Raw genomic sequence first — 41,591 nt, forward strand, 5'->3', positions numbered from 1 at the left:
ACTGCCAAAATAATTATAGTTTTTTTCATCGTATCACCTTCCCTTTGAATTATAATTCAAGAGGTATAACTTGTCAAGAATTATTTTTGACTACTAAGTTTTTTGATCCTTTGATAAATCTCGCTTCTCAACTCGTATTTTTTTGCGTATCTATATTCGTAATATAATTCAATAATTTCCTTTAATGTGCTTTCTTTGCTTTTTCTTCTTGCAAACTCTAAAATCGTTTCATTTTCATTTTTATCATTGCCAATGAGGCTAACGATTTTTCTTGCAAGGTAATCTACACTTTTAGTTTCCATGTTTTTGAAAATAAAAATACCAATTAATAAAATACAAATAAGGAGAACATAAATATTATTCCTTTGAAGTGCTTTGAAGAAGTTAAATGCAGCGTTTCCAAAATTTGTAAAGCCTTGCGAGAATTTTTCAAATAACTGTGTCTGGCTCTCGCTACTATATGTTACAAAGTTTCTATACCAGAACATCCTTATGGTATCAACAAACAAACTAAATTTGCTTGTATTTACTTCGCTAGGAGGAGTCGGGTCAACCCTTACCCAGGTGTCATTAATATAAACTTCTGCCCAGGTATGCGCATCTTTTGCTCTTACGATATAGTATTTCAAGTTATTGTTCCACTCGGTTGTAACAAAACCAGATACAAGGCGTGAAGGAATATTTGAAGTCCTTGCAAGGATTACAAAGGCTGTTGCAAAATGTTCACAATATCCACTCTTATGATTAAGTATAAAATCGTCAATATTCTCTGAAGTTGGCGTAAGAGAATATTCGTTATTATTTCTGAGGTAGTTTAAGATAGCATTTATTTTATCGTTTGGGGATGTTTTTCCTTTTGTTATTTCTTTTCCTAAATTTACAATTTCTGGATTAATTCCTCTTAGGTCAAGAAATTTTAAAAGATCATTGTGATTTAAAAATGTTTTAGAAGGAGAGTTTTCGAAAAATGTATCGTATTTAATAGTTTTGAAAAATGGAGCATCAAAATAAAGGTTATCGAGATTATCTCTGTAAATGTATCTAAAGTTGCCAAATAAACCGGTTGAATAATCCACTTTAAAAATCACATCTGTGTTGTTTGGCTCAAGGTATATTGTTGCCTTTTTTCCACTATTATCGAGAAAGTTACCTAAAATATCTGGATAAATTTTTTCTTTCTGCTCACTTTTGTACCACTTGCCATTTAAGAATGTTGAGTACCTTAATCCAGAGATGTATAAAGGAGTATTCCCTTTTTCTTTTTCCACCCTCATTACAATTGTGTAATCCAGGCTCACTGGATTTGCATCAATCGAGACATCCGTCGAAAAGTTCGTTGTTGCCCTTGCAGTGATTGGATTGCCATGGACTACTCCAAGAGTAAAACGAGGGAGCGAATAAAAGAGAACAAGTGTTAACATAAAAGATATAGTAATAAATATCGAAATGTCTTTTTTGTGCGGGATTGTTTTGCCTAAAGCCAATTTTTCTTTAAACTGAGTCTCAACAAGGAAGAAGAAAGAAGAAATAAGAAAGAGCATTGCGTTTATTCCGAATAAAAACGAAATTGTTCCTATTGAAGAAAGAAGAGAAAGCATTAAACCTACGATAAAGATTTCAAAATAGTCAGAAGGCTCTTTTGAAACCACAAATTTTGCGCTCATAGAAGAAATAAGTAGAGCTGAAATAAGTATAAAAAGGTCTACTCTAAGCGCAAGGAGTAATAAAAACACGAAGAGAGGGAAAACTTCGAATCCCTTTTTAAAACTATTTGCGACTTTTGTCTCTTTTAAAATAATTGCAAGAATTGGTAAAAGCATAAGAGATAAAAATGCTGGATTTATAAGCGCAACAAAGCCTATTGATGTTAAAGAAAAAAGAACAAAAAATAAGTTCAATCCATTTAACTTAGGCAAATTCGATATCTTCATCTGTTATCCCTTTTTCCACTTTGATTGGTTCTATGTTTTCTAATTTTACTTCCGCCAAACACTTCATAATCTTGAGGTAATTTTCATAATTAATGCACTCTATGTTCAGTTTGGGGCTCATGAACTCGAATTTAACACCTTCATGATAAAACTTGTAAACAAGAGAAGCGATTTTTTTGATAGCAACTTCAAAGTTTTGAGAAGAATATAGCGTAGACGAGTTATTGAATACCACCACTAAATTTCCCTCTGATGCGTTAGCAACATTAATTATGTGAAGGTCTCCCAACTTTGCAGAAATTTTCCACGAAATCCTTCTTGCATCTAAACCATCCTTATACTTATCTATTGAATAAAAATCTCCATCATTACTTTCCTTTGAAGCGTTAACGCCGCTTAATGCTCTGTTTTTAATTCTTATTTCCACCACTTCAGGAAAGACATAGAATTTTTCGTTAAATGTCTTTTCTTTAGTGCGAATGAAAAATCCAAAAGGATAACTTGATGAAACTTTTACATTTTTGATTTCGTATCGACCTCTTTTTTTAAAGTTTAGTCTTATACTCTTTTTCTCTTCTTCTTTTACTGCATCAAAATGAATCTTGTGTCCTAAGAGTTCTATATCAAGGAGAAATTTTTTTGTTTTATCTAAACTTGATACTGCAACCATAAAAAATGTATCCTTTTTTGTATATATTTCTTTTGGCATATCGACTTTTACATCAATACCATTGAGATTCTTTACCGCAAGATATGAAGATGCTCCAAATATAGAAAGGGATATAGCAAAGATAAGGTATATCATATTGTTCCCAGAATTAAATGAAGCAAAGCCAATAATAACAAGAATAAGAATATAAAGGATGCCTTGCTTGGTTATTGATATCTTACTATATGGGAACTTGCGTCTCGTAAATGATGGTTTCAATAATTTCATCCTTAAGTTTTTCTTCGTATTCCTTGAAAATTAACCTGTGTTTAAGAACGGGCTTTGCAAGTTTTTTAACATCCTCTGGTATTACAAAATTTCTTCCGCTTATTTTTGCAAAAGCTTTTACCGCCTTAACAAAATCTATTGCGCCTCTTGTGCTTAATCCAAGCCTTATGTATTTTGAGGTTCTTGTCTTTTTAACAATTTCATAGAGGTAATTTAGAACGCTCTCTTCTATTAACACATTTTTTGCTTCCTCTATTATTTCCTTGAGTTCGTTAATGGTAAGCACAGGATTTAAATCTTTTGCTTCAAGCTTCTTTCCCTTTTGGAGTATCTCAAGTTCGTAACTGCTTTCTGGGTATCCTACTTCAAGAGATATCATAAACCTATCAAGTTCACTTTCAGGGAGTGGATAGGTGCCAGCAAATTCAACCGGGTTTTCCGTTGCGATAACCATAAAGGGATTTGGAAGTTCATACCTTTTGTTGTCAACTGAAACTGTTCTTTCGCTCATACCTTCAAGAAGTGCAGATTGGGTCTTTGGGGGAGCCCTGTTTATTTCATCGCCAATTACTATATTTGCAAATATTGGTCCTTTTCTAAACTCAAAAGTATTTGTTTCCTTGTTATAAACCGTTACACCCGTAATATCAGTTGGAAGTAGATCCGCTGTGAATTGAATTCTCGAAGTTAAAACATCAATAGATCTTGCTATCGATTCTGCAAGTGTTGTTTTTCCAACACCAGGTATATCTACATAAATGAGGTGCCCTTCGGCTATTAGTGGGGTTAGTGAAAGAAGTATTGTTTCCCTTTTACCGAAAATAACTTTCTCTACATTATCTACAACCTTTTTAATTCTTTTATCTAATTCCATTCAAACTCTCCCTTATGCGCTAAAAGATATTTTATTTCGTCATTTTTGTCTTTGATTTCTCCTTTTATTCTCAAGGAAGTTAATGTATCAAAAATCTTTCTGTATTGTGGTCCTTCCTTTAAGCCAAGTTTCTTAAGGTCCTCACCTTTAAGTTCGTTTCTTATGAATCTCAGGCTTCTTAAATACTCTTTCAGGAATTTCTTAGCTATTCCTTTTGCTTTAAAGTAATACGCCTCAATATAAATTTGCTCGATTCTATTAAGTCTTACAACAAGGTTTGCTTTGTCTTCAGTTTTGATTGCCTTATTCAAGCCTTTTAAAATAGATATAGCCTCATTCATTTTTAGAATATCGTTCTTCTTAATGCCAAAAATACGATTGATTTCCTCTTCGTTAATTTTTCCTTTCGGAAGGAATATAAGAAAAAGAATTGCTTTTAGCCTCTTTGTCGTGTCAAACTCGTGTTTGTAAAAAGACTTGATTGCGTTCACAGTTGCTTTTGGGATATTGTTAATCCTAAATAACTCTTTTGTAATTCCATAATTCCCGAAAAGTTGCAGAACCGTATCTATTTCGTTTTTTGTTAGAAGTTCCTTCAGTTCCTCTTGAACTCTTTGCGATCTACTTGAGAAAAGTGCTCCAATTTCGACTGCCTTTTTGAGAAGCGCTTCTGTCTCTTTTGAAAGCTTAAAACCAAGTTCGACCGTATATTTTATTGCTCTAAAAATTCTCGAGGGGTCCTCTATAAAGGAAAATGGTTTAAGCACTCGTATAATTCCCTTTAACAAGTCTTCGTATCCATTGAAGTAATCGTAAAGTGTTCCAAAGGTTTTTTCTCTAAGGTCTACCGCCATTGCGTTTATTGTAAAATCCCTTCTTGCAAGGTCCTCTTTTAATGTTGCTTTTTCCACAATCGGAACAAGTGAATTCTCAACATAATATTCTCTTCTTGCTGTAACAAAATCAAAATTCATATTGTTATATACGAAATGTACTGTCTCTGTTTCTTCAAATATATCAATAATTCCGTCAAATCTTTTTCTTAATTCGTTTCCCAGTGCGATTGCCTCCGTTGTTACAAAGTCGAAGTCTACAATTTTCTTTCCAAGTAGTGCATCTCTTATTGCGCCGCCTACAAGGTATATTTCAAGATTAAGACTACTTCCAATTTTTCCAAATTCTTTTAACAGTTTAAATGTTTCTTTGCTTGTTGCATTTGCAATAACTTTTGCAATGTATTTTCTGTCGGGAATATGTGTTTTTGTGATAGATCTTGGAATTTCTCTCATCATGTCTTCGAATTTGTATGCCTTAAGTAAGTCGCTTCGGGAGATTATCCCAACTATTTTCCCGTTATGTTCTACAAGGACTCTTCCCACATCTTCATTTACCATTTTATCTTCAATTTCTCTTAGGTTTGCGAATGCTTCAACAGTAACGATCCTTGGCGAATAGAATTGTTTTACTGAACTATTCTTTTTACCAAAGAGAAACGCTTTTTCAATATTCTTTTTTTCTATAATCCCTATGACTTTTCCGTTTTCCTCAATTGGAAGTCCGGAAAAACCCATCTTAACCATAATTTCAAAAGCTTCTTTAACAGTCGTACTTGATGGGATAGTTTTTACAGGAGAACTCATTATGTCTTTTGCCTTAAGAGAATAAAAGTTTGAGGAATTAACAATTTCAAGTATTTTCTTTGAAACACTTTCGATAGATTCTCCATCCATTGTTGCAGAAATTGCAGTGGGATGCCCGCCACCGTTCAAAGATTCTGCAACTTCACTTAAGTTGAACGATTCACCTACGCTTCTTCCAATTATATGAACTGTATTCCCTATTTTAACGAGAACGAATATTACATCGAGATCAACCATTTCAAGGATTTTGTGTGCAAGTATAGAAACCCCTGGGACATATTTTTCAATTTCTGCGTAGGTAATGCCAATTTTGTTGCCGTTCACGTTGTATTCCTTTAATTTTTCAAGAAGTGTTTTCAACAGTCCAACTTGTTCTTCCTGAAGGAATGGGGATGTAAATCTATGGACAAGTTTCATATCAACACCAAATGAGAACAGAAACTCAAGAGCTTTAAAGTCCTCGCTTGTAACAGAAGCAAACGATAATGAGCCTGTGTCTTCATAAATGCCAAGAGCGAGAATTGTTGCTTCTATTGGAGTAAGGCGGACTTTCTTAAGCCTTAATAGATTAACAAGAATTGTTGTGTTTGCACCGACATTTTTACCTACAACAATTGCGTTTTCTATGTCTGTCTCTCCTGGGTGATGATCTATAACTACAATTTGTGCATTCTTTTTCTCCAATAGTTCTACGCCATTTCCTATTCTATTTTTAAGTCTTGTATCAACAATAACTATCCTTGAAATATTCTCAAAAAAATCTTTTGGAAGATCTCTCATCTTTTTGAAGTTAAGAATTGGTGAGAATAGAGAAATTATCTTTTGTGCATTTATGTCGGTTGAGCCTGGGTGAATGACAACTGAGCCTGGATAAAGTTTTGAGCAAGCAAATACAGATGCTATAGCGTCAAAGTCCGCTCCTGCGTGAGTTAAAATTACTGTGTTATTGCTCATTTAGAAGAGTTTATGCACCCCTTCTCTTGAAACCCTATAGTAGATTAAAGGTGGCGTCTCTACGGGTGTTTCCTCCACTTCAAAAAGCATGTTAAATCTTTTAATTGCTTCTTCTAATTTAGCCTCATTGTTTGCAAGAATTGTTCCGATTTCTTGCCCAGTTTCGATTTTGTCACCGATTTTCATTGGAAATATAATACCGCAAGATAAATCAATAGTGTCCTCTTTCTTTTCTCTTCCTGCACCTAAAAATTGTGCAAGTCTTCCAATGCCTTTTGTATCGATTTTTGATATATAGCCTGATTTTTGAGCTATTAAAGGTTTTCTAAATTTCGCCTGTGGAAGAAGCGAATAGTTGTTAATTACATCCTTGTTTCCGCCCTGTGCTTCGATTATCTCGGCAAGTTTCAAAAGCGCTTTTCCGCTTTCAATAGCTTCTCTTATGAGCTTTTTGCCAGATTCTATATCAGAAACACGTCCCCCGAGCCGTAACATTTCGCTTCCAAGAGTTTCAATTACTTCAAAAAGTCTTTTACTTCCCTTTCCTTTTAAAATATTGATTGCTTCCTCAACTTCAATCGAATTTCCAATTGCATCACCAAGGGGCTCGTTCATATCTGTTATATAAGCAACTGTTTCTCTTCCAAGAGAGTTTCCAATTCTTACCATTGCTTCTGCAAGTTTCAATGCATCCTCAAGATTTTCCATAAATGCCCCATTCCCGACTTTTACATCAAGTACTATAGCATCAGTTCCAGATGCGATTTTTTTGCTCATTATACTTGAGGCAATAAGAGGAATGCTATCTACAGTTCCTGTTACATCTCTAAGAGCGTAGATTTTTTTATCCGCAGGAACAAGTTCAGAACTTTGCGAAATAATTGCACCGCCAACTCTGTTTACAATGGCAATGAACTCTTCAATTGGTATTTCAACCCTGAATCCTGGGATTGACTCAAGTTTGTCAATAGTTCCACCCGTATGTCCCAATCCTCTTCCAGACATCTTGGCAACAGGTACACCCAAAGATGCAACAATTGGTACAAGGGGTATTGTCACTGTATCTGCTACTCCACCAGAACTATGTTTGTCAACTTTTATGCCGTTAATTCTTGAAAGATCTATAGTTTTTCCACTATGAATCATTACATCAGTTAATGTTGAAAGTTCTCTATCAGACATTCCTCTAAACCACACTGCCATAAGGAATGCAGCCATTTGGTAATCTGGCACTGTCCCTTCGACATAGCCCATTACAATTTCTTTTATTTCCGAATCCTGGAGAGGTTTTCCGTATTTTTTCTTTTCTATAATTTCTACGATACTCATTTAAACCTCCTCAAGAAACTCACTCAAAACAAGGGAGATTTTCTCACCGCATTCCTTTGCAATTTGAACAACTTTCTCGTGCTGAACTTCTCCTTCTGCAAAGGCGTTATCAGTTATGCATGAAAGTCCAACAACCTTCATTCCGTAGTATCTTGCAAGTATTACCTCTGGGACCGTTGACATTCCGACTGCATCAATTCCAAGTCTTTCCATAAGCAATAGTTCTGCTATTGTTTCAAAACTTGGTCCCATCACTGCACAGTAAACTCCTTCTTTTATTGGGATATTATGTTTGTAAGCAATAGACTTGATAATTCTTCTGTAGTCTTCATCATAAACATTTGTCATATTAACAAACTTTTCGTTTCCTTTTTCTCCTCTTAACGGGTTATCTGCAAATATAAAGTTTACATGGTCTCTTATAAGCATTAGATCTCCTGCTTTTAGTGTTGGATTAACAGCACCAGACGCATTCGAAACGATTAGATTTTTTATTGAAAGAGCATTAGATGCTCTCACAGTCATCGTTACTTCTTTCATTGAATAGCCTTCGTAGTAGTGGAACCTACCGTTAAAAAATATCACATTATGTTTCCCTAATTTTCCGAATACAAGTTCTGAAGCGTGTCCTAAAACTGTTGAAACAGGAAAGTTTGGTATTTCTTTGTAGGGAATTCTTTCATAAATTTCTGCTTTTTCAAGCATACTTCCAAGACCGGTTCCTGTTATTATCGCAAAATCTGGTGCGTACTTTGATTTAAAAGGCTCAAAAAATTTGTTTAATTCTTCCATTTTTTCCTCCCTATTCAATAGATGCTAAGTAATAATAAAAAGGTTGTCCGCCATAAACAAGGTCGAACTCCAAATTTGGAAAGTCGTTCTGCAATTTTGTCAATAACTCCCTTGCATTGCTCTCATTAGTATCCTTTCCATAATAGATTGAAACAAATTCCGCATTGCTAATCTTATCTTTTACTTCCTGTAGCAGTTTAATGAAAGTTTCTTCTGGGGTTTCTCCTGTTGCAATAAGATTATCGTCAAAGAACCCGATAACATCGTTTTCCTTTATCTTAATACCGTTAAAACTTGTATCTCTTACAGAGTATGTTATTTCTACAACATGAATTCTTTCTAATACCGATTTTGCTTCTTCAAGGTTTTCCTCTATTGTACTTTCAGAGTTGAACGAAAGTATAACCGGGACTGCCTGTGCAGGGTTCTTGGTCGGTATTATTTCAACTCTTTTGTCCTGTGATAATTTCTTTGCTTCTTGTGCGGCGAGGATTACATTTGGGTTATTTGGTAATATAAAGACAGTGTTCTTTGAGCATTCATTAACTGCGTTGAGTATATCCTGAATTGAAGGGTTCATTGTCTGACCACCTTCAACAACCTTCTCAACACCGAGGCTTTCAAATAGTTTCTTGAATCCATCTCCTTGTGCTATTGATACGATGGAAAATTCAAACCTGCTTTCAACTTTTTTAGGTGCCTCTTGTTCTTTCTTTGTGAATGCATCTGTTTGAATTTGCATGTTTTCGATATGAGCTTCTTTAATCTCTCCCTTATCAAGAGCATATGCAATGACCTTGTAGGGTTCATTTGAGTGTATATGAATCTTTGTTAAATCCTCTGCATCTGCAACTACAATGCTATCACCAAATTGCTCGAGGTCTTTTCTTATTAAGTCCCTTGGGTAATCTCCAAAATAGCACAAAAGAACCGTATCAAACTTGTATTCAAGAGACTCGCCTTCCATATGAGCTTCGGTTATTAATTCCTCCACTTCTTTTGCCTTCGTGAGTTCACCTTTTAATGCCTTGTATCCGCCTTCAAAAATGTAAATTAATCCCTGACCACCGGAGTCTATAACCCCTGCCTCTTTCAATACAGGTAGCATTTCTGGTGTTCTTTTTAGCGTTCTTTTACCTTCGTCTATAATGTAAGAAAGTAGAGAAAGTAAATCGCTCTTATTTGAATATTCGATTGATGCCTGAGCCATTGTTCTTATAATTGTAAGGATTGTTCCTTCAACTGGTTTTATTACTGCCTGGTATGCAACCTTTGTTGCATTTTGAAGTGCACGTGATAAAAGAACACCATCAATCTTATCAACATTGTCTATTGGCTCAAAAAAACCTTTTAGAATCTGTGATACGATTACACCGGAATTACCTCTACCGCCGATTAGAGCGCCTTCGCAGAGTGCTTTGCCAAAATCTCTTATATTTTTGGGATTTTTCTTATCGACATTTTCTATTGCTGTCTTTAAAGTTAAATACATATTTGTTCCAGTGTCACCGTCAGGAACCGGGAAGACATTTAGTTTATTTACTTCCTCTCTTTTCTCTCCAAGATATTGTAAAGCCCCTCTAAAGAATGTATCGAGGTCTTTAAGTTCAAGATATTCCATCATTCTTCTCCTTTAATTCCTTTTATTACTACATCGACATCTACATCTTTAATATGTGTAAGTTGTTTAACTTTATAACTAACCTGGGAAATTATTGTATTTGCGATTTCTAAAACATTCGTGCCACCCTGGACAACTACATAAAGAGTTATTTTTACGCTGTTGTTATCCAGTATATCAACATCAACGCCGGATTCATATTCTTCAATTTTTAGTACTTTTAGTATCTGGTCATAGAAAGTTTTAGGTGCAAGACCAACAACACCATAGCACTCTATAGTTGCGTATGCTGCAATCTTTTTAATTGCATTTTCGCTTATTATTATCTTAGCCATTTTTTACCTCCAAATGTTTTATAAATTATAGCATATTTGATAATTTTTTAAAATTTTTGGAAAAGCGCCTACCTACTTGCAAATATTATCAAAATCTATAAAATATATAGGTATTTTTGAAAAATAATTTTACTTTTTGGAGGTAAGATATGGCACAGAAATGCGAAATATGTGGTAAGGGCCCTATTACTGGAAATAGGGTTAGTCACTCTAACAGAAAAACAAAGAGAAGATTCTTGCCTAATCTACATAAGGCAAAAGTGATGATAAACGGAGAAATAAAAGTATTAAGAGTGTGCTCTGATTGCCTTAATAAGTACAAGATATAATCAATGGAAGTTCGCTCCCTTTACTTTGACGGAAAAGTTCTCCACATCTTAGACCAAAGGTATCTCCCCTTTGATATTATTGATGTTGAGTGCACAAACGAGACCGATGTGTGGGAAGCGATAAATAAGATGAAAATAAGAGGCGCACCTGCAATTGGTGTTGCTGCCGCGTACGGTATGTACCTTGGTTTAAGAGATTTTTCGGGGGATAGCAATGCCTTTATTGAAAAAGCAAAACAGTTGAAATCTTATCTTGATAGTGCAAGACCAACGGCAGTTAACCTTGCGTGGGCGACTAAAAGAGTTCTTGATAAAATTCTCGAAAACAAGGACAAGAGTGTTGAGGAACTTAAGGAAATTGTTCTAAAAGAAGCGAAACTCATTGAACAGGAAGATGCTGAAAGAAATTTCAGAATTGGTGAATTTGGGTCGGAACTTTTTTCAGAAGGCGATACAATAATGACAATTTGTAATACTGGTGAACTTGCAACAGTAAAATACGGGACTGCCTTTGCCGTTATTAAGAGATCATTTGAAAAGTACAAAGATATTAAAGTTATTGCTCTTGAAACACGCCCTTATCTTCAAGGAGCAAGGCTTACTGCATTTGAATTAAAGGAAGCAAATATACCTTTTAAACTTATAACTGATAATATGGCCGCATTCCTTATGCAAAAAGGGCTTGTTTCTGGAATTGTTACAGGTGCTGATAGAATTGCTTCAAATGGCGACACGGCAAATAAAGTAGGGACATATATGCTTGCAGTTCTTGCATACTATCATAAGATTCCTTTTTATGTTGCAGCACCTATTTCAACAATTGACCCTTCAATAGTTAGCGGAAAAGAAATCCCCATTGAAGAAAGAAGTCCCGATGAAGTTACGCATTGTATGGGTAAAAGAATTGCACCTGAGGGTGTTGAGGTTTATAACTTTTCTTTTGATGTAACGCCACACGAACTAATAACTGCAATTATTACGGATAAGGGAGTCATCTTCCCGCCGTTTAAGAAATCTATAAAGAAACTATTCGAGTCTTAAAGATGTTTTTACTGCTTCAACATCTTTTGCGATGAGGGTTTCAAAGCCCTCTTTTTTTGCTTTATATGCAATAAGTGCTGTATAAATCGGTATGAACTCTTTTCTTCCATCAAAATGCTCTAAAATTTTCGAATCTTCTATAATTAAAGTACTGCCCCTTTTTCCTTTAAGAAATTCATCTAAACTTAAAACATCTTTAAAATTTTCAACTTCAAATAATGGGATGTCTAACTCGCGTTTAAGATTTTCAAAAAACTTTGTTTCTTCCTCGGATTTGGATCCTCTTACGACAATACCGTCTGCCCCTAATTCTGAAACCCTGTAAGAAAAAATTCTGTAGTTTTCAAAGCTTACTTCTTTCTTATCAGATATTCTTAATTCATTAGTATCAAGAAGACCATAAATTTTCATTTAATCCTCCATCACCAAATTATAAGCAAAGTTGAATAATAACCTCCTATACAGTATTATCAAATAATGGTCGCTTATAAGATTTACCAACTTTGCAGTGCCTATTGCATCTCTAAGTGCAATGGTTGACTCCTTTGGAAAAATCTCATCAAAAATTGCACGGAAAAGAACTACTTTTCTTCCCCTTATAAGAGGCGCAAAAGTAAGAGGGTCAAAAAGGAAGCACCTCTTTTTAAACTCAATTTTTTCAATATCTTCAGTATTCTTAATTAACCTGAGGATATCTGGAAAATCTTTATGTATTTCTTTACACTTTTCGTATGTGCAGCCGTAACTTTCGTAAGTTGTCTCGGTTTCGTACTTCTTTCTTATTAGCCTTGTTGCAAGGCTTTTCCAAACAATGTACTCGTGATTGCCGCCGGTTACTACAAGCATTCCATTTCTAATCCTTTTGTCTACTCCCATTAAAATTGTTCCTATTATTCCCCCAAAGCTAAAACCCATCAAAGTAAAGCCCTTTTCACCAAATCCATTTTTCTCAAGATGGTTCATAAGTGCCCTTATATCTAAAATTGCCTGTCTATAATCCCTTATGGACTCTTCAATGTCGTCTGTTAAAAATTTTTCTCCGTCTTTTATCCCTTTAACCCTTCTTTCATAGTGGAAGGGCAATATAGGCATTAAAAGCGGTATTCCAACTTTTGCGAATCTAACGCCAAAATATTCGAGGTGTTTTACATTTCTTTTCCCCATTCCATGCAATAATATAACAACCCTGTCGAAGTTACTTTTCGACGGAAGGAATAGATATCCAATGTTAATATCGTTTTCTTTGTATCCTGATTTAATTAAACTCGGAGAAGTGATTTTAATGATTTGGTAGTCCTTATTCGCTTTGTATTCCTCTTCTCTAAATTCTATTTTTGTGTTAGGTAGGTCGTAAATCATAAAAATATTATAAACCAATTTGATAAAAAAGTATCTTTTTATATAATATCCCTTGGAGAGGTGGCTGAGCGGTTGAAAGCGCCTGACTCGAAATCAGGTAGAAGGGTAACCTTCTCGTGGGTTCAAATCCCACCCTCTCCGCCAGAAAAGTATGGAAAACTACGATGTTATTATTGTTGGTGGAGGTCCTGCAGGTTCAACTCTTGCCCATTTTTTGGGTAGTTATGGTATTAATTCGGTTGTTTTAGAAAAAGGAGTACCTTTTAGAGATAAAGTTTGTGCTGGTGGGCTCCCTAAAGGAATTTTTGATATTCTCCCTGAGAGTGTCGATAAAAACTTTGATTATGTTTCTTACAAGACTTTCAGGGTATTTTATAAAGGTGAAATTGCAGCAGAGACCGAATTAAAAGAACCCTTTGCCTTTGGCGTTATGCGAAGCCAATTTGATGAGCACCTTAGAAAAGGGGTAAATGTTAAGTATCAAGAGAAATTTATTTCTTTTGAGGAAGATAAGAGTGGTGTCTTTGTAAGAACTGACAAAAATGCCTATTCTGGAAAAATTCTGGTCGGTGCAGATGGTATTGGAGGGCTTGTATCTATCCTTTCGGGGCTCAATAAAAAAACCAAAATTATCATCGCGGAAGAAAAAGAAATCCCTAAAAAAGACCACGAAAGCAGTTTGAATGTTTTCCTGGGAAATTTTGCATTAGGCTACGGATGGAAATTTGACAAAAAAGATGTAACTTCAGTTGGAGCAGGTGCCCTTAAAAGGTATTATAGAAAAGGTTTTTCAAATTTTGTTGATAAGACAAGAGCACCAACAAAAGTCTATCCTATTTCTCTTTGGGATAGAGATGAGAATATTGCAAAAGGAAGAGTTGTTCTTGTTGGAGAGGCTGCATCAATTGTTGATCCATTTAGTGCAGCAGGCATTTATCATTCGATCCTTTCCTCGAAAATTCTTGCAGAATCCATTAAGGAAAGCTTTGATAAAGGAAATATTTCTTTTACTGACTATATAGAAAAACTTAATAATTCAATCTTTGATGAATTTAAATATGCAGGTATTCTTTCGAGTGCATTTTATCCAATGCTTCCTCTTTTAAAGAGAGTTGTTTTTAAACCTCATATACTTGAATTTATTTTAGAAGCGCAGAATGAAACTGGGTACTTATCTTATAAAAAAGTATTTGAAAGATTCTCAAAATCGAGTCATTTAGAGGTAAGAATTGCCTTGGGAATACTTAAGTTACTTAAAATTGTATAGGAGGAATTATGAAAAGGAACCTTAAAATGGCAGTTTTTGTTCTTTTTGCTTTAGTCTCTATCTTTTACAGGCTTATTCCATTGAAGTTACCAAATGCCGAGTTTTTTTCAAGTCTTATTGCTTTTACAATACTCTCTTCAGATAAGAAGATAAATCTTCTTTTAATTCCTTTTCTTATTCTTATCTCAGACATTCTTTTAAATGTTTTTTTAAAGGTGCCCTTTGATCCAAGATGGGAGGCAATTGTCCTTGTTGGTTGGATTTTGGTAATTGTTACTCAGTATGTTTTAAGAGGTAAGAAATTTTATAATGTGATTACGATGGAACTTACTGGCACGCTTGTTTTTTATTTTATTACGAATAGCCTTGTGTTTTTCATGTTCAACTTTTATCCAAAAAACATTTCAGGGTACATTACATGTATGATTGCAGGAATCCCATTTTTAAGAAATCAGGCACTATTCAATCTGCTTTTCTCGCTTATAGTATTTGCAACTGTTAACGAATTGGGCTTTGGGAAGGTTGCATCGAAAAGAATTGTAAATTATGAAAACCCTTAAAGAGTATTTCAAAAGAGAATTTTTAAGATATATTGCAGTCGTTAGCTTACTTGTAACTGTTGATATTGCACAGGTTTATTTACCCCAATTTACACGTTTTGCAATTGATAGCATTTCTAAAAGGAATATAAATGGACTTATAAAGTATGCAATTTATATAGTAATTTTTTCTATCGGAATAGTGGTTTTGAGATTTTTATATCAGAGTTTATTGAGGGCAGCAGTTCTAAGATTTGACTACGAATTAAAGAACAGGATATTTGAGAGTTTTGTTTTCTTCAAGAGGAAGACGCTTGAAAAGTTTGAAATTGGGGATTTAATGTCGAGAGTTACAAATGACACTCAGGCAGTAAGAATGTTCCTCATTATGGGTTTTCTTGCAATAATCGATATTTTTGTTCTTGGGTTAACTACCTTTGTCTTTATGGTAAAAATGAATTTAAAATTAACACTTGCAGTAAGCATTCCTCTTCTGTTTTTATTTCCCCTCGCCCTCAATTTTGGTACCAAAATCCATAAATTATATAGACGAATAAATATGATATTTGCTGATATGAGCGTAAGAGTAAGGGAACTTGTCCAGGGTATAAGAGTTATCAAGGCTTTTGTTAAAGAAAGATATTTTACCCAATTGTTCAGAGGAGTTAACGAAGAATACCTTAAAGAGAATTTAAAACTTGTAAAACTTGACGGTTTTTTTGATCCAATTGTAAACTTCTTAATAAACTTAGCGAATTTTGTCCTTATATTCTATGGTGGGCTACTTTATATAAAAGGTGTTGTAGGGATGGGTACTATTGCTGCGTTTTTCCAGTATATTGAAACTCTTACCTGGCCAATGATGGCGGTTGGATTTTCTATTGCACTTTACCAAAGAGCGACTGCATCTTTATCAAGGATAGAAGAAATAATTAGTATACCGAAGGAGACTCAAGGTATTGTTTTAGATACGGTTGACAGAATCGAAGTAAAAAATCTTAGGTTTTCGTATGATGGGAATATCGATATCTTAAAGGGAATTAATTTAACAATTAATAAAGGTGATGTAATTGGCTTAACTGGAAACCCTGGTTCCGGGAAAACTACACTTATAAATTTGTTATTGAAGATTATTGATGCACCAAAAGGGAGTGTATTTTTCGATTCAAATGATATTAACGATATAGCCTTTGAAAGTATTAAAAACCTTTTTGCTTATGTTCCACAGGAAGGTTTTCTTTTCTCGGATACAATTCTAAACAATATAAAAGTTGGAAATCCAAATGCAACAAGAGAAGAAGTTGAATATGTTGCAAAAGTCGCATGTGTTTACGATGATATTATGTCATTTAAAGACAAGTTTGAAACAGTAGTTGGCGAGCAGGGCATCACTCTTTCAGGTGGAGAAAGGCAAAGGATTGCAATAGCAAGAGCGCTTCTTGCAAGACGCCCTTTCTTAGTTCTCGATGATGCACTTGCAAGTGTTGACTTCAAAACAGAAAGTTGCATTATCAAGAATCTCGAAGAGCACTTTTTAAAGAGTGGTCTTACTGTTATCATGATTTCTGAGCGTTTGAGTTCTCTTTTGATTGCTAATAAAATTTATGTGCTTGTTGACGGAACGATTATTGAGGAAGGAACCTTTAATGACCTTGTCGCAAAAGAAGGCTATTTCTATCATTTGTATAGGAAGCAGCTTCTTGAGGAGAACTTATGAGAAGGGAATCTATTAAGAGATTTATTCCTTATTTCCTTAAATATAAGTTATTGCTTTTGGTAACATTCATTGCAATGATTATTGCCTCCCTTACTTCTGCCTTAATTCCATATCTTATTAAGAATGTAATAGATACGCTGATTGCTACAAAGAATTTTACGAATATCAAAAACTTTCTTATTCTTGTTGCAGTCGCTGTTCTACTAAATATTGTTTTCAAGTTGATCCAGATATATGTTGGAAATTACGCGGGGCAAAGAATAATGCAGGATATAAGATTAGATTTATTCTACACAGTTTCAAGATTTAAGATAGAATCTTTCTCAAAAGAGCCGTCAGGAAAGATAATAACACGCATTACTAACGATGTAGAAAATATGAACGACCTCTTGAATGCAGGTCTTGTCTCTCTTTTTGCTGATCTATTTTTTATTCTGCTTGCAATAGGCTTTCTTATATACATAAACCCAAAACTTGGCTTAATTGTCCTTTTGCCACTTCCTATAGCAGTTATCTTTTCACTTTACCTTGGTAACCGTGTTGAAAAAATATATGAGAAGGTAAGAGATGCGCTTACAAAAATGAACATTCATATGCAAGAGGTTCTTACAGGCATTCATGTAGTTCAGATTTTCGATATGGAAAAGATTGTAATTGATAAGTTCAAAAAATTTTCAAGTGACTTCAGGGACAATTTCTATAAATCGCAGGTTACAAACGTCGTTTTAAGACAAACTGTCAATATTTCGTCTTATATATCAATTTTCTTGCTTGTTCTTGTTGGTGGCATTTTAACAATTAAAGGTATGGGAACAATCGGAACAATAATTTCATTTTCAAGCTACCTTTCGTATCTTTATGGACCTCTTGGAGATCTTTCTGATAAATTTTCCATTCTCCAGAATGCTATTTCTTCGATGGTGAAGATTGATGAATTTTTAAAATCAAATTCACTTGAAGAAAATTATGAAGATGGGAATAAATTTGAAGTCCAGGGGAACCTTGCTCTAAAAGATGTTTACTTTGCTTACGAAGAGGATAGTGATGTTCTTAAAGGTGTTAATATAGATGCAAAGAAGGGGGAGAGTATTGCAATTGTTGGATTTACTGGAGCAGGTAAAACTACAATTGCAAACCTTATTTTTGGATTTTACGAACCCACAAAGGGGGATGTTTTAATCGATGGATTTGATTTAAGAATTGCTTGTAAGAGCCACTTTAGAAAGTATCTTGGTATGGTTTTGCAGAATGTTTTTATCTTTAAAGGGACAGTTCTTGATAATATAACCTTAGGAGATGAATTTCCGCTTGAGGATGTTGAAAATGTATGTAAGACTCTTGGTATTTATGACTATATTGAAAGATTACCTAACGGTTTAAATACGGAACTCTCAACCGAAGGAAAGAATATATCTTTAGGTGAAAGACAGCTAATTTCTTTTGCAAGAGCATTGATACACAATCCAAGAATTTTAATTCTTGATGAAGCAACCTCTTCTATAGACTCTCATACAGAAGAACTTATCGAGAAAGGTACCAGAATACTTATGGAGGGAAGAACTTCTATAATAATTGCACACAGACTTTCAACCATAAAGCATGTTAACAGGATATATGTTTTAAATAAAGGGAGAATAGTTGAAGAAGGAACGCACGAAGAACTTTTACAGAGGAAAGGTCTCTATTATGAATTCTACAAGTCTCAATACAAATAAAAAATGGGAAGGCGATGGGGGCACCTTCCCTGGCATGAATAAGAAAGGAGGTAGGTATCAGGTATTCGGTGGCGAATATCTGTACTTACTTGGATGTAAGTATAATGAATTTGAACTCTTTGTCAAGAGGGCAGAGGCTGTATTAACAAAATTTAATAATATGGAGGTAAAACATGCAAAGTAAAAGAAGTGATCTGGGTACAAAAAGTTACCTAATTTTTGTGTTGTTTGGTTTAATTACTCTTCTTATTGGTTTTAACTGGTTTATGTGGTCTCCTATTCTAAAAAAGGTAATTGAAGAACAAATGGGTGTTAGGCCTGTTTTTTCTGAGATGCTTCTATCTTCGGTTCCATTTATGCTTGTGCTTTTTTCCTATTTTGCTGGTGGTTATGCAGATTTAAGTCCTAAAAAATCAACAACTATTGCTGCACTACTTTTAGGTATTTTTACCTTGTTAAGAGCAGCGTTTTCGTTTAATTTTACCTATATGTTCTTAGCGAATTTGGGTTTTGCATTGAGCTCTGTTTTTGCTTTTACTTCATGGTCTCCTTTAACTTATAGACTATTTTCAAAGGACAAGGCTGCAAGGATTACCGCCTATTTTACTGCTTTTCTGACTTTAGGACAGATACTTGCGTTTTTCATTTCTTATCCTCTTGTGAATAGTGTCGGTTTGTCAAATGCTCTTTTAATAACGGGGATTGTCTCTTTAACTGTTGCAGTAGTTTATATTTTTGTTATAAGGGATTGGGACGATTCTCTCCCCGACGGAATAGTTAGTGAAAGGCTTCCTATAACCGAAGGTTTTAAAATTGTTTTTTCCAACAAATCGCTTATAGTTTTATCTTTAATTGCCTTATTTGATATTGGAGTCTTCAAATGGCTCGCAGGTTGGTATCCTAAGCTAAATGTTGCCTTCAAAGGAATTGATCCTACGAAAGCTTCTTTTATTAATGCCTTCATTCTTATTGGTTGTCTAACTGGGGCAATGACTATCCCTGATCTAAGCCATAGGATAAAAAAAGTTAAACCGTTTTTCATTATATTGCCACTTATTGTAATTTTAATGCTGTTTACAAGTATCTTTGTTAATGAATATGCGCTACTTTTGCTTGTTTCAATGATTCTTGGAATAGCGCTTTTCCCTATTTATCCATTAGGACTACATTTACCAAGCGCTTTTAGTTCAGTTGGAATAAAGAATGCAGGAATTGGAAGTGCGATAATCCTTATCTTTGCAAATATTGGCGGTACTATCTTCCCTATTATTGGTTCATTAACCAAAGGTTACACAAGTTCTGTTATTACCTTTGGAATTATCCCTATGGCAATAATTACTTTACTGGGTTTGGTATTTGAAGACCCGGACACCTACAGATAAATTTAATGGGCTTGAGTTATCTCAAGCCCATCTCTTTTTCTGAAAAAGCTTCTACGGTGTATACTTCAACTTCTAAGTTTTTGTCCTTAAAGCAATTGCCGTCCAATCCTGCTTTCAAGCAGAGATGAGTAAAAAAGTCTACATGGTTTGGAAGTTCTTCCCAAACCTGGGGCAAGAATGTTGCCTGATAAAAGCCTTTTCTTATGATCACTCCGTGTTTAAAAGGAACTACTTTTTCGAATAATTCTTTTGTATCTTTGAAGTATATTTTTTCTGGAACGGAAAGTATTGAAATCTCAATGTCAATGTATGGAAGTTCGCTTTCTTCGAGTGGGTAAAATCGCGGATCCCTAAAAGCAGCATTAATAGAATTTTCTATAACATCTAAAATAAGAGGTCTTACAGGATATATTGTACCAATACACCCTCTTAATACACCATTTTCAGTAAGGGTTACGAAAGTTCCTCTTTCTTCCCAGAATTCTTTTTGCGGGAATTCTTCTTTTGTTACCTTTATCTTTTTGTGCTCTTTTAAATAGGTTTCGATAGTCTTCCTTGAAAGTTTAAGTAGAACGATTTTATCATTTTCGTTCATGCATTTCCTCCATAAAATACGGCTGAAAGATAACCAACAACCTGCGACTTTGGACCAGCTGTATCTCCGCTTGTTGCGTATTTTAGAACCTTGCTTTTTAGGTTCATTACCTTTGCAAAATCAATCACTGTAGCAATTCCTGTTTTGCCGCATGCTTCACAATACAAAAGGCTTTTTTTGTTTAGTTGCTCAACCGCTTTGATGCAATGAGCATCTTTTTTAATTGCAACTTCATAAGGATAATAGTGGCTTAGGTCGGTACTCACGATAAGAATTGATGAGTCATCAAATATAGACAAGATACCTTTTAGGAGGGATTCCTCTGATATTTCGCTATATAGGATTGGAACGATTTCGAAATGCGGAAGGGTATATTGCAAGAAAGGAAGATGAACCTCTATACTGTGCTCTTCTAAGTGTGCATCGAGTATAAAGTGAAATTCTTCAAGTTGCAATAGTTTCTGGGCATCCCTGGATACATTTATAAATCCAAGAGGAGTTTTATACGCATCGAATAATCCCACGGAAGCACCATGAAAATAAGCATAATGAGAAGGCGCAATGATTATTACTTTTACATTTTTGAGGTGCTCTATGTTCATAAGTTGCTTGTAACTGTAGCCTGCTATAGGTCCGGAGTATATATAGCCTGCATGTGGAGCAATAAGCGCTTTTAAGTCGTTTAAATCTTCCAAAGGAGCACTTTCAACAAATCTTCTTATCATACTTTTCAACTCTTCCCTGTCTTCAGGGTAGAATGCTCCTGCAACTGCTGCTTCTCTTATTTTCATATTGCCCTCCCTTTTTTATTATACCACAAAAATAGTTGCACTTTACAATTTTTGTTAAGAAAAGTTAAAAATTTGTAAAAATTTGTTTAAATCAGTATAATTATTTGTAAAATCAATAAAAATTGGGAGGTTAATATGGACGAAGAAGAAAAGAAAAATGAAGAAACTAATGTTGAAAACCAAAACCAGGGAAACCCAGAAGAGGAAAAAGAAACAAGCGAAGAGGAAACTAAAGAGAATCTTCCTTTACACACGCCGATTCCTCCCACATCACCAAAGGAACAAAAAGAAACAAGATACATATTGTTTCTTGTTTACAACGAAAGAGCTCCTGTTGATAGAGACGATGTTTTTGACCTAATTGACCAACTCAATAAAATAACTACTCCTCCCGAAGAAACGAGAATTGATATGGTGATACTCTCTAACGGTGGTTATCCGCATCCTGCCTACCAGATGATGAATATAGTAAGATCCAAGTGTAAAAAATTAAAAGCGGTTGTCCCTCTTTTTGCAAAGTCAGCAGCAACCCTTATGACTCTTGCGTCCGATGAAATAATAATGGGCCCTCAATCAGAAATAGGTCCACTTGATATGCAAATGGAGCATCCTCTGATTGAAAACCTTCATATCTCAGCTCTTGAAGGCTACTATCCCTTTATGCAGTTATATGGCAAATTCGTTACCGATTTCTTTCCTCTTGCCTTGAAAATGGCACAAGATATTGCACAGGCAGTCCCAATAAAACGAGAAGATGCAGTTGATATAGCGATGAACACAGCTATGAGCTATCTTGTTCCAATTGTTCAACAGATAAATCCAACAGTTGTTAATATGTGCTATAGAGCCCTTACTACTGGTGAACAGTATGCTTATAACTTTCTTTACCGATACATGTTCAAGGATAAACCTGAAAGGGAAAGGGCAATCCTTGCATCACAAACAGCACATGCACTTGTATGGAACTTCCAAAATCATGGTCAGGTTATCTCAAGGGATGATGCAAAACTACTAAATCTATATGTTGGTTTTGGCGAAAGTTATGACTTATTTGATATGATGTATGTTATTACCAAAGAGATGCTAAGAATCTTAGGACAAAGTGGCATTGAGAGAGCAATAAGAGTTGTCTCTATGGAGCAGATTAAGAGGCTACTGAATGTTGATAGTTACCTTGGTTATATAACTTTCATTGTTTACAAGGCATACTCTCTTGTTGAACCCCTGAGACAAACGCTACAAAATGTTACAGATGTCCAAAAAATATCTCTTGCTATAAGGCAATTTTTGAGTCAATCACTTGCAAGTCTTCCACCTATGCCGGAGCAAGAGAAAAACGATATAGCACAAGTTTCTCTTGAACTATTAGAAGATATTTTCCTTAAGAATTTTAAGGACGAAAATGCAATTTATTCCGTTGCATTCAATAGAATTAGAAAAGAGAAGGCTTTCTCTAAACCAGTCTCAGAGGTAATTGCAGGGCGTATTGTTGAAGCAGTAAGAGAATTAACACAGACGATAGAAATTGAAATAGATACTACACCTCCTGAAGTTGTAAGCAAATACATTTTGCAAATACTTGCGTTCTTACTTGTATACAACATAAAATTCTGAGGTGAAAAATGTGGGAAGTCGAAAAGCATACGAAAAGTGAAAATAAAGCATACATTGATGGTCGAAGCGGAGAATGGGCAAACCTTCCTATCTACATAACGGAAATCCTTGTTCCACCTTTAATGTACTTTGTTAAGTGGTATATTCTGTTAGTGGCAGTCTATATATTAAATGTTCTTTGGGGTTTTGTAAGTGGCAAGTTCATAAATCTAAAAATCTCTTATATACTTTGGCAGATAAACAAATTTCGCTGGATTATATTTATTGTTTTTGGGTATTTTTATATTTCGAAAAGTATGTATGTTGAAGGTGCATTAAGTTTATTATGGCCGTTTATTTCACTAATTCTTGCATTCCTTAACCCAAAGAACAGACAAAAGAAATTAAGATGAAATTTGAAGAATTGTTGTATAATAAAAGGCAAAATTAGTAATTTAGATAATTTTATGGAAAGGGGTGTATTATGGAAAGGGTAAAAGTAATTATCATGGGAGCAGCCGGAAGAGACTTCCACAATTTCAATGTATTTTTTAGAGAAAGACCTGAGTATGAAGTAGTCGCCTTTACCGCAACTCAAATCCCTAACATTGAGGGAAGAGTTTATCCAAAAGAACTTGCAGGTTCGCTTTATCCGAACGGTATTCCAATCTATCCAGAATCAGAATTACCAAAACTCATAAGGGATTTTGGAGTTCAAAGAGTCGTGTTTGCATACAGTGATGTGCCACACGAATATGTCATGCATAAGGCTTCAATTGCTCTTGCAAATGGAGCAGATTTCTGGCTAATGGGACCAGATGCAACTATGGTCAAATCCACTAAACCTGTTGTTTCAGTATGCGCTGTTCGTACGGGCTCAGGAAAAAGCCAGACCACAAGAAAAGTAGTTAAAATTCTTCGTGAAATGGGCAAACGTGTTGTTTCAATTAGACACCCTATGCCATATGGCAATCTTGTAGAGCAAGCAGTTCAAAGATTTGCAACATATGAGGATCTTGACAAATACAAATGCACAATTGAGGAGCGTGAAGAATATGAGCCTCATATTGATCTCGGTGCGGTAATCTACGCAGGGGTAGACTACGAAAAGATATTAAGAGAAGCAGAGAAAGAAGCCGATGTTATCGTGTGGGACGGTGGAAATAACGATTTCCCGTTCTATAAATCAGATCTTAGAATTGTTGTTGCTGACCCGTTGAGGGCAGGACACGAACTTACATACCACCCTGGCGAGACTAACTTTAGAAGTGCGGATGTTATTGTAATCAACAAGGAAGATACAGCGGATTTTGAATCAATTGAATTAGTAAGAAACCACGCAAGAGAAGTAAATCCAAATGCCATTATTGTAGATGCAGCATCACCTGTTTATGTGGAAAATGGAGAGATAGTTCGTGGAAAGAAAGTTGTTGTTGTTGAAGATGGTCCAACATTAACTCATGGAGAAATGAGTTATGGTGCTGGCTATATTGCCGCAAGAAAACTTGGTGCAAGTGAAATTATATCTCCCGTTCCTTATGCGGTTGGATCTATAAAGGCAACTTATGAGAAGTATAGACAAACAAAAGATGTGCTCCCTGCTATGGGATACAGTGAAACCCAGATTAGAGAACTCGAGGAGACTATAAATTCTATACCTGCAGATGTTGTAGTAATTGGTACTCCAATTGATCTTAGAAGAGTTATTAAGTTGAATAAGCCCGCTGTAAGAGTTAGATATGAACTTCAGGAAATAGGAAAACCTGACTTAAAAGATATCTTAACACAAAAGTTTGGAGGTTAATATGGCAACCAACCTCAAAGGAAGATCTTTATTGTGCTTAAAAGATTTTACAAAAGAAGAACTTGAAGAGTTTATATTTCAAGGCGAAAAACTAAAAGTTGAGCATTACGCAGGTAAGAATGAGAAATTGCTTGATGGGAAAACTGTTGCGGTCTTGTTTGAAAAGCCTTCTACAAGAACGAGAATTTCTTTTGCTGTTGCCATACACGAACTTGGGGCATTCCCTCTTATTCTTGAGACTTCAAATTTGCAACTAGTAAGAGGAGAGACAGTTCCTGATACAGCAAAAGTTATGGGAAGAATGGTTCAGGGAATTGTTGCACGAGTTTTTGCTCAAAAAACACTTGAAGAACTTGCACAGTTTTCAGGTGTTCCTGTAATCAATGCACTTTCCGACTTTTCACATCCTTGCCAGGCATTAGGTGACTTTCTTACGATAAAAGAGAAAAAAGGGAGATTACAGGGTGTAAAACTTGCTTATCTTGGCGATGGAAATAATGTTGCAAATTCTCTTCTTATTGGTGGTAGTATCCTTGGACTTGATGTTTCTGTTGGAACTCCCAAAGGGTTTGAGCCTATGAAAGAAGTTGTGGAAATGGCTCTTAACTTCGCAAAAAAGTCGGGATCAAAGATTGAAATCGTCAATGACCCCAAAGAAGCAGCAAAAGATGCTGATGTCCTTTATACAGATGTTTGGGCTTCAATGGGACAGGAAGCAGAGCATGATAAGAGAGTCCAGATTATGAAACCATTCCAGATTAATTCAGACATTCTAAAATATGCAAAAGAGGATGCCATCGTTATGCACTGTCTGCCTGCTCATCGTGGGGAAGAAATTACTGACGAAGTGCTTGATGGTCCTCATTCTGTTGTATTTGACCAGGCTGAAAATAGACTTCATATACAAAAAGCAATCCTTTCGCTTCTCATATAAGTTAACATTTATTGAATTACAATTTAAAAAAGCCCCCGTAAGGGGGCTTTAAAACTTTAACATCTATTTTTCTAAACTAATTTAATGCCAAGGGCTTCGTAAACTGACTGCAGAAATGCATCTTCAGGAAGGGCTCCCTCGAATTCTGCTTTTCCTTCATTTATCACTACCTTAGGCACAGCGTAAACATTGTACTGGTTTGACCAATCTGGAAATTCATTTGCTTCGATCATTGCTCCTACTATGTTAGGATTTTCAAGGGCAAACTGATGTGCTGTTCTCACTGCTCTTGGGCAGTATGGGCAAGTTGGGGTTACAAAAACAAGTATCTCTACTTTACTTGTAATTTTCCTAACTTTTTCTTTGATATCGATAGGAAGTTCCGTCTCGCCCTTTGATACATCAATAATGTCCTCAAGCAGTGATGAAAACTCATGCCCTGATGGGATGCCGTAGTAAACTATGTTCTTATTTGTCTTTTGCCCTTCGATGAATAGAGCAGAAATTGCTTTAACTCCATATTCTTTTTCTTTTTCCGGGTCATCTCTGTAGATATTCATCTTAATCTTAGGGGACAACTCTGCAACTTCCTTAACGATTTCTTCAGTGTAAGGTAAATACTGCTCGTTAAATTTTGTAACATTAGGCCCATTTGTTTCGAGGAATAAAGTTAATGTTACTTCATCTTTTAAATTCTTTTCAAACAAGTCCTTAATGTACTCTACATCTTTTTCTTTTAATAATCTTTCCATTCTTCACCTCTTATTATAAATTTTTGATATATTTATCTGCTTCGGCTGCTGCAATTGCTGCATCGCCACAAGCAGTTACAACTTGCCTTAACGGTGTATTTCTAACATCACCTACTGCATATAGCCCAGGGACAGATGTTTCCATTTTCATATTTGTAATTACAAAACCTCTCTCGTCGAGGTCGACAAGCCCTTTCACGAGTTCAGAATTTGGTTTTTCTCCAATAGCAACAAAAACTCCATCAACTTTTAACACTTTGTGTTCTTTGGTAACAACATTTTCAATTTCGAGACCTTCTACTTTCTTATCACCGAGCACATGCACCGGTATATATTCGAGTTCAAATGTAATTTTGGGATTCGAGAAAGCCGCTTCCTGCAGAATCTTTGTTGCTCTTAATTCTTTTCTTCTATGTACAACGATTACCTTTTCCGCAAATTTCGATAGGGTTAAAGCATCATGTATTGCCGTATCGCCACCACCAATCACTGCAACAGTTTTACTTTTGAAAAACGCAGCATCACATGTTGCGCAATACGAAATACCTCTGCCTCTAAATTTTTCTTCTTCCGGGACAGGTAATTTAACAGGCTCTGCGCCAGTTGCTAAAATGACAGTCCATGCCCTCAATTTTCCATATTCGGTTTCAAGATAGAAAAGGTCGTCAATTTTTTCAATAGATCTTACATCTGTTAGCACGATGTTTGTGCCAAATCTTTCAGCTTGTTTCTTGAAAAGATTTACAAGATCTGATCCGGAAATTCCCTCAGGGAAGCCTGGGTAATTTTCTACCCATTCGCTTACCGCTATCTGTCCGCCAACTGCCACTTTTTCAAATAAAACCGATTTTAGTCGAAATCTTCCTGCATAAATTGCAGCAGTTAGCCCTGCAGGTCCACCGCCTATGATTGCAAGGTCATAAATTTCATTTATATCCAGAGTCTCTTTTTTAACTTCGTGAACCGCAAATAACTCGTCCATAAAACCTCCTATAAATTATTACTTCCGAAGTATTATATTAATCTATGGATTTTTGTCAAGATTTTGACTTTCTATTAGAGGCGATCTTAGGGCTAACTTCTTCCCAGATTCTTTCAAGATCATAGAACCTTCGTTTTTCTTCGGTCATTATGTGGACAATAACGCTTCCATAATCCATCGCAATCCATGTTGAGTCGGCTCCTTTATCAACAGAAATTGGTATAACTTTTTTCTTCTTAAGTTTTTCCTCGACCTCGTTAGAAATGGCATCACAGTGCTCGCTTACGCTTCCTGTGCAAATAACAAAATAGTCGGTTATGATGGTGAGTTTTTTTACATCAATAATCTTAATATCTTCGCCTTTTTTGTCCTCAATAACTTTTACAATAAAATTTGCAAGTGTTTTACCTTTCATATTTCTATTATACCAAAATAATAGGATTTTAAATAAATTTTTGATATAATTTATTGAATTGGAGGTAAAAAATGGATAATCTTGAAAGTATTATTAGGGCTTTAGGTGAAGAAGTTAACGAGTCAATTTTTGTTGGCATAACAGGTAAAGATGGGTTGCCTGTTGCAATGTATGCAAAAGAAAACGTCGAAGCTGCGCTTGCAAGCGCTGAAATTTCTTCGATTTTTTCAATTATCGAAAGATCCATAAAAAATCTTTCTTTAGGAAAGGCTAAAGAGTTTTTTGTGCTAACAGACTCCTACGGTGTTTTTGGTGTCCCATTAATTTATGATTGTTACCTTTTTTTAATTGCAAGAGAACCTATCAACCTTGGTAGAGTAAGAATTGAATTCAAGAAGTTCTTGCCAAAGATAGAGGAGATGATGAAATAATGGAAAAAATTCTCTCTAAACTTAAAAACTTACCGGGTGTTTTGGGTGTTTACCTTATTGATTCAGAAGGGAATCTTCTATTTGTTAATTCAAGCCTTGATAATCCTCCAATTGAATTAGCATATACTCTTGCATCGTTAAAGGGATATTTGAACGATTTACTTGACTCTACAAAAATGGGAAAATTTGTTGATTCTTTTGTTGATGGAAGTGTTGGAAGAATAATCTTCACAGGTCTTAAAAGTGGTGACTTATTAGTTGTATTTGCAAGCAATGTTAGTAATCTTGGTATGATTAAATTTGAAATGTCGAATGCAATTCAACAGATAGAAAATCTTAAGTAAGGAGTGGTTCTATGGAAAAGTTTTATATTACAACTGCTATTTACTATGTTAATTCAAAGCCACACATAGGGTCTGTTTCAGAAGCAATTGCAGCAGATATTATTGCAAGGTACAAAAGATTATCAAACTTCGATGTCTTTTTTTCCACTGGAACCGATGAACATTCCCAGAAAATTGAAGCAAAGGCAAAGGAATTAGGTATTGACCCTCAAAAATTTGTGGATATGCAGGCTAACACATGGAAAAGTATTTTTGATAGGTTTAACATATCCTATTCAAGATTCATCAGGACAAGTGATCCCGACCATATGGAAGTTGTTAAGGACTTCTTTGTAAAAATGTATGAGAATGGAGACATATATTTAAGTACATACGAAGGATGGTATTGTGTTAGAGATGAGACATTTTTAAAAGACTCCGAACTTGTTGACGGAAAATGTCCCCACTGCGGTGGCGAAGTTCAAAGACTTTCTGAGGACAACTACTTTTTCAGATTAAGCAAATACAGGGATGCTTTGCTTGACTTCTATCTTAAAAACCCCACATTTATTGAACCAGAGTCAAGATATAATGAACTTCTAAATATTTTAAAGGGCGGACTTCAGGATATTTCTGTTACAAGAAAATCTTTTAAATTTGGAATACATGTTCCTTTTGACGAGGATCACACGATTTATGTGTGGTTTGATGCTTTAATAAATTATGTTACGGCGGTAGGGTATCATGATAACAAGGAAATGTTTAATAAGTATTGGCCTGCTGACTTGCATCTCATTGGAAAGGATATAACAAGATTCCATGGAATTGTGTGGCCTGCAATGTTAATGAGCGTTGGATTACCTTTACCAAAAAAGATTTTTGCTCACGGTTTCTGGAACCTGGAAGGGATGAAGATGTCTAAGTCTCTTGGAAATGTTGTTGACCCTGTTGAATTTGCTGAAAATTTCTCTAAACTTGCTCATATCACTTTTGAAAAGAGTGTTGATGTCCTAAGATATTATTTATCGAGAGAGGCAATCTTTGGTTTAGATGGCGATTTCAGGATGGAATCCTTCTTTAGAAGATATAATTCGGATCTTGCAAACGATTATGGAAATTTGATTAATAGAACTCTTAATATGCTTTCTAAGTATAGAAACCTTGAAGTTCCAAAAGTAGATGTTGATTACGAATTTGTCGCTTTTGCAAATGAAAAGTTTAAAGATTATAAAGAACAAATGGATCGGTATGGTTTATCCTTTGCTTTGGACAGAGTGTTTGAGATAATATCGTATTTAAATAATTACATCCAGGTAAAGGAGCCCTGGAAACTCGTTAAAGAAGGCGATAAACTTGATGTTGTTTTAAAGACTCTTATTGAAGGAATTGCTTATACAACAGTTCTTTTGCAGCCTTTTATGCCAAATGTAACTTCTTTTGTGCTTGATGAATTTGGTGTTGATGAAAAGTCCCTCAAAGAATACTCCTCTCCGCTTGTTAAAAAGAGTATATTAAAATTACTTGAGCCAATTTTCCCTCGTTTAGAAAAGGAGAGGATTGAACTTGATAAAGTTAAAGAAGTTTCTCTCGAGACTGAAAATGTCGTTGAAGTTTCAAAGGTAAAATACGAAGACTTTGCAAAACTTGATTTGCGTGTTGCAAGAATCTTAAAAGCATCGCGTGTAAAAAATTCAGACAAACTAATAGAATTAAAAGTTACCTTGGGAAATGAAGAAAGAACAATTGTTGCAGGTATCGGGAAGTTTTATTCCGAAGAAGAATTAATAGGAAAAAAGATAGTTATTATAGCAAACCTTGAAGAAAGAAAACTTATGGGTATTACATCACAGGGTATGCTTCTTGCAGCATCGACGCCTAACAAAGAGAAACTTTCTCTTCTTACTGTGGATAAGGACATAGAAGAAGGAGCAAAAATAAGTTGATGATAATTGACTCGCATGCGCATACATTTAAGGAATATTATAGTGAGGAAGAGTTAAAGGAAATATTAGAAGACAAGAACTTATTAATTAATGTTGTTGCATATGACCTTAAAAGCGCATATGAAAGTGTAGAAATTGCAGGAAATTATAGGAATGCTTTTGCAACAATTGGTTTTCATCCATATGATGTCGATAAGTTAAATGATGAAACTTATGGAGAATTGAAAAGTTTGCTACGAAGGGAAAAAATAATTGCACTGGGTGAAATTGGGCTTGATTACTTCAGGGATCTAACTTCGAAGGAATCCCAGATAAAAGGGTTCATTCGACAGATTGAACTTGCAAAAGAGTTAAATTTGCCTATTGTGATACACTCGAGGGATTCATTTTTCGACACCCTCTCAATATTAGACAGTGTGGGTTATTTTGTTGGGGTGTTCCATTCCTTTGATTACGGTATTGAGGAATTAAAAAAAGTTTTAGATAAAGGGTTTTATGTTTCTTTTTCTGGTATGGTTACCTTTAATAAGAGGAATGATTTAAGAGAGGCGGCAAAATTTGTGCCTTTAGATAGACTCCTCTTGGAAACAGATTCGCCGTATTTGGCACCAGTTCCCTTAAGAGGAACGAAAAATAGACCGCAAAATGTAAGGATTTTGTATGAGTTTTTTGCTAACTTAAGCGGCTTAGAAAAGGATTTAGTTTATGAAAGAGTTTGTAAAAACTTTTTTGAAATATTTAGAAATGCAAATTTAATGATGGGGAAGGAGGTAGCATGTTTAAAATCTTAAGAAAAGAAATTTTAGGACCTGAGATGGTCCTTATGGAACTTGCAGCACCAAATGTATCAAAGACCGCTGAACCTGGACAGTTTGTCGTTATCCGTGTTTACGAAAAGGGTGAACGCATTCCCTTAACTATTGCCGATTTTGATCGATCTAAGGGGACGGTCACCATAGTTTTTCAGAAGATTGGGAAAACAACCCATCTTCTTGGGACGAAAAATGAAAGTGAAGAACTTGCCGATGTTTTTGGTCCATTGGGTAATCCTACAGAAATTGAAAGTTTTGGAAAAGTTGTCGTGGTAGGTGGCGGAATAGGAATTGCTCCTATATACCCAATCTCACGAAAACTTAAAAGTAAGGGGAATGAGGTTATTGCTATCATTGGCTACAGGTCTAAGGATTATGTTTTCTGGGAAGAGAGGATGAGATCTGTTTCAGACAAACTCCTTATTGCAACAAACGACGGAAGTTACGGAGAAAAGGGTTTTGTTACTGATGTTCTCAAAAGAGTACTTGAACAGGAGAAAGGTATTGAAAGAGTTTTTACAATAGGACCTGCAATAATGATGAAGGCAGTTGCTGATATGACTCGACCATATAACATAAAAACCATCGCAAGTTTGAACTCGCTTATGGTATGTGGAATGGGTATGTGTGGTGCATGCAGGGTAACGGTAGGTGGAGAAACTAAATTCACTTGCTCAGACGGACCCGATTTTGATGCGCACCTTGTTGACTTTGATGAACTTATGAAAAGGCTCAATATCTATAAGGAAGAGGAAAAATTGTCTTTTGAAAAGTGGAAGGAGGAAGTAAAATGAATGTTAACAAAAAACTTACTCCAATGAAAGAGCAAGAACCTCACGAGAGAAGAAATAACTTTCTTGAGGTTCCACTTGGATATACAAAAGAAGAAGCAGTATTAGAGGCTTCAAGATGTCTTCAATGCCCCACGCATCCCTGTGTTGATGGGTGTCCTGTTCATATAAATATTCCCGCCTTTATAAAAGCGATAAAGGAAGAAAAATTTGATCTTGCAATCGATATAATTCATGAATCAAACCTTTTGCCTGCGGTAACTGGAAGGGTATGCCCTCAAGAGGAACAATGTCAGGCAGTTTGTGTTATGGGTAAAATTGGAGATCCTGTTGGCATTGGAAGACTTGAAAGATTTGTTGCTGATTTGGACTTGGAAAAAAGAAGAAAAGGTGAAGTCACTATGCCCAAGAAAGAAAAAGACAAAGGTATAAAGGTTGCAATAGTTGGTTCTGGACCTGCTGGTTTGTCTTGTGCTGCAGACCTTGCAAGGATGGGCTATGATGTAACAATTTTTGAGGCGTTTCATGTTGCTGGTGGAGTTCTGGTGTATGGCATTCCTGAATTTAGGTTGCCGAAGGCAATTGTCCAGGAAGAGATTTCAATGCTTTCAAATATGGGAGTAAAATTTGTTTTTGATTTCCTCGTAGGAAGGACAAGAACTATTCAAGGTCTTTTTGATGACGGCTTTAAGGCTGTCTTTATTGGGAGTGGAGCAGGTCTTCCTCAATTTATGCATATTCCTGGGGAAAACCTTGGTGGCATTTATTCAGCAAATGAATTTCTCACAAGAGTCAACTTGATGAAGGCTTATAAATTCCCTGAATTTGATACACCTATTAAGAAGGCAAAGAATGTAGCAGTTATTGGCGGTGGGAACGTTGCAATGGATGCTGCAAGGACGGCTCTAAGGCTTGGGGCAGAGCATGTATATTTAATCTACAGAAGGTCAAGGGAAGAAATGCCTGCAAGGGCAGAGGAAATAGTTCACGCCGAGGAAGAGGGTATTGAGTTTGTTTTGCTCTCTAATCCCATAAGGTATATAGGTGATGAAAAGGGTTTTGTAAAGCAGGTTGAGTGTATAAAAATGCAATTAGGTGAACCTGATAGTTCTGGAAGGAGAAGGCCAATTCCCATCGAAGGTTCCGAATTTAAGCTTGACATAGATGAAGCAATAGTTGCAATTGGAACCACACCTAACCCAATTATAGCAAAGACAACAGAGGGACTAAAGATTGGAAAACACGGAGAAATTCTTGTAGATGAGAACTTACAGACTTCAGTTCGTGGTGTCTTTGCTGGTGGAGATATCGTTACAGGCGCTGCAACCGTAATAACAGCAATGGGTGCAGGAAGGCTTGCAGCAAAATCTATAGATAGGTTTATAAAAGGGGAGATTTAATATGGAAGAAGCCCTCCTCTGGGAACCACTTGAAGGGAAAAAGGTAAAGTGTAACTTATGCAACTTCAGGTGTATAATTCCTGAAGGTAAGGCGGGAAATTGCAAAGTTAGAGTTAATAAGGAAGGAAAACTTTATACCCTTTTAAATTCGTATGTTTCTTCGTATGCGTTAGACCCCATAGAGAAAAAGCCAGTATTCCATTATTATCCCGGAAGCGGGGTGCTATCTTTTGGAACATGGGGATGCAACTTCCGTTGTAGAGGATGTCAAAATTACGAAATTTCACGAATAAAAGAACCGAATTTTGACTTTTCTCTAATATCTTCAGAAATACCCCCGGAGGAGGCAGTTAACTTAGCACTTCGCTACAAAGCAAAAGGAATTGCCTGGACTTATAACGAGCCTACTATTTGGTTTGAGTATACCTACAAAACAGCGCAACTTGCAAAAAAGAGCGGTTTATACACTGTATATGTAACAAATGGATCTATAACAAAAGAAGGTCTTGATGTAATTGGTCCTTATCTTGATGTCTTTAGGGTTGATATAAAGGCGTTTTCTCAGGAAACATATAACAAAATCACACCAATTTTTGATTTCCATAAAATTCTTGAGAGCGTTATTTACGCAAAAGAACGATGGAATATGCACATTGAAGTTGTAACAAACATAATCCCGACAATCAACGATAAATTAGATGAATTGAGGGCTCTTGCTCGTTGGATACGAGACAACCTTGGAAAAAAGACCCCTTGGCATGTAACAAGATTTTATCCTTACCTTGACCTTGCATATCTTTATCCTACACCGGTTGAAACTCTTGAAACTGTTCGAGAAATGGCTATGAATGAAGGACTTAACTTTGTTTACATTGGAAATGTCCCGGGGCATCCCTATGAAGATACATACTGTCCAAAGTGCAAAAGAAGAGTTATCAGAAGATCTGGTTTTGACATTGTAGAAAACCACACACATAATGGAAAGTGCGATTTTTGCGGGGAGGATTTAGGAATTGTCGAATAAAAAACTTGTTTCACTTTTTTCAATTCTTTTTCTTTTGGTAGTTTTGTTTTTTTATTTGTCTAACACATATACTTCTGTTGAGATTTATAGCATGGACACTGTCATTGATATTAAAGTCTGGGGAATAAACAGATTTAAGGCTGTTAAGGATATTGAATTTGAAATAAACAAGTTGAGCGCTTTATTTGACGATTTTAGTCCAAATTCTGAAGTAACCCTTATAAACAACAATGCAGGCATAAAACCTGTGAAAGTTTCATATGAAACACTTGATATAATAACAAAGGCAAAAGATATGTATGATAAAACTGATGGAAATTTCAACATAATGATTGCACCAGTTTTAAAATTGTGGGGATTTAAAAGTGGAGATTTCAGAGTACCAGAGAAAAGCGAAATCGAAGAGGCCCTTAAATTAACTGACATTAACGACCTTATAATAAGCGGAGATGAAGTTTTTTTAAAGAAAAAAGGTGAATCAATTGACCTTGGTGGTATTGCTAAAGGTTATGCACTCGACAAAGTAAAAGATATTATTGAAAACGATAATGTGACAAAAGCTGTTATTAATATGGGAGGAAATGTTTTTGTTTACAGTAAGAATAATAATGAGATTTTTACAATAGGCATAAAACATCCACGCGAAAATGGAATAATTGCAACTGTCAAAGTAAAAAGTGGAACATTTGTTGCAACTTCTGGTGACTATGAGCGTTTTTTTGAATATAAAGGCGTGAGGTACTGCCATATTTTTGACCCAAAAACAGGATTTCCAGCAAATAAGATAGTTTCAGCTACCGCTATAACGAAAACTGGCTATGTGGGCGATGTCCTTTCAACTGCGATGTTTGTTGAGGGGAAAGACGGCGCTTTTGAGTTAGCGAAAAGATTGAATGCCTCATGTATTATAGTCGATAAAGAATTGAATGTTTTTTATACGGATGATTTAAAGGGAGTTGTTTCAGTTGAAAACAGGTGACAAGATAATTTTGATTATCGTAATTTTGTCGCTTTTAGTTGGAATTATAGTAAAAGAAATAGGAATTAGTAATACCTCTACAAAATTTGTTGTGATCATGGCTGATGGAAAGGTTTATGAGAAAATTCCCCTTATTCCTAATTTAAAACCAAGCACAATAATGGTAAAAAGTAAAGAAGGTTATTTGTATGTGGAAATAGATAATGGGAAAGTTCATGTTTTAGATTCAACATGTCCTGATAAACTCTGCATTAAGCAGGGTTGGATATCAAATGTTGGAGAAACAATAGTCTGTCTTCCAAATAGAATTACAATATCTATTGTAGGAGGAAACGAGAGTGTCGACTCAATTTCATACTAATTCACATCTGAAAAAGATTGTATATTTATCTGTCCTAATTTCCATTGGTGTAGTTCTGAATCTCATAGAGCCACCGCAACTATTTTTGCCTGGTGCAAAACTTGGTCTTGCAAATCTTTCTACAGTGCTTTCGATTTTACTTTTCAATGGTTTCTACGGGGTTTTGGTTGCACTCTTAAGAACTATTATTGCGCAGATTTTTAGAGGTCAGTTTATTTGGATTTCCTTTGGCACAAGTTTCTTCGGTGGAGTTTCTGCAGCACTTGTTATGGCAGTAGTCTACCACCTATTTAAGAAAAAGATAAGTATTGTAGGAGTTTCTGCACTGGGAGGTATTGTAAATAATATTGCTCAGGTACTTTTTGTGTTTGCAGTTACAAGAAATGCTGTGTTTTTGTATTATCTTTTCTTTCTTATTCCCATAGGGGGAGTTTCGGGTTTTATTATTGGAATTTTATCTCAGGCTGTATATAATAGGTTGAATAAAGTATGAAAAAATTTGCTTTTGGAAGGTTTATCCTTTTTTTGACTGTGGGTCTAATTTTGGGAACTGCACTTGGCATTTTCATTGGAAAAGTATTTCCAGTATTTGATTATGGCTTAAATGTGGGAATACAAAATTTAAATGTTAATCTTGTTTTTATTGACCTCTCTTTTGGTTTGCAGATTAAGTTGAATGTAGGGTCTGTTATTGGAGTAATTATTTTTATCTTGCTTTTTACGCTAACATGAAATTTATTCTCGCAAGCGCTTCGCCTCGGCGAATTGAATATCTTAAAAAGTTTGGTTTTGATTTTGAGGTAAAAAAGGCAAAAGTAGAGGAAATTGTTTTTGAGAACGACCCTGTAAAAACAGTAATTCATAATGCGTATTTAAAAGCCTACTCATTGGGAATTGCTGAGTCTATTCCCGTAATTGGGATGGATACTGTGGTTGAAATTGATGGAAAAATTTTGGGAAAGCCAAAAACCAAAGATGACAATTATAAAATGATAACGGCTTTATTAGGTAAAGTTCACAAAGTTATTACTGGTGTTGTTGCTTTAAAAGGTGAATTAAGTATAATTGACTATGTGATTTCTCTTGTTAGATTTCGAAAAGATGTTGATATTGGAATTGTAAAGGCTTATATTGAAACAGGAGAAGGGCTTGATAAGGCAGGTGGATATGCAATTCAAGGGCTTGGCTCCATTTTTATTGAAGAAGTTAAAGGACCTGTTGATAATATAATTGGAATTCCAATTTTAAAAGTAAACGAGATATTAAAAATAATGGAAGAGGTGTAATATGGGACTATTTTCAAAAGAACTTGCGATTGACTTAGGAACTGCGAATACTGTTGTGTATGTTAGAGGAAAAGGCGTTGTTTTAAGAGAGCCTACAATTATTGCTCTTGATCATAACAAAAGAGTAGTTGCCGTAGGAAACGAAGCAAAAGCAATGGCTGGAAGAACGCCTTTTGAGATTGAAGTTAAGAGACCAATAAAAGATGGTGTTATAAATGATTTCGAAACAACGGAAGCGCTTCTTGATTATTTTATATCCAAAGCGGGTGGAAAACGGGGGATTTTTAGACCAACTGTTTTGATAGGTGTTCCAAGCGGAGTAACACCTGTAGAGAAAAAAGCGGTTATAGATGCAGCAATGCATGTTGGTGCAAGGCAAGCCTATGTTATTGCAGAGCCACTTGCTGCAGCAATAGGTTCAGGACTTCCGATTGAGGAAGCAAGAGGTTCTATGATAGTCGATATTGGAGGCGGAACAACGGAGGTTGCCGTAATTTCCTTAAAGGGAATAGTTGTAGGGAAATCAACCCGTATTGCAGGCGACGAGATGAACGAAGCAATAATTAACTATATAAGAAGGCAGTATAGCATTCTCATAGGAGATGTTACTGCCGAGCAGATTAAGATGAAAATAGGAAGTGCATTTCCTCTGGATAAGGACGAAAAAATGGAGATAAGGGGAAGAGATCTTATTGATGGTCTTCCAAAGTCAATTTCAGTGACATCCGAGGAAATTAGAAAAGCGCTTCAGCCTATACTTGAAGAGATACTAAATGTAGTCAAGGCAACCCTTGAAATTACTCCTCCGGAACTTTCATCTGACATCATGGATAGAGGTATAATGCTTTCAGGTGGTGGTGCTTTGCTCAAGAATATTGACAAATTTTTGGCTCATAGGACGGGTATCCTATTTACAGTTGCTGAGGATCCGTTATCATCCGTTGCGCTTGGAGCAGGAAAGGTTATAGAGAATTTCGACTTCTACAAAGATGCAGTCTCCTCGTGAAAAGATTGTTTTGTATGCAATTACAGCACTTATACTTTTGGTTTTTATTGCAGGTCTTGCAGGTTATGGTATTACCATAAAGTCTGTCTATGAGTTTCTTATTTTAAGACCTGTTTCTTCCGTTTTAAACTTTATAAACCAAACTTTCACTTCTCTAAATGATTATTTACTTTCCATTAGATATGGAAAAACCCTTATTGCTGAAAACGAAAATCTTAAAAACTACATTGCTACTCTTGAGAGCAGATTAAAAATGCTTTTAGGAAATTATTATGAGAATGTTGAACTTAAAAACCTACTCGGAATAAAATCGAAAGTTAAGTTTGAGACTCTTGGATGTAGCGTTACTATGTTCAGTAAAGTGGGAAATTTTATGATAATTGACAAGGGAAAAGATTCTAACCTTAAAGTTGATATGCCTGTTGTTTATTCCATTGATGGAAATACACTCTTTCTTGTAGGAAAAATCATTCAAGTGTCGGCAAACTCGTCTAAGGTTACTCTTGAAACAAGTCCTAACTTTAAAGTTGGAGTCAAAAATGTTGCTCGTGGTGGAATTGATATTGCAGAGGGTAACGGAGAAACTTTGACAGTTAAAAGACCGTTCCCTGGTGTAAATGATACAATTTCGGACGTTTTTGTAACAGTCGAAGAAAGTGGTATTTTTCCACCAGATATTGTTGTAGGAAAAGTTGTATCAATTAACAAAGTAAGTTCTGTTGAAAATGAGTTAACGCTTTTTCCAATGATAGATTTTTACACTATAAGGAATGTTTTGGTTGTGACATCTTATGGGAAAAAATAAACTTATTTTTACTCTTATTTTTGTGTTCTTTTTTCTTTTTGATGTTGCTACGAATTTTAAAACCAATTTTTTAGTTTCCCTTTCTTTCGTTATTTCTATATTTCTTTTAGAAGACTCACCAATTTATATACTCTATCTTTTGCTAATTGATGCTTTTTTCAGTAGTTTTATTGGAGTTTTTGCACTCCCCATTACTTTGGGAGTAATTATTTCTAATCGTGTAGCGTCGCATTTTAAAATTCCTTATTTTTTACAAGTTTTAATAGTAGTTGCCTTACAATTTTTTGTGCTAATTCCAGCAACCAACAATCCTCAATATGTATTTGAATTTTCTTTTCTTACATATTTGTTTTCATTTGCGTTTTTGATTTTTGTAAAGAAGGTTTTCTATGAACAGGAAAAAATTAGAGTTTAATTTCATACTTTACCTTTTAATATTTATTCTATTTTTTACACTCTTCGGAAGGGCTTACTACTTACAGGTAATAAAAGGTGATTACTATAACGAGTTATCTCAATATAGAAGCATTAGGGTTTTAATAACTCAGCCGATGAGAGGAAGAATCCTTGATAGAAATGGTGTTGTTCTTGCTGAGGATATTCCTTCTTATAATGTTTCAGTTGTGATGGAAGATGTAAAGAATCCTAAAGAAGAGTTTGCTTTGTTATCCTCTATCATTGGTATGACGGTTAATGAAATAGAAGATAAAATTAAAAAAGCAAACTTACCTTCATTTGAAACTGTTTTGATTAAAAGAGATATCTCTACAAAAGAGAGAATTCAAATCGAGGAAGCCCTCGATAGGTTGCCAGGCATAAATGTTATTACTTCTTATAAGAGATTTTATCCATTTAAAGAAATTGGAGCATGTTTCATAGGTTATGTTGGACCAGTTACGATGGATGATATAAAAAGCGATCCGTATTACGATATAAATGATAGAATTGGTAAGCAAGGTCTTGAACTGCAATATGAGAAATACCTGAGAGGTATAAAGGGAAAGAAAGAAGTTCTTGTCGATGCATTTGGAAGAATTGAGTCCGTGCTCTACGAAGAGGAACCAATCGCAGGAGATGACATATACTTAAACATTGATATAAATATTCAAAAAAATCTTGAAAACATTATAGGTGATAAAACAGGCGTTGCTATAGCAATGAACCCAAAAACTGGCGGAATAATCGCAATGGTATCTCATCCTACATTTGACCCTAACTTATTTGTTAACGGTATAAGTGAAAAAGACTATAATTCGCTTTTGGAACAGAATGCCTTAATAAACCGCGCAATACAGTCAAGATATCCACCGGGTTCAACTTTTAAAAGTCTAACTCTCATAACTGCTTTGGAAAAGGGAATTATTACAAAAGATACTGTTATAGATTGCGGGGCTTATATAACAATTGGTGGTAGGAATTTCAAAGACTGGGTATATCCAAGGGCGTTTGGGAAACAAACACCATCTGAGGCCCTTGCTAATTCAAGTGATGTCTTTTTCTATAAACTTGGTCTTATGACTGGTGCTGATAACATAAAAAATATGGGAGACCTTCTAAAAGTACCCGAACTAACAAATGTCGACTTACCCTTTGAGATAAAAGGAATTATCCCTTCACCTCAGTGGAAAGAAAGTGTTGTAGGCGAACAGTGGTATTTAGGCGATACGGCGAATATGTCCATAGGGCAAGGATTTGTATCATTAACTCCTCTTGAGGTTGCAACATTTTATCAATTAATTGCAAACAACGGAGTAGGGCTTACCCCACATTTCCTCTCAAAGATTATTTCTCCGAAGGGTGAAGTTATTCTTGAATATAAGCCGATAGTTCGGGTTGAATATAAATTTAAGCCTGATACATTAAACACAGTGAAAGACGGACTCGAAGGTTTGTCGAATAAGCCTGATATGAAGATAGTGAGAGTAAATGGTGTTTCGGTTTGTTCAAAAACTGGAAGTGCAGAAGTTGGCGATAAGGAAGGCAATGTGCACCACTGGCTTGTATCTTTTGCACCAAGAGAAGATAGTTCTGTATTAGGTCTTTTATTTTTCGAGTATTCAAAGTTTCCTTCGTCTCACTCGCTTGCTCCTCTTATGAGAGACTTGCTTAAAAATTTTTTTTGAGTAAAAATATGTAAGGAGGAAATCTATGAAAGATATTGTAAGTCTTAAGGGAATAAATGGAGATGTGGTTTTAAAAATTGACCCTAATGCTCCTTTTACTGAGGTTCTTGATAGAATCAAGTCTCTTATCGAAAGCGAAAGAAATTTCTTTAGCAAAGGCTTCTTATCGATTGATACGCAAGGTCGTGAGTTGAGCAAGGCTGAAATAAGTGATTTGGAGGGAGTTTTTAATGGAATAAATGTTTCCTTCAGGATTAATGAAGGAGAAAAAGTCTTTGGAAATGTATCTGAGAAACCGCAAGAAGGTGCTTTTGTTATTGACCATACGGTAAGATCTGGTCAGAAAGTTGAATACGATGGGGATATTATTATTTTGGGTAATGTGAATCCCGGTGGAATTGTTAAATCAAAATCGAGTGTTTATGTATTCGGAGTTATTAAAGGAGAGGTTACAGCAGGAAAAAGAGTTGTTTCCCTTGGATTCCAGCAACAAGCCCTTGTAGTAAATGGGATGGAAATAGATGCAAAAACTCCAGAAAAAAGCAGAAAGCCTTACATAGTCGAGACCGACGGAGACAAAAAGGTTTCTATAGTTCCTTTGGATGAAAGAGAAGCAAAGCCTGTAAGGAGACGAAGAAATGGGTAGGTCAATTGTTGTAACCGCAGGAAAAGGTGGAGT

The 41,591-nt window shown here is 35.4% G+C and carries 44 protein-coding genes and 1 tRNA gene; 30 read left to right on the top strand and 15 right to left on the bottom strand.

Translation table 11 applies throughout. The features are described 5' to 3' along the window. Positions 1–80: 80 nt before the first annotated feature. From JHC30_02180 to JHC30_02215, 8 genes are read right to left on the bottom strand one after another with little or no spacing between them, the layout of a single operon-like run. On the bottom strand, positions 81–1,931 hold the full coding sequence (locus JHC30_02180) for a DUF3488 domain-containing protein (GenBank protein MCI4462963.1): 1,851 nt from the start codon (positions 1,929–1,931) through the stop codon (positions 81–83). Next, a complete protein-coding gene (locus tag JHC30_02185) occupies positions 1,909–2,859 on the bottom strand; it encodes a DUF58 domain-containing protein (protein ID MCI4462964.1) in 951 nt (316 codons plus the stop codon). Before JHC30_02185 ends, JHC30_02180 begins: the two co-directional genes overlap by 23 nt. Then, positions 2,822–3,742 carry a MoxR family ATPase gene (locus JHC30_02190; GenBank protein ID MCI4462965.1) on the bottom strand — a complete coding sequence of 307 codons (921 nt, stop codon included), beginning with the start codon at positions 3,740–3,742 and terminating at the stop codon, positions 2,822–2,824. The genes JHC30_02185 and JHC30_02190 overlap by 38 nt, the downstream gene beginning before the upstream one ends. Further along, entirely contained in the window at positions 3,733–6,336 is a 2,604-nt protein-coding gene (locus tag JHC30_02195) for a CBS domain-containing protein (GenBank protein MCI4462966.1), read from the bottom strand. Before JHC30_02195 ends, JHC30_02190 begins: the two co-directional genes overlap by 10 nt. Further along, the gene (locus JHC30_02200) at positions 6,337–7,665 is read right to left on the bottom strand and encodes a pyrimidine-nucleoside phosphorylase (GenBank protein ID MCI4462967.1); all 1,329 of its coding nucleotides are present in this window, start codon (positions 7,663–7,665) and stop codon (positions 6,337–6,339) included. Next, positions 7,666–8,457 carry a purine-nucleoside phosphorylase gene (locus JHC30_02205; GenBank protein ID MCI4462968.1) on the bottom strand — a complete coding sequence of 264 codons (792 nt, stop codon included), beginning with the start codon at positions 8,455–8,457 and terminating at the stop codon, positions 7,666–7,668. It lies immediately after the preceding gene. A 10-nt stretch (positions 8,458–8,467) separates the two neighbouring features. Continuing rightward, positions 8,468–10,078 carry a DAK2 domain-containing protein gene (locus JHC30_02210; GenBank protein ID MCI4462969.1) on the bottom strand — a complete coding sequence of 537 codons (1,611 nt, stop codon included), beginning with the start codon at positions 10,076–10,078 and terminating at the stop codon, positions 8,468–8,470. Continuing rightward, the gene (locus JHC30_02215; GenBank protein ID MCI4462970.1) at positions 10,078–10,413 is read right to left on the bottom strand and encodes an Asp23/Gls24 family envelope stress response protein; all 336 of its coding nucleotides are present in this window, start codon (positions 10,411–10,413) and stop codon (positions 10,078–10,080) included. Before JHC30_02215 ends, JHC30_02210 begins: the two co-directional genes overlap by 1 nt. 149 nt (positions 10,414–10,562) lie before the next feature. On the opposite strand from JHC30_02215, the gene JHC30_02220 reads away from it, so the two are divergent. Next, on the top strand, positions 10,563–10,742 hold the full coding sequence (locus JHC30_02220; GenBank protein MCI4462971.1) for a 50S ribosomal protein L28: 180 nt from the start codon (positions 10,563–10,565) through the stop codon (positions 10,740–10,742). Positions 10,743–10,745: 3 nt separating this feature from the next. Beyond that, positions 10,746–11,783, top strand: coding sequence for an S-methyl-5-thioribose-1-phosphate isomerase (mtnA, locus tag JHC30_02225; GenBank protein ID MCI4462972.1), 1,038 nt, complete (start codon positions 10,746–10,748; stop codon positions 11,781–11,783). Here mtnA and JHC30_02230 read toward each other — a convergent pair. Together JHC30_02230 and JHC30_02235 are read right to left on the bottom strand one after the other, a co-directional pair. After that, positions 11,769–12,194: a hypothetical protein gene (locus JHC30_02230; GenBank protein ID MCI4462973.1), complete on the bottom strand. Its 426-nt coding sequence runs from the start codon at positions 12,192–12,194 to the stop codon at positions 11,769–11,771. The two genes, mtnA and JHC30_02230, sit on opposite strands and share 15 nt — an antisense overlap. Beyond that, the gene (locus JHC30_02235; GenBank protein MCI4462974.1) at positions 12,195–13,142 is read right to left on the bottom strand and encodes a hypothetical protein; all 948 of its coding nucleotides are present in this window, start codon (positions 13,140–13,142) and stop codon (positions 12,195–12,197) included. A 54-nt stretch (positions 13,143–13,196) separates the two neighbouring features. Here JHC30_02235 and JHC30_02240 point away from each other — a divergent pair. The 7 genes from JHC30_02240 to JHC30_02270 all read left to right on the top strand — a co-directional run bounded on the left by JHC30_02240 (position 13,197) and on the right by JHC30_02270 (position 19,762). Beyond that, positions 13,197–13,286: transfer RNA gene (locus JHC30_02240), tRNA-Ser, on the top strand. Between the two features lie 7 nt (positions 13,287–13,293). Beyond that, positions 13,294–14,409 (top strand): NAD(P)/FAD-dependent oxidoreductase, encoded by a 1,116-nt coding sequence (locus tag JHC30_02245; GenBank protein ID MCI4462975.1) that lies wholly within the window; start codon positions 13,294–13,296, stop codon positions 14,407–14,409. A gap of 8 nt (positions 14,410–14,417) precedes the next feature. After that, a complete protein-coding gene (locus JHC30_02250; protein MCI4462976.1) occupies positions 14,418–14,969 on the top strand; it encodes a hypothetical protein in 552 nt (183 codons plus the stop codon). Next, positions 14,956–16,665, top strand: a complete 1,710-nt coding sequence (locus JHC30_02255) for an ABC transporter ATP-binding protein (GenBank protein MCI4462977.1) — start codon at positions 14,956–14,958, stop codon at positions 16,663–16,665. The genes JHC30_02250 and JHC30_02255 overlap by 14 nt, the downstream gene beginning before the upstream one ends. Next, complete coding sequence (locus JHC30_02260) at positions 16,662–18,380, top strand: ABC transporter ATP-binding protein (GenBank protein MCI4462978.1); 1,719 nt, start codon at positions 16,662–16,664, stop codon at positions 18,378–18,380. Before JHC30_02255 ends, JHC30_02260 begins: the two co-directional genes overlap by 4 nt. 34 nt (positions 18,381–18,414) lie before the next feature. Next, complete coding sequence (locus tag JHC30_02265) at positions 18,415–18,564, top strand: hypothetical protein (GenBank protein ID MCI4462979.1); 150 nt, start codon at positions 18,415–18,417, stop codon at positions 18,562–18,564. Further along, positions 18,554–19,762, top strand: a complete 1,209-nt coding sequence (locus JHC30_02270; protein ID MCI4462980.1) for an MFS transporter — start codon at positions 18,554–18,556, stop codon at positions 19,760–19,762. Before JHC30_02265 ends, JHC30_02270 begins: the two co-directional genes overlap by 11 nt. A 16-nt stretch (positions 19,763–19,778) precedes the next feature. Here the strand turns inward: JHC30_02270 and amrA are convergent, their stop codons facing one another. Then, positions 19,779–20,357, bottom strand: a complete 579-nt coding sequence (amrA, locus tag JHC30_02275; GenBank protein ID MCI4462981.1) for an AmmeMemoRadiSam system protein A — start codon at positions 20,355–20,357, stop codon at positions 19,779–19,781. Then, positions 20,354–21,148 (bottom strand): AmmeMemoRadiSam system protein B, encoded by a 795-nt coding sequence (amrB, locus tag JHC30_02280; GenBank protein ID MCI4462982.1) that lies wholly within the window; start codon positions 21,146–21,148, stop codon positions 20,354–20,356. Before amrB ends, amrA begins: the two co-directional genes overlap by 4 nt. 135 nt (positions 21,149–21,283) lie before the next feature. On the opposite strand from amrB, the gene JHC30_02285 reads away from it, so the two are divergent. The 4 genes from JHC30_02285 (at position 21,284) to argF (ending at position 25,479) form a co-directional block, all read left to right on the top strand. Further along, positions 21,284–22,762 carry a hypothetical protein gene (locus tag JHC30_02285; protein MCI4462983.1) on the top strand — a complete coding sequence of 493 codons (1,479 nt, stop codon included), beginning with the start codon at positions 21,284–21,286 and terminating at the stop codon, positions 22,760–22,762. Between the two features lie 8 nt (positions 22,763–22,770). Further along, positions 22,771–23,154 carry a hypothetical protein gene (locus JHC30_02290; protein ID MCI4462984.1) on the top strand — a complete coding sequence of 128 codons (384 nt, stop codon included), beginning with the start codon at positions 22,771–22,773 and terminating at the stop codon, positions 23,152–23,154. 71 nt (positions 23,155–23,225) lie between these two features. Further along, positions 23,226–24,545, top strand: coding sequence for a GTPase (locus JHC30_02295; protein ID MCI4462985.1), 1,320 nt, complete (start codon positions 23,226–23,228; stop codon positions 24,543–24,545). 1 nt (position 24,546) lies between these two features. After that, positions 24,547–25,479: an ornithine carbamoyltransferase gene (argF, locus tag JHC30_02300; protein MCI4462986.1), complete on the top strand. Its 933-nt coding sequence runs from the start codon at positions 24,547–24,549 to the stop codon at positions 25,477–25,479. Positions 25,480–25,550: 71 nt separating this feature from the next. Here the strand turns inward: argF and JHC30_02305 are convergent, their stop codons facing one another. From JHC30_02305 to rsfS, 3 genes are read right to left on the bottom strand one after another with little or no spacing between them, the layout of a single operon-like run. After that, positions 25,551–26,231 (bottom strand): thioredoxin family protein, encoded by a 681-nt coding sequence (locus JHC30_02305; protein MCI4462987.1) that lies wholly within the window; start codon positions 26,229–26,231, stop codon positions 25,551–25,553. 13 nt (positions 26,232–26,244) lie between these two features. Then, positions 26,245–27,213 carry a thioredoxin-disulfide reductase gene (trxB, locus tag JHC30_02310; GenBank protein ID MCI4462988.1) on the bottom strand — a complete coding sequence of 323 codons (969 nt, stop codon included), beginning with the start codon at positions 27,211–27,213 and terminating at the stop codon, positions 26,245–26,247. Between the two features lie 55 nt (positions 27,214–27,268). Beyond that, positions 27,269–27,655: a ribosome silencing factor gene (gene rsfS, locus JHC30_02315; GenBank protein MCI4462989.1), complete on the bottom strand. Its 387-nt coding sequence runs from the start codon at positions 27,653–27,655 to the stop codon at positions 27,269–27,271. A gap of 44 nt (positions 27,656–27,699) precedes the next feature. Here rsfS and JHC30_02320 point away from each other — a divergent pair, with 44 nt between their 5' ends. From JHC30_02320 to JHC30_02400, 17 genes are read left to right on the top strand one after another with little or no spacing between them, the layout of a single operon-like run. After that, the gene (locus tag JHC30_02320) at positions 27,700–28,059 is read left to right on the top strand and encodes a hypothetical protein (protein ID MCI4462990.1); all 360 of its coding nucleotides are present in this window, start codon (positions 27,700–27,702) and stop codon (positions 28,057–28,059) included. Then, positions 28,059–28,403: a roadblock/LC7 domain-containing protein gene (locus JHC30_02325; GenBank protein ID MCI4462991.1), complete on the top strand. Its 345-nt coding sequence runs from the start codon at positions 28,059–28,061 to the stop codon at positions 28,401–28,403. The genes JHC30_02320 and JHC30_02325 overlap by 1 nt, the downstream gene beginning before the upstream one ends. 11 nt (positions 28,404–28,414) lie before the next feature. Beyond that, positions 28,415–30,325, top strand: coding sequence for a methionine--tRNA ligase (gene metG / locus JHC30_02330; protein MCI4462992.1), 1,911 nt, complete (start codon positions 28,415–28,417; stop codon positions 30,323–30,325). Continuing rightward, complete coding sequence (locus JHC30_02335) at positions 30,325–31,116, top strand: TatD family hydrolase (protein MCI4462993.1); 792 nt, start codon at positions 30,325–30,327, stop codon at positions 31,114–31,116. Before metG ends, JHC30_02335 begins: the two co-directional genes overlap by 1 nt. Further along, a complete protein-coding gene (locus tag JHC30_02340) occupies positions 31,101–31,931 on the top strand; it encodes a sulfide/dihydroorotate dehydrogenase-like FAD/NAD-binding protein (GenBank protein ID MCI4462994.1) in 831 nt (276 codons plus the stop codon). Before JHC30_02335 ends, JHC30_02340 begins: the two co-directional genes overlap by 16 nt. Next, positions 31,928–33,328 (top strand): NADPH-dependent glutamate synthase, encoded by a 1,401-nt coding sequence (gene gltA / locus JHC30_02345; protein ID MCI4462995.1) that lies wholly within the window; start codon positions 31,928–31,930, stop codon positions 33,326–33,328. Before JHC30_02340 ends, gltA begins: the two co-directional genes overlap by 4 nt. Before the next feature lies 1 nt (position 33,329). Continuing rightward, positions 33,330–34,352: an AmmeMemoRadiSam system radical SAM enzyme gene (amrS, locus tag JHC30_02350; GenBank protein MCI4462996.1), complete on the top strand. Its 1,023-nt coding sequence runs from the start codon at positions 33,330–33,332 to the stop codon at positions 34,350–34,352. Next, positions 34,342–35,331 carry an FAD:protein FMN transferase gene (locus tag JHC30_02355; protein MCI4462997.1) on the top strand — a complete coding sequence of 330 codons (990 nt, stop codon included), beginning with the start codon at positions 34,342–34,344 and terminating at the stop codon, positions 35,329–35,331. Before amrS ends, JHC30_02355 begins: the two co-directional genes overlap by 11 nt. Further along, positions 35,318–35,692 carry a NusG domain II-containing protein gene (locus JHC30_02360; protein MCI4462998.1) on the top strand — a complete coding sequence of 125 codons (375 nt, stop codon included), beginning with the start codon at positions 35,318–35,320 and terminating at the stop codon, positions 35,690–35,692. The genes JHC30_02355 and JHC30_02360 overlap by 14 nt, the downstream gene beginning before the upstream one ends. Then, complete coding sequence (locus JHC30_02365; GenBank protein MCI4462999.1) at positions 35,670–36,185, top strand: Gx transporter family protein; 516 nt, start codon at positions 35,670–35,672, stop codon at positions 36,183–36,185. Before JHC30_02360 ends, JHC30_02365 begins: the two co-directional genes overlap by 23 nt. Then, on the top strand, positions 36,182–36,424 hold the full coding sequence (locus JHC30_02370) for a DUF4321 domain-containing protein (protein ID MCI4463000.1): 243 nt from the start codon (positions 36,182–36,184) through the stop codon (positions 36,422–36,424). The genes JHC30_02365 and JHC30_02370 overlap by 4 nt, the downstream gene beginning before the upstream one ends. Then, a complete protein-coding gene (gene maf / locus JHC30_02375; protein ID MCI4463001.1) occupies positions 36,421–36,978 on the top strand; it encodes a septum formation protein Maf in 558 nt (185 codons plus the stop codon). Before JHC30_02370 ends, maf begins: the two co-directional genes overlap by 4 nt. Position 36,979: 1 nt before the next feature. After that, entirely contained in the window at positions 36,980–37,984 is a 1,005-nt protein-coding gene (locus tag JHC30_02380; GenBank protein MCI4463002.1) for a rod shape-determining protein, read from the top strand. Positions 37,985–37,994: 10 nt separating this feature from the next. After that, the gene (locus JHC30_02385; protein ID MCI4463003.1) at positions 37,995–38,789 is read left to right on the top strand and encodes a rod shape-determining protein MreC; all 795 of its coding nucleotides are present in this window, start codon (positions 37,995–37,997) and stop codon (positions 38,787–38,789) included. Further along, complete coding sequence (locus JHC30_02390; protein MCI4463004.1) at positions 38,776–39,204, top strand: hypothetical protein; 429 nt, start codon at positions 38,776–38,778, stop codon at positions 39,202–39,204. Before JHC30_02385 ends, JHC30_02390 begins: the two co-directional genes overlap by 14 nt. Beyond that, positions 39,179–40,912, top strand: a complete 1,734-nt coding sequence (gene mrdA / locus JHC30_02395; GenBank protein ID MCI4463005.1) for a penicillin-binding protein 2 — start codon at positions 39,179–39,181, stop codon at positions 40,910–40,912. Before JHC30_02390 ends, mrdA begins: the two co-directional genes overlap by 26 nt. Before the next feature lie 25 nt (positions 40,913–40,937). Beyond that, positions 40,938–41,558, top strand: coding sequence for a hypothetical protein (locus JHC30_02400; protein MCI4463006.1), 621 nt, complete (start codon positions 40,938–40,940; stop codon positions 41,556–41,558). Positions 41,559–41,591: the final 33 nt, after the last annotated feature.

The sequence above is a fragment of the Caldisericum sp. genome, assembly GCA_022759145.1.
Lineage (GTDB): Bacteria > Caldisericota > Caldisericia > Caldisericales > Caldisericaceae > Caldisericum.

Bases quoted from the DNA above. Each gene is read 5' to 3' on its own strand.
- JHC30_02180 (MCI4462963.1), bottom strand. From the start codon at position 1,931: ATGAAGATATCGAATTTGCCTAAGTTAAATGGATTGAACTTATTTTTT.
- JHC30_02190 (MCI4462965.1), bottom strand. From the start codon at position 3,742: ATGGAATTAGATAAAAGAATTAAAAAGGTTGTAGATAATGTAGAGAAA.
- JHC30_02195 (MCI4462966.1), bottom strand. From the start codon at position 6,336: ATGAGCAATAACACAGTAATTTTAACTCACGCAGGAGCGGACTTTGAC.
- JHC30_02200 (MCI4462967.1), bottom strand. From the start codon at position 7,665: ATGAGTATCGTAGAAATTATAGAAAAGAAAAAATACGGAAAACCTCTC.
- JHC30_02205 (MCI4462968.1), bottom strand. From the start codon at position 8,457: ATGGAAGAATTAAACAAATTTTTTGAGCCTTTTAAATCAAAGTACGCA.
- JHC30_02210 (MCI4462969.1), bottom strand. From the start codon at position 10,078: ATGGAATATCTTGAACTTAAAGACCTCGATACATTCTTTAGAGGGGCT.
- JHC30_02215 (MCI4462970.1), bottom strand. From the start codon at position 10,413: ATGGCTAAGATAATAATAAGCGAAAATGCAATTAAAAAGATTGCAGCA.
- JHC30_02220 (MCI4462971.1), top strand. From the start codon at position 10,563: ATGGCACAGAAATGCGAAATATGTGGTAAGGGCCCTATTACTGGAAAT.
- mtnA (MCI4462972.1), top strand. From the start codon at position 10,746: ATGGAAGTTCGCTCCCTTTACTTTGACGGAAAAGTTCTCCACATCTTA.
- JHC30_02230 (MCI4462973.1), bottom strand. From the start codon at position 12,194: ATGAAAATTTATGGTCTTCTTGATACTAATGAATTAAGAATATCTGAT.
- JHC30_02235 (MCI4462974.1), bottom strand. From the start codon at position 13,142: ATGATTTACGACCTACCTAACACAAAAATAGAATTTAGAGAAGAGGAA.
- JHC30_02245 (MCI4462975.1), top strand. From the start codon at position 13,294: ATGGAAAACTACGATGTTATTATTGTTGGTGGAGGTCCTGCAGGTTCA.
- JHC30_02250 (MCI4462976.1), top strand. From the start codon at position 14,418: ATGAAAAGGAACCTTAAAATGGCAGTTTTTGTTCTTTTTGCTTTAGTC.
- JHC30_02255 (MCI4462977.1), top strand. From the start codon at position 14,956: ATGAAAACCCTTAAAGAGTATTTCAAAAGAGAATTTTTAAGATATATT.
- JHC30_02260 (MCI4462978.1), top strand. From the start codon at position 16,662: ATGAGAAGGGAATCTATTAAGAGATTTATTCCTTATTTCCTTAAATAT.
- JHC30_02265 (MCI4462979.1), top strand. From the start codon at position 18,415: ATGAATAAGAAAGGAGGTAGGTATCAGGTATTCGGTGGCGAATATCTG.
- JHC30_02270 (MCI4462980.1), top strand. From the start codon at position 18,554: ATGCAAAGTAAAAGAAGTGATCTGGGTACAAAAAGTTACCTAATTTTT.
- amrA (MCI4462981.1), bottom strand. From the start codon at position 20,357: ATGAACGAAAATGATAAAATCGTTCTACTTAAACTTTCAAGGAAGACT.
- amrB (MCI4462982.1), bottom strand. From the start codon at position 21,148: ATGAAAATAAGAGAAGCAGCAGTTGCAGGAGCATTCTACCCTGAAGAC.
- JHC30_02285 (MCI4462983.1), top strand. From the start codon at position 21,284: ATGGACGAAGAAGAAAAGAAAAATGAAGAAACTAATGTTGAAAACCAA.
- JHC30_02290 (MCI4462984.1), top strand. From the start codon at position 22,771: ATGTGGGAAGTCGAAAAGCATACGAAAAGTGAAAATAAAGCATACATT.
- JHC30_02295 (MCI4462985.1), top strand. From the start codon at position 23,226: ATGGAAAGGGTAAAAGTAATTATCATGGGAGCAGCCGGAAGAGACTTC.
- argF (MCI4462986.1), top strand. From the start codon at position 24,547: ATGGCAACCAACCTCAAAGGAAGATCTTTATTGTGCTTAAAAGATTTT.
- JHC30_02305 (MCI4462987.1), bottom strand. From the start codon at position 26,231: ATGGAAAGATTATTAAAAGAAAAAGATGTAGAGTACATTAAGGACTTG.
- trxB (MCI4462988.1), bottom strand. From the start codon at position 27,213: ATGGACGAGTTATTTGCGGTTCACGAAGTTAAAAAAGAGACTCTGGAT.
- JHC30_02320 (MCI4462990.1), top strand. From the start codon at position 27,700: ATGGATAATCTTGAAAGTATTATTAGGGCTTTAGGTGAAGAAGTTAAC.
- JHC30_02325 (MCI4462991.1), top strand. From the start codon at position 28,059: ATGGAAAAAATTCTCTCTAAACTTAAAAACTTACCGGGTGTTTTGGGT.
- metG (MCI4462992.1), top strand. From the start codon at position 28,415: ATGGAAAAGTTTTATATTACAACTGCTATTTACTATGTTAATTCAAAG.
- JHC30_02335 (MCI4462993.1), top strand. From the start codon at position 30,325: ATGATAATTGACTCGCATGCGCATACATTTAAGGAATATTATAGTGAG.
- JHC30_02340 (MCI4462994.1), top strand. From the start codon at position 31,101: ATGTTTAAAATCTTAAGAAAAGAAATTTTAGGACCTGAGATGGTCCTT.
- gltA (MCI4462995.1), top strand. From the start codon at position 31,928: ATGAATGTTAACAAAAAACTTACTCCAATGAAAGAGCAAGAACCTCAC.
- amrS (MCI4462996.1), top strand. From the start codon at position 33,330: ATGGAAGAAGCCCTCCTCTGGGAACCACTTGAAGGGAAAAAGGTAAAG.
- JHC30_02370 (MCI4463000.1), top strand. From the start codon at position 36,182: ATGAAAAAATTTGCTTTTGGAAGGTTTATCCTTTTTTTGACTGTGGGT.
- maf (MCI4463001.1), top strand. From the start codon at position 36,421: ATGAAATTTATTCTCGCAAGCGCTTCGCCTCGGCGAATTGAATATCTT.
- JHC30_02380 (MCI4463002.1), top strand. From the start codon at position 36,980: ATGGGACTATTTTCAAAAGAACTTGCGATTGACTTAGGAACTGCGAAT.
- JHC30_02390 (MCI4463004.1), top strand. From the start codon at position 38,776: ATGGGAAAAAATAAACTTATTTTTACTCTTATTTTTGTGTTCTTTTTT.
- mrdA (MCI4463005.1), top strand. From the start codon at position 39,179: ATGAACAGGAAAAAATTAGAGTTTAATTTCATACTTTACCTTTTAATA.
- JHC30_02400 (MCI4463006.1), top strand. From the start codon at position 40,938: ATGAAAGATATTGTAAGTCTTAAGGGAATAAATGGAGATGTGGTTTTA.